Below are 57,671 nucleotides of genomic sequence, written 5' to 3' on the forward strand. Positions count from 1 at the left end.
TCTCCCGCTTGAGAATCTTGCCGGTGGATCCCTTCGGCAGCGCGTCGACGAATCGGACGATGCGCGGAACCTTGTACGCGGACAACTTCTCTCGAGACCACGTGGTGATGTCGTCGGCGGTCACCGCCGCGCCCGGCCGTAACGCGACCACGGCGGCCACCTCTTCGCCGTAATGCGCATCCGGTACCCCGATCACCGCCGCCTCGACCACGTCGGGATGTTGGTAGAGCACCTCTTCGACCTCGCCGGGATACACGTTGTACCCGCCGCGGATGATGAGGTCCTTGACCCGGTCCACGATGCGCAGGTCGTGGCCGTCGTCGAACACACCAAGGTCGCCGGTGCGGAACCAGCCGTCCGACAGCACCGCCACGGTGGCGTCCGGCCGCTTCCAGTACCCCTTCATCACTGTGGCGCCCTTGATGAAGACCTCACCGACCGTGCCTGCCGGACAAACGTTTCCGTCGTGATCACGGATCTCGATCGCGGTACGCGGTACGACCCGCCCCGTGGAACCGATCTTGGCTCCCCGATCGATGTCGTTGAAGGTGGCCATCGCTGCGGTCTCGGTGAGGCCGTACCCCTCCAGCAGACTGCACCCGAACGTCGACTCGAACGCGCGGGCGACCTCGCCCGGCAGCGACGCACCACCGGACACCGCGATCCGCAGCTGCGCGAATTCGTCGGCGCCCGCGCCATCGGCGCCGTGCAGCATGGCATTCCACATCGTCGGTACACCGCACACGACGGTCAACCGGTCTCGGCGCAGCATCTCGACCATGCCGACCGGGGTGAACCGCTTGAGCAGTGAGATCGATCCGCCCCCGGTCAGCGCCGACATCATCACCGACGCCTGCCCGAACACATGGAACAGCGGCAGGCCCGTGCCCACCCGGTCGTCGGCGGTGCTGTTGCTGATCTCCGACGAGATCTCGCCGGCGGCAAGCAGATTGGCGACGGTCAGTTCGGCGCCCTTGGGTTTGCCGGTGGTGCCCGAGGTGTACAGGATGGCGGCGGTGTCGTCGACGGGGCGGTCGACGGCGTCGGCTAGCGGTTCGGCGTCGACCTCGGCGCCGGGTCGCAACTCCCAGTAGGGAATCGACTCGACGTGTGCCGCCTCCGACACCGCGGGACCGAGTTCATACCAACCGATAGCCAGCGCGGCCTGCGAGTCGGTCAGGAAATACTCCACCTCGGTGGCGGTCGACATCGTGTTGACCGTGATGACCGTCGCGCCCACCGCCTGAATCCCCATGTAGGACACCACGAACTCCGGCACCGACGGGGCCGCGAGCAACACCCGGTCGCCGGCCCGGATGCCGGCGGCGCGTAACGCTCCGCCGTACCGCAGGCTGCGGGCGCGCAGCTCGGCGTAGGTGATCTCGCCGTCGTCGGACCGCAGCGCGATCGATGTGCCGTTGGCCGCGGCGTGGCGGGTGATGGGATCGAGCAGATTGGGCATTGCGGCACAGAGCCTTTCGGTGGAGGAGGGGTGGTCAGCCGGCGATGACGCGGGCAATGGACTCCGCGACCATCACCGGCTTGTCGGAGCCCTCCCGTTCGAGGACCTGCTGGGTGGTGACCTGGATGCCGCCGGGCACCTCGTCGGCGGCCACGACGGTGACCCGCATCCGGACCCGGGAACCCACCGGCACCGGCGATGGAAAACGAACCTTGTTGTAGCCGTAATTGAGTCCGGCCGCGAAGCTGTCGAAAGCCAGCAACTGACCCGACAGGTGGGGCCCGAGCGACAAGCTCAGCAGACCATGCGCGATCGTCCCACCGAAGGGGCTGTCCGCGGCCTTGGCGGTGTCGATGTGAATCCACTGATGGTCGTCCGTGGCGTCGGCGAAGGTGTTTACGCGATCTTGATCGACGGTGTACCAGTCCGTCGGACCGATCTCTTTGCCGATCAGTTCTGCCAGGTCAGCGGCGTTGGCGGGGCGAACGGGGAGGGTGCTGGTGTCCATGAATACTCCTGTCGACGGTGACTCGCGAGGTCCACACTATTGAAGTTGACGGCAAGTTCAACTATACATTGCTGAGACCTGGATCACGCACCCCGGCCGTGTCGTGGTGCGTCACCGGCACGAAACGCACTCGATCACACCCACAACCCGATGAGGAGAAATCACCGAGATGAAAGCCTGGCGCGTACCCGACCTGGGTGAAGCCCGCGACGTCCTGCGCTTCGAGGAAATACCCGACCCGACCCCTGGTGACGGCGAGGTGCTGGTCCGAGTCCTCGCGGCCCCGGCCAACTTCCCCGACGTGCTGCTGTGTCGCGGCGAGTACCAGATCAAACCGCCGCTGCCGTTCACGCCGGGTGTGGAGCTGTGCGGCGAGGTCGTGTCAGTCGGCGCAGGGGTGACGCGCGCGGCGATCGGCGACCGCGTGGTCGGCACCCCGATCCTGCCCGGCGGCGCGTTCGCCGAGTACGCGGTGATGAACGAGGCCAACGTCTTTCCGGCCCCGGCTGCCCTCGACGACGCCGAGGCCGCCGCGCTGACCATTGGTTACCAGACGGCGTGGTTTGCGCTGCATCGTCGGACGTCGATCGCCGCCGGCGACTACCTGCTGGTGCATGCCGCGGCCGGTGGTGTGGGCAGCGCCGCGGTGCAACTCGGCAAGGCCGCGGGTGCGACGGTGATCGGCGTCGTCGGTGGACCCGAAAAGGCCCGCTACGCGACCGAACTCGGGGCCGACGTGGTCGTCGACCGGCGGACCGACGACTTCGTCGCGACGGTCAAGGACGTCACCGGCGGACATGGCGCCGACATCGTGTTCGATCCCGTCGGCGGCGACGCGTATGCCGGTTCCACGAAATGTATTGCCTTCGAGGGACGCATCGTGGTCATCGGCTTCGCCGGCGGCACCATTCCGCAGCCGGCGCTCAATCATGCACTGATCAAGAACTATTCGATCGTGGGCCTGCACTGGGGTCTGTACCAGTCCAAGAACCGCGCGGTCATCGACGAGTGTCACGCCGAGTTGACCCGGATGGCCGATGCCGGATCGCTCAAGCCGCTGATCGGGGAGCGGCTCGCATTCTCCGATGTCGCCGAGGGTCTCGGACGACTGGGCGACGGCTCCACCGTCGGGCGTCTGGTGTTCACGCCGTGAGCGCGGCTGGGTCGCTGTTCGACGTCACCGGCAAACGTGTGGTCGTCACCGGCGGTACGCGCGGTATCGGCATGATGATCGCGCGGGGCTTCGCCGAGGCCGGGGCGCGGGTGATCATCTCCTCCCGCAAGCCAGACGCCTGTCAGGCTGCGCAGGAAGAACTCTCGACGGTCGGTGCCGTATCCGCGTTCGCCGCGGATCTGTCGACGCCCGAGGGCATCGCCGCGTTGGCCGGCCACGTGCGCGACACCTTCGACGCCGTCGATGTCCTGGTCAACAACGCCGGCGCCACCTGGGGTGCCCCGGTGGACGAGTTCCCGCGGTCGGGCTTCGACAAGATCCTAAACCTCAACGTCACCTCGGTGTTCGAGATGACCCAAGCGTTGCTGCCTCAGTTACGGACTGCCGCCGACGCCGCCGGACCGGCGCGGGTGATCAACATCGGGTCCATCGACGGCCTCGTGGTGTCGCACACGGAGAACTTCTCCTACGGCGCGTCCAAGGCGGCGGTCCACATGCTCACCCGCAAGCTGGCCGCCACTCTGGCGGCGGAGAACATCACCGTCAATGCCATTGCACCCGGACCGTTTCCGTCGAAGATGATGGCCTTCCTGCTCGACGACCCGGAGGCCCGGGCGCAGGTCGAAGGTGGTGTGCCACTCGGGCGGGTGGGCAGCTACGAGGATGTCGCCGGCACCGCGATCTTCCTGTCCTCCCGCGCAGGCGCCTACCTGACCGGCGCGATCCTCCCGGTGGACGGAGGTATCAGCGGCACCCGATGACCCCTGCGTTCGGAACCACACCTGCTCATCTGTGAAGGGAACTCGCATGACCCGACTCGATGCCGAGCCGATCGGAACACCACCTCCCGGCCCGTCGAACAGTGCTCTTCGATCCCTGTGGGATCGCAAACTGCACCACTATCCGGAAGCATCGGCCCGCTACCGATACCTCGCGATCACCGTGCTCGCCACGGTCATCCTCTACTACCAGCTCTACATCCAGGGTGCGGTCGCCACCAAGATCATCCACTTCTACGGCATGACGTTCACCATGTTCGTGGTGGTGTCGATCATCGGTAACCTGTTGGGCGCCTTCGCCTCGCTGGCCGCCGGACTCGCCGACCGTTGGGGCCGCGCCAATCTCGTCGTCGGCGGTCTGTTCGTGACCGGTATCCTGGTGCTCTTCGCGCTGCCGCACGCCCCCAATACTGCTTGGTACACGATCTTTTTCGCGGTGCTGAGCATCGTCGAGGGCATGATCCTCGTCGCGACGCCGGCCCTGATCCGCGACTTCTCGCCGCAGGTGGGACGGGCGCAGGCGATGGGCTTCTGGACTATGGGCCCGGTGCTGGGCAGCCTGGTGGTCACCATGGTGTCCAGCCACACGCTCGATTCCCATCCGGACTGGCGCTTCCAGTTCTATGTCTGCGGCATCGTCGGTCTGATCGTCGCGGTCATCGCGCTGTTCGGGCTGCGGGAGTTGTCGCCGGGGTTGCGGGACCAGCTGATGGTCAGTCTGACCGAACGCGCGCTGATCGAGGCGCGTGCCAAGGGACTGGACACCGAGACTGCGCTGCACGGACATTGGCGGCAGATGCTGCGGTTCGACATCGTCGGCCCGGCCATCGCGATCAGCCTGTTCCTGATGTTCTATTACATCGCGGTCGGCTTCTTCGTCGTGTACTTCGCCACGACGTTCGGCTACTCCGAGGCGCAGGCCAATGCGCTGGCCAACTGGTACTGGATCGCCAATGCCATCGCCCTCATCGTGGCCGGTGTCGTCTCCGACAAGATCCGGGTCCGCAAGCCGCTCATGGTCGTTGGCGCGGTGATCTCCATCATCGGCACCGCGATCTTCGCGACGCTGAGCACCCAACCGGACACCAGCTACTACACGTTCGCCATCGTGCTGGTGGTCATCGCGGTCGGTGGCGGCATCGCCTACTGCGCGTGGATGGCCAGCTTCACCGAGACCGTCGAGTACCACAACCCGGCTGCCACGGCGACCGGATTGGCGGTGTGGGGCTGGACGATTCGCATCACCGTCACCCTGGCGCTGACCGCGCTGACCTTCGTCGTGCCCGCCACGTCGACGCTCGTCGATCAGGGCTCGCACGTGTCGGAGATCGTCGCGGAGTACCCGGAGCAGATTGCCACGGCCACGGCCGTGGACCCCGCAACTCTCGGGGCGCTCAAGGAGAATCCGAGGGACGTCCGTGCTGGCGCGGCCGCGGTGGCCCAGCTGATGCGGGCCGGTCTGGCCGCCAATCCGCAAGAGGCGGTGGGCCGATTGCAGCAGCTGAGCACGCAACCGATCCCGGCTGAGGATCAGGCGTACCTGGCCGAGCACGCCGCCGACGTGAAGCAGGCTCAGGCGGACAACCCCGGGCAGTGGAAGATCTGGTGGTGGATCTGCGTCATTGCCCAGATCCTGTTCATTCCCTTCATCTTCGTGCTGCGTGGCCGGTGGAGTCCGCGTCAGGCGCGTGAGGATGCGGTCGAGCACGAGGCGATGATCCAGCGGGAGATGGCGTCGCTGAAGTAGTTCGGCGTGAAGCCGCGGCGAGCGTTTGCTCGTCGCGGCTTCACACGATCGGCGGGATGATCGCGTCGATCAGGTGCGGACCCGGCTCGGCGTAGGCATTGCGCAACGCCTCGGCCAGTCCGTCGGCGGTGGTGACACGGGTCGCCGGCATTCCCATGCCGGAGGCCATCGCGACGAAGTCCAGACTCGGATCCGCCAGTGACAGCATCGGGGCGGACCGGTCGTTGGCCGCACCCGCACCGGTGCGCAGTAGTTCGATCCGCAGGATCGCGTAGGCCGAGTTGTTGAGGATCACTGTCGTGACATTCAGGTTCTCGCGCACCTGGGTCCACAACGCCTGGATCGTGTACATCGCACTCCCGTCGGCCTCGAGGGAGAGGACCGGCCGATCGGGTGCGGCGATGGCGGCACCCACGGCAGTCGGCAGTCCCTGGCCGATGGCACCGCCGGTGAGCGTCAGCTGACTGTGCCGGGGAGCGGTCGCCAACACGCGGGGGAGGGCGATACCGGACGTATTGGACTCGTCGACGATGATCGCGTGCTCCGGGAGCGTGGCTGCGATGGCTCCGGCGAAGTTGTTGACGTCCAATGGTTCTGACGGCACATCCGTCGGCACATCCAGATCGGCGAGCCGGGGCTGCGTATCCGCGGCCACCGTCTCGGCGAGGCGTTCGAGGGCGTCGACGACATCGTCACCGGGACCGGCGAACGGCTGCACCGCGCACCCCTCGGGTACGAGGTCGCTTGCCTTGTCCGGGTAGGCGAAGAACGAGACGGGCGACTTGGCGCCCGCCAGGATGAGCGTTTCGGTTCCGACGAGCTGCTGCTGCGCGGCCTCGGCCATGTACGCGAGGCCATCGACGGCGGGCAGCCCGGCGCCGGCCTCCAGACGCGCCGGGAAGGTCTCGAGGAGCAGGCGGGCGCCCGTGGCGGCGGCGATACGACTCGCCGCGAGCAGTCCACGTTCGCCGGCCGCCGGACCACCGAGGAACAGCACCGTCGACGTGCCGGCACCGACGAATGCGGCCGCCGCGTCGACCACCTCGTCCGGCACCCGGGACGGACCCCGCCACGGACGCCGATGAGCGACGATGCCGCCCTCAGCCCAGGACACATCGGCCGGCAGCACCAGCGTCGCGATCTGTCCACCTTCGAATTCGGTTGCGGCCAAACCATGCATCGCGTCGGTGGCCACCTCACGGGCGGTGCCGCTGGTGTGCACCCACCCGGAGACGGTGCGCGAGAGGGCTTCGATGTCGGACTCCAACGGCGCGTCGTAGCGAACGTGCCCGGTGGCGTGCGCGCCCACGACCACCAGCATCGGACTGCGCGCCCGGCGCGCGTTGTGCAGGTTGGCCAGCCCGTTGCCCAGTCCGGGTCCCAGATGCAGCAGCACGGCGGCGGGTTTGCCGGAGATGCGTGCGTAGCCGTCGGCGGCTCCGGTGACCACACCCTCGAACAAGCCCAGCACCCCGCGCATCGTCGGCACGGCATCGAGTGCGTGGACGAAATGCATCTCGGAGGTTCCCGGGTTCATGAAGCAGACGTCCACGTCGGCCGCCACCAGACTCTCGATCAGAGATACCGACCCGTTCACCATGACCACCCTCCAGATTCGACCGACAGCATGCACCCCGACGGTACTGTGCCCGCGACGCGCACAGATAGGCACCGACAGTTGACATGAATGTCAGCTCCAATCCGAAACAGTGACCCAGACCACCGACGGCACTCTAGGGTGGGGTCACACCCGTCAGACGGAAGGAACCGAAACCTGATGACCGCTGCTGCCGACCAGAGCAACGACCTGACCACCGAACCTTTGCGTTCGCGCCGCAATCACTGGAACAACCAGATCCGCCGCCACGCGTTCATGACCCCCGACCGTCCGGCACTCCGGTACCAAGGCCAGACGACGACCTGGCGTGAACTCGACGAGCGGTCGCGGGTGTTCGCGGCGGCGCTGTCGCGACGCGGTGTCAAGTCCGGCGACCGAGTGATGATGGCGCTGCTCAACCGGCCGGAGTACGTCGAGGCGGTGCTCGGCGCCAACCTGATCGGTGCAATCGGCGTACCCGTCAACATCCGGCTCAGCCCCGCCGAGCTCGGCTTCCTGGTCAACGACAGCGGCGCCAAGGTGTTCGTCACCGAGACGCTGCTCGCACCGCTCGCCGATGCGGTCAGCGCGGCCACAGGTGCCATCGACACACTGATCGTCGTCGGCGGCAGCGACAACGACGCCCACGTCGACTATGAAGCGCTCCTCGCCGAGGACGCCTCTGATCTCCCGGAGATCGACATCCCCGAAGACACCGTCGCGCTGATCATGTACACCTCGGGTACCACCGGAAAACCCAAGGGCGCCATGTTGACCCACACCAACATCCAGGCGCAGGCGGTCACCACCATCAGCGCGGCACAAAGCCATTCCGATGAGGACGTGGCCTCGATCGTGCCGCCGATCTTCCACATTGCCGGCATCGGTGGCTTCGCGCCGACCTTCTACCGGGGAGTGCCCGCGGTGATTCACCCGCTCGGCGCCTTCGATCCCGACGACATGCTCGACACCCTCGAACGCGAGGGCACCACCTCGGTGTTCATGGTGCCGGCGCAATGGCAGGCGGTGTGCGCGGCGCAGAAGGTCAAGCCCCGCAACCTCAAACTGCGCACCATCAGTTGGGGCGCCGCTCCCGCATCCGACACGGTGCTCAACGCCATGAACGAGAGCTTCCCCGAGGCGCTCAACATGACCGCGTTCGGGCAGACCGAGATGTCGCCGGTGACCACGATCCTGGAGGGCAAGGATGCGCTGACCAAGATCGGTTCCATCGGCAAGGTCGTCCCCTGCGTGACCGCACGCATCGTCGACCCGCTGATGAACGACGTCAAGCGCGGCGAGGTCGGCGAGATCGTCTACCGGGGTCCCAACATGATGAAGGGCTACTGGCAAAACCCGGAGGGCACGGCCGAGGCCTTCCGCGGTGGCTGGTTCCACTCCGGCGACCTGGTCCGCGAGGACGAGGACGGATTCCTGTTCGTCGTCGACCGCGCCAAGGACATGATCATCTCCGGTGGCGAGAACATCTACTGCGCCGAGGTGGAAAACGTGCTGTTCAGCCATCCCGGCATCACCGAGGCCGCGATCATCGGTCGCGCCCACGAGAAGTGGGGTGAAGTGCCGGTGGCCGTCGTCGTCCTCGCAGAGGGCGTCGACGACCTCACCCTCGCTGAGATGGAGCCCTACCTCAACGAGAACCTCGCCCGCTTCAAGCACCCCAAGGACATCGTCATCGTCGACGAACTGCCGCGCAACGCCAGCGGTAAAGTCCTCAAGCCGCGGTTGCGCGAGTCCTATGGCAGCAAGGACGCCGGTCTGGCGGACTGATCGCGTCTGCCACCCGCGTCGAGATCGTCTCCCACCCGCTGATCGAGGTGCGAGATCGTCTCCCACCCGCTGATCGAGGTGCGCGATCGTCTCCCACCCGCTGATCGAGTAGCGAGGAGCGCTAGCGACGAGTGTATCGAGATCTATTGCCCTACAAGGACAGTGGCCTCGATGCGTTCACTCGCTAGCGCTCGCTCACTTACTCGACCAGCGGTGGGGCGGTCACTCGACCGGCGGTGGGGCGGTCACTCGACCGGCGGTGGGGCGGTCACTCGACCGGCGGTGGGACGGTCACTCGACCGGCGGTGGGACGGTCACTCGACCAGCGGTGCGACGGGGGCGGTCAGTAGACATCCCGCACGTAACGCTTCTCGGCGGCAAGGGCTTTGACGTAGGCCTCGGCGCTCTCGCCGGACAGCCTGCCGTGGGTGGCGACGATGAGTTTGAGGGTGTCGTCGACGTCGCGGGCCATCCGCGCCTTGTCCCCGCACACGTAGAAGTGCGCTCCGTCGTTGAGCCAGCGCCAGAGTTCCGCTCCATGCTCGAGCATGCGGTCCTGCACGTAGATCTTGCGTTCCTGGTCACGAGAGAACGCGAGGTCGAGGCGGGTGAGAGTGCCCTCGGCGCAGAGGCTTTCGAGTTCGTCGCGGTAGTAGAAGTCGGTGGCGGCGTGTTGTTCGCCGAAGAACAGCCAGTTGCCGCCGGTGTGGCCGAGGGCGCGGCGTTCGTGTAGGAAGCCGCGGAACGGGGCGATCCCAGTGCCCGGGCCGACCATGATCATCGGTGTGTCGGGGTCGGCCGGTGGGGCGAAGTGCGCGGACGGTTGCACCCACATCCGGATGCCGGCATCGTCGGTGTGATCGGCCAGATAGGTCGAGCAGACGCCGTGCCGCGGGGTGCCATGGTGGTTGAAGCGGACCGCCGAAACGGTCAGTTGGACCTCGTGCGGGTTCTCCTTCGGGCTCGACGAGATCGAATACTGGCGTGCGGTCAGCGGTTTGAGCACCGACAGCCACTCGTCCGCGGACGCCCGAACCGGATGGTGGGCCAGCACGTCCGTGAGTTGCCGTCCCCACGTCCAGTCGTCGAAGGCGCGGGAGTTCTTGCTCGCCAGCAGATCCGATAGCTCCGTCGAACGGTGGCGTTCGTTGATGAAGCTGAGCAACCCGGGGGTGATCTTGGCGATCTCCAACTTCTCGGTGAGCGCCCGCTCCATGGTGAGTGTATTGCCGCCGACGATCACCGAGTCCGCGCCGTCGAGTCGGCTCAGCTCCAGGAACTGCGTGACGAGGTGAGAGTTGTTGCGCGGCATCACCGCCAGCGCATCGCCGACCTCGTAGGTGAGCGTGTCGGGTGGCAGCGCGAGGCCGATTTGTCGCACATCCTTCGAGGATCCGGCTGCCGTCAGCGGTGTGTTGCGCACCAGCGACGTCACCAGTGGGTTCTTGCGACCATAGCCCGATACCGGTGACGGCTCCGGCGTGTCGGCGACAACCGGCGAGCGGTCAAGTGTCGATGCGGTGACCGTCGCGGTGACCGACGAGAGCCAGTCGTCGGCGGTCGCCTCGAACTCGGGTGCGCAGTCGGCGCGGTCGACCAGGCGGGTGGCCCCGAGTTCGGCCAGCCGGTCGTCCAGCTTCCGTCCGAATCCACAGAACTCGTCGTAGCTCGGATCCCCGAAGGCGAGTACCGCGTACCGCAGGCCGGTCAGTGCCGGCGCATCGGCGGCGGACAGTTCGGTCCACAAGGCGGCGGCGTTGTCGGGCGGGTCGCCGTCGCCGGTGGTGCTGGTGACGAAGAGCGCGGTGCCGCCGGCGGCCAGGGCCGCGATACCGGCGCTGTCCATCGGACGGGCCGCCGACGACACACCGAACCCGCCCAGGTGCTGTGCCACGGTCGGCGCGTAATCCTCGACGGTGCCGGTCTGCGACGCCCACAGCACGTCGATCGGCGGCTCCTCGCCTTCCGCGGTGGCGGAGGGCAACTCTGTCGGGGCGGCGCGAGAGAACGCCCCGGCGAGCACACCATTCACCCACACCCGGACGTCCGGACGCAGCGGCGCATCGATCGGGATCACCGGTGGTCCGGGTAGCGCATCGGGCACCGCGAGTCCGGTGAGCACCCCGGCGACATAGAGTTCTTCGGTCGGCGACAGTGTCGGCGGCTGTGGATCGGTCCGCAACCCGAGGGCGCCGGCCAGGCCGTAGGCCGGAGGTGCCAGCTCGGCATCGACCGGCACTGCCGTCAATTCGACTGCACACGACTTGAATTCAGGTTGCAGCGACTCGGGGTCGACGGCATCGTTGGTGACCGCGTTGATGGCGACGTCCGGCCCGAACATGTCGCTCCAGTGGAACGGGGCGAAGCAGTTCCCTGGGCGAACCCTGTCGGTGACCACGGCCGGCAACACCGCGTTCCCACGCCGGGAGGTCACGCGCACCGGATTGCCGTCGCTGATCCCGCGGGCCTGCGCATCGGCGGGGTTGACCTCGATGAACGGCCCGGGGTTGAGCTTGGTGAGTTTGGGTACCCGTCCGGTCTTGGTCATGGTGTGCCACTGGTGGGCCACCCGACCGGTGTTCAGCACGAACGGATGGTCGTCGTCGGGCATCTCGGCCGGTGGCAGTGCGGGGCGGGCGTGGAAGATCGCCCGGCCGCGCGGGGTGGGGAAGACGTACTCGGGAACGACGCCGTCGGCGCGGACGATCTTGGTCTGGCTACGCCCGTCGTTGCGGTAACGCACTGGGTGTCGGTCGGCAGCACCGCCGGGTGGACACGGCCACTGCGCAGGCGCACCTCGGAGGTCGTCGTAGCCGATACCGCGAATATCCCAGCCCGTCTTGGGATTCCAGAACCCCCGGAGCTCGTCGTAGATGGCCTCGGAACTCGGATAGGAGAATGCCGCGCCGTAGCCCATCGCATCGGCGACGCGGGCGATCAACTCCCAGTCGGCGAGTGCCTCCCCAGGTGGCGGCACAGCAGCCTGATGCAGGGTCAGCGTGCGCTCGGAGTTCACCAGCACCCCGTCCGCCTCGGTCCACAGGGCAGCGGGGAGCGCCACGTCGGCGTACAGCAGGGTTTCGTTGTCGGCGAACACATCCTGCACGATCACCAGTTCACACTGCTCCAGCGCCTCGATGACCCGCGCGCGATTCGCCACGCTGGCAACCGGATTGGTGCAGATGATCCAGCACGCCTTGATCTCGCCGGCAGCCATCTGCTCGAACATGTCGATGGTGCCCGGCCCGACATCGCTGCGAATGGTGCCGCGCGGTAACTGCCAGGCGTCCTCGGCGAAATCGCGGTCGGACTCGGCGAGTACCGTGCGCTGACCGGGGAGTCCTGGTCCCATGTACCCCATTTCGCGGCCACCCATGGCGTTGGGTTGACCGGTGAGGGAGAACGGACCCGACCCGATCCGGCAGATGGCGCCGGTGACCAGATGCAGGTTGCAGATCGCGTTGGTGTGCCAGGTGCCGTGCGTGCTCTGGTTGAGCCCCATGGTCCAGCACGTCATCCAGTTGTCGGCGTCGGCGATCCAGCCCGCGAGGGTGCGCAGATCGTCTTCGGCCAGACCGGTGACGCGGGCGACCTCGGCGGGCGGGTAGTCGGCCACGAACGCCGGGATGTCGTCAAATCCCTCGGTGTAGTCGGCAATGAACTCGTGATCGATGGCATCGGCTTCGATCAGCAAGTGCAGCAGGCCGTTCAGCAGCGACAGGTCGGTGCCTGGCGCGATCTGCAGATGCAGATCGGCCTTCTCCGCGGTGGCGGTGCGACGAGGATCGACGACGACGAGCTTGGCGCCGGCCCGCACCCGTTCCATCATGCGCAAGAACAGAATCGGATGGCAGTCGGCCATATTCGATCCGATGACGAGGAACAGGTCGGCGTGGTCGAAGTCGTCGTAGGAGCCAGGTGGCCCGTCGGCACCGAGGGACTGCTTGTAGCCGGTGCCGGCGCTCGCCATGCAGAGTCGCGAGTTCGACTCGATGTGCTTGGTGCGTAGGAAACCCTTCGCCAGTTTGTTGGCCAGGTACTGGGATTCCAGCGACATCTGCCCGGAAACGTAGAGGGCGATCGCATCGGGGCCGTGCTCGTCGGCGATCTCCCGTAAACGCCTACCCGCGTGCGTGATTGCACCATCCAGATCGACCGATTTGCGTATTGCATTGCGCTCGTGACGGATCGAGGCCTGCGTCATGCGGCCCGGGGCGCTCAGTAGGTCAGCAGTGGTGGCGCCCTTGGTGCACAGTCGACCACGGTTGACCGGGTGGGAGGTGCGGCCGATCGTCTTGGCGATGACCGGGGCGCCCGACTCGCCGGTGCGGACGTGCAGTTCCATGCCGCACCCGACACCGCAGTAGGCGCACACGGAGTTGACGATGTTGTCGGAGACCATGCGTCGATCCTCGCGTGGTGGTGTTTGTCGTCGGCAACCTGCGGATTACCCGCCGATCACCAGGTCCTCACAGCGGCACGGCGCAGATGTGAGGAATTGGTAGCGGGCGACGATGAGCTCCGCGATCCGCGGATCCGCGCCCAGCGGGGCAGCGACGCCGTCGGCGCCAACTGTTTCGAGCCGTCCGTGAAAAAGACCCGGCGCCAACAGGTATGAGGCGATGAAGACTCGTCGACCGGTGCGGGCGCGGGTCGCGGAAACCACGTCGGCGATCGCGGGTTGCGCTGTTGCGACGTACCCCACGTCGACCGAGGTACCGAGCAAATGACCGAGTTGCGCGGCCGCGACCCCGACATCGGCGAGCGCGAGGGAATCCGAGGACCCGGCGGCGGCCAGCACGACGGCGTCACCGGGACGCCACCCCGCGGCGACCAGTCGGTCGCCCATGACATCGGCCAGGACCGGGTCCGGTCCAAGGCTGTCGCAGAGGTGAACGTGCGAATGGCCGCTGGCGTCGACGTGGGCGGGGATGTCCACCCGGACGTGATAGCCCGACGCCAGGAACGCCGGAATCAGTACGGCCGGGCCGTCGATGTCGGCCAGCACCTCGCTGGGTGAGGGTCCGAGCACGTCGACGAATGCGGTGCGGGTCGGGCCGAGGCGGGCGCTGACCTGTTCGGCGAGGCGAGCGATGGTGCCGACGCCGTGCGCCGAGCGGGTCCCGTGCGCGACCAGGATCGGTTGCATCCGCAGCGAGCGATCAAATTCAGTCATCGTCATCCGGTTCGTCGTATTCGAGGTCGACTGCGAGGCGATAGCCACGCTTGACCACGGTCTGGATCATCTTGGGATTGCCGAGCGCCGACCGCAGTCGGGTGACGGCCATTTCGACGGCATGCGTGTCGGTGCCACCGCCGGGCAGTTCGTCGAGCAGCGCCTGCCGCGACACCACCTGTCCGGGTACGCGGGTGAGGGTTTTCATCAGTGCCAGGCCGGCGTCGGTGAGGGCGAGGGCGGTGCCATCGACGACCACGGATGCCGCTCGCATGCTGACGTGATGGCCGGCGACCCGCAGTACCTGAGCGCGCCGCGGCAGTTCCTCGGCGATCAGTCTGGCCAGTGCGCCGAGCCGAAAACGCGTGGGCTGCATGGTCGGAACGGACAGTGCGTGCAGGGGTCCGGCGGTCACGTTGCCGACGCAGATGGCCGGGACGGTGGTGCGCATCGACGCGAGCAGAGACTCGAGGACACCGAGTTTCTGCGCGAGACCGAGCATCGAGGCCACCGCCGGTGCCGAGGTGAATGTCACCGCGTCGATCTCGCCGCCGACGATGGCGTCGATCATCAACGACATCGGTGCCGGATCGTCCGGGGGCACCCAGCGGTAGACCGGGATGGGGATGATCGTCGCGCCCGCCTCGCGCAGCACCTCGGCGAGGTCGGGGAGCGGCTCCCAGTCGGTGGTGGCGCCGTGCAGTTGCACACCGACGCGTTTGCCGTTGACGCCCTCCTCGAGGAGCTCGCTGATCAGCTCCGACGACGATTCGCTCGGCGGTGACCACTGTTCCCGCAGTCCGGCCGCCCGGATGGCGCCGTTGGATTTCGGGCCCCGCGAGAGCAGTCGCGTCCCCGAGAGCTTCTCGATGAGCTCGTCGGCCAGTCCCCACCCGTCGGCGGCCTCGATCCAGCCGCGGAACCCGATACCGGTGGTGGCGACCACGATGTCGGGTGGGTTGGCGATGACGCTCTCGGTGGCGACCCGCAATTCGTCGTCGTCGACGAGCGGGATGATGCGGATCGCCGGGGCGTGCATCACGGTGGCGCCGCGTCGTTCGAGCAGGGCGGCGAACTCGTCGGCCCGCCGCGCGGCGGTCACCCCGATGGTGAAGCCGGTCAGCGGGTCCGGCGTCGATGTGGCCGACATCAGGTCAGGCTCACCTGCACCACGTCACCGTCGACCCGGATGCCGTAGACCGGCAGACGCACCCCCTCGTCGTCGAGGCAGCGCCCGGTGTTGAGCGAAAACACCTGCTTGAGCAGCGGGGAGGCCACGGTCGGTTCGCCGCCCCGGTCGCCGACAAGGCCGCGGGACATGACCGCGGCCCGGCCGAACGGGTCGATGTTGCCGACCGCACGCAGCGCACGCTGTGCACCGGCCGGATCTTCGCCGTCGCTGGGCAGCCGGAAGATCGCGACCTGGGTGTCGTCGATCAACGCGGCGACACCGCGGCCGGGCACCAGATCGGTGAGCGTGCACACCGGAACCCAGGTTCGTGTGGGTGCGATGGTCATGTCAGACATCTCCTGTCGATCGAAGGGCGGGCGACCCGAGCAGTACCGGTACTTTACGGCCGGCGGTGTCGTCGAACGTGATGGTCGGGTCCGGGACGTCCGGTGCGTTGACGAATGAGACGAATCGACTCAGTTTCTCCTCGTCGTCGAGGACTGCTGCCCATTCGTCCCGATACCCGTCGACGTGACGGTTCATTGCTGCTTCCAGATCATCGGCTATACCAAGACTGTCGTCACAGACGATGCTGCGCAACTTGTCGAGGCCGCCGTCGAACGATTCCTGCCACGCGGCGGTGCGTTGCAGCCGATCGGCGGTACGGACGTAGAACATCAGGTACCGGTCGATGTAGCGGATCAGGGTGTCGTCGTCGATCCCCGAGGCGAGCAGCTGTGCGTGCTTGGGGGACTGTCCACCGTTGCCGCCGACGTACAGGTTCCACCCGGCGTCGCTGGCGATGACGCCGACGTCCTTGCCGCGGGCCTCGGCGCATTCGCGGGCACAGCCGGACACGCCAAGCTTGATCTTGTGCGGCGACCGCAGGCCCCGGTAGCGGTGTTCGAGGCGGACCGCCATGCCCACCGAGTCCTGCACACCGTAGCGGCACCAACTCGAGCCGACGCAGCTCTTCACCGTGCGCAGACTCTTGCCGTAGGCGTGACCGGACTCCATGCCGGCGTCGACGAGCCGACGCCAGATCTGGGGGAGTTGTTCGACGCGCGCCCCGAACAGGTCGATGCGTTGTCCGCCGGTGACCTTGGTGTACAGGTCGAAATCCTTGGCGATCTGACCGATCACGATCAGCTGGTCGCCGGTCACCTCACCACCGGGCATTCGTGGCACCACCGAGTAGGTGCCGTTGCGCTGCAGGTTGGCCAGGAAATGGTCGTTGGTGTCCTGCAGGCCGGCCTGCTCGCCGTCGAGGATGTGGTCGCTGGAGGTCGACGCGAGGATGGAGGCGACCGTGGGTTTGCAGATCTCACAGCCGTGGCCGGAACCGTAGCGGGCGATGAGTTCGCTGAAGGTCCGGATGCCGGTGGCCGAGACGACGGTGAACAGTTCGGCACGCGACTGACTGAAGTGCTCGCACAACGATTTCGAGAGTTCCACCCCCGAGTCCGCGAGGAGCTTGGTCAACGACGGCACACAGCCGCCGCAGGTGGTGCCGGCGTTCGTGCAGGTCTTCAGGTCGGCGACCGAGCAGGCGCCGTCGGCGATGGCCCCGCAGATCGTGCCTTTGGATACGCCGTTGCAGGAACAGATCTCGGCGTCGTCGGGCAGCGCCGAGAGTCCGATGCCCTCGCCACCGCTGCCGGTGGGTGCGATCAGCGCCGCCGGGTCACCCGGAATCTGGCTGCCCACCATGGGTTTGAGGAGCGCGTAGGCGTCGGCGTCGCCGACCAGGATGCCACCGAGCAACGTCGACGCATCGTCGGAGAGCACCAGCTTCTTGTAGGTGCCCGCCACCGGGTCGGAGTAGACGATCTCCAACGCCCCGTCGGTGACGCCCATGGCGTCGCCGAAGCTGGCGACATCGACACCGAGCAGCTTGAGTTTGGTCGACATGTCCGCGCCGGGGAACGCGACAGATCCGTTGCCGAGAATGTCATCGGCGGCGATCTCGGCCATCGTGTAGCCCGGTGCGACGAGGCCGTAGCAGCGGCCGTCGACAGCGGCGACCTCGCCGACCGCCCAGATCGCGGGATCACTGGTGCGACAACGCTGATCGGTGATGATCCCGCCGCGCTCGCCGACCGCCAGGTCGGCCGCACGCCCGAGGGCGTCCTGTGGGCGGACGCCGGCGGAGAACACCACCAGGGCGGCGTCGAGCACCGTGCCGTCGGACAGGGTGACGGCCAGCCGGTCGGAGTCCGTGGCGTCGGCGATCGCCGTCGTCGACACACCGGTGTGCACGGTCAGCCCCAGGTCGGTGACCAGTGAGGCGAGCAGGGCACCGCCACCGGCGTCGACCTGCAACGGCATCAGGCGGGGCGCGAATTCGACGATGTGCGGGGTCATTCCGAGCAGGCGCAGGGCGTTGGCCGCCTCGAGGCCGAGCAGTCCGCCGCCGACCACCACGCCGGGCGCTCCGGGACCGGCCGCCTCGGCGGTGGCCCGGGTCGCGTCCAGATCGGCGCGAGTTCGGTAGTCGAAACTGCGCGGATTGTCCTTGCCGTCGACCGGTGGCACGAACGGGTACGACCCGGTGGCCATGACCAGTGCGTCGTAGGCGATGTCGTCGCCGAGAGAGGTGGTGACCCGCCGCGCATCTCGGTCGATGGTGGCCGCGGACTCGCCGAGTCGGACCTCGACGCGGTCGTCACCGGGATAGTCGTTGCCGGTCAATGCCATCGACGACGACTCCCACGAGCCTACGTAGCTCGAGAGACCGACCCGGTCGTAGGCGGCGACCGGCTCTTCCGACAGCACGACCACCCGAAATCGGTTGGTGTTATCGCGTTCCCGGATTTCCTGGACGAACCGGTGTCCGACCATGCCGTGTCCGACGACCACGACGGTCTGCGCGGGTGATTCGGTGTTGAGCTGAGTCACTGTGCGCTCCTGACTGTTTCGGTGGGAACGACGGTCGCGCGGTCACTGCCGGCGACTTCGATGTCGGTGGTCTCGTCGTCGAGGACGATCTCGTTGCGGGCGTAGAACCACCAGGTGACCAGTCCGGCGATCACGTAGAAGGCGAGGAAGATCCAGAACGCGGTGGTGGCCGACTGATGTTGCTTGTAGCTCGACCGGAGTACCAGGTTGATCGCCACACCGCCCAGTCCGCCGATGGCGCCGGCGATTCCGATGAGCGCACCGGACATCTTGCGGGACCAGATGACCTTGCCCATGGCGTTGAGGCCCTTGTTGTTTCGCGCCTTGTGTTCGAACACGGTCGGGATGATCTTGTACACCGAGCCGTTGGCGACGCCGGAGATCAGGAACAGCAGGATGAAGCCGACGATGAAGGCCACCAGTTGCGGGGTCTCGATCGCATGCTTGGCGTGGCCGTCGGCGATCGTGCCGGCGGTGACGAGAATGGCTGCGCTGGCGATCATCAGGCCGAAGCAGATGGTGGTGATGCGGCCACCGCCGAAGCGGTCGGCGAGTTTGCCACCGTAGGGTCGGGCGATGGAACCGAGAAGCGGTCCGATCCAGGCGATCTGGGCGGCAGCGAGCGCGGGGTTGGTTGCGCCCGACGATTTGAAGCTGATCTGCAGCACCTGGGTGAAGGCGAAGCTGAAGCCGATGAACGAGCCGAACGTGCCGATGTAGAGCAGCGAGATCAACCAGGTGTCCCGGTACTTCAGGCAGTCCACCATCGAGCGGTAACTCGAGGTCTGGTGATCGAGGTTGTCCATATAGATCGCCGCGCCGATACCGGCGAAGGCGAGTGCGACAAGGTATATGGCACAGACGATCTCGGGCTTGTCACTGGCCAGCCAGATGACCAGCAGGCCGATCAGCTGCACGGCGGGCACCCCGATGTTGCCGCCCCCGGCGTTGAGGCCGAGTGCCCATCCCTTGAGCCGCTGCGGATAGAAGGCGTTGATGTTGGTCATCGACGACGCGAAGTTGCCGCCGCCGAGTCCGGTGAGTGCAGCCACGACCAGAAACCAGCCGAAGCCGAACTTCCCCGGATTCATCATCAGCATCAGCACCAGGCCGGTGGGGATGAGCAGGACGACCGCGGAGAAGATCGCCCAGTTGCGGCCGCCGAAGCGAGCGGTCGCCTGGGTGTAGGGGATACGCAGACACGCGCCGACGAAGGTGGCCGTCGCAGTGATGATGAACTTCTGGTCCAGCGAGATCCCGTAGTCGGGAGTCATGAACAAGACCATCACCGAGAACAACGACCAGATCGAGAAGCCGATGTGCTCGCACACCACCGACCAGGTCAGATTTCGCTTCGCGATCTCGGCACCACCGGCCGCCCAGGCCTCGCGATCTTCCGGATCCCAACCGGTGATGTGGTGCTTTCGGGTGTATGTGTACGTGCTCATCAGCCGCTTTCCCTCGGATGTATGACGTCGCCCTCGCCGTCATTGCCGGGGCACGGTCATACCGTAGGAATCGGCTGTTGCACGGAGTTTTCTGTGCGTGACCCGGTGGTCACGTTCTTCTCACGCCAGCGCGGGGTCTGTGGTGAGGAAACGGTGGGTCACACCGGTTGCGTCGTCGACCACCCGGGACTCGGCGCCATCACCGGCCACGGTTGTTTACCCTCGACGGGTTCACGGACCGGGACCTCGGCCGGAATCGACGACGTACACGCCTGCTCGTCGGGAGTCGGGGTGGGGTAGACGGCGGAGAAGTCGTAGCGCGTGACGTACCAGTCGCCGAACACGTCGTCGCTCGGCGTGCGTGCGGTGCCCGACACACCGGTGACCGGGCCTGCGCCGCCGCGACGGAAGTCGATCTCCACCGGGCGCGGTGCGTCGGTCGCCGACGACCATCGGCCATCGGCACCGCGGATGGATCGATACCCGAAGCGGCACAACACTATCCGCGTCAGATCACCGTCGACGGTGCGGCGTAGCCCGGTGAAGAAGGCGGTGCCGACGCCGGGTTGTTCCGTCGATTCGGCCGGTGGGTAGATCCCGATCATCTGTGCGATATTCGACGGCGCAGCTTCGCTGAAGCCGCGATAGCCCCAGTCGACCGATTGGCCGGCGTTGGCGAGTTCGAAAGACTCCACGAAAGCACGCACGAAGGTGCCCTCGGGACTCGACGGATCGACGACGTCACCGGGCACCCAGCGGAACGTCACATCGAAGGCCGGGGGGATCCGGTCGGCCGGCGCGGGCGAGGTCACGGTCGGCGCGGCATCCGGGGCGTCGTCGCATCCGGCGACAGCGAGCATCGCGGTGACCGCCGCGATCACCGCGGCGATGTGAAGACGCCCTCGGTCCACTGGCGGCCATCCCTTCGGCACCCCGCGCCCCTTCCGGGTTGCCCATTGGCTGCAGAATAGGCCCGCCGCGGACGGTGTGGACCCAACCGTCAGTCTCGGATCGGCCAAGAAACAGCAACAGGCGGGCTTCGTCACGTCGTTCGTTACCCAAAGGTGACGATTACGCCACCTAAACGTCGTTGACACGCATCGTTACTGTGATTCCGCTCACTGCCCGCCGACAGGTAAAAACCCCAGCGCACAAGCACTTTCCGCGATGCGAGCAGGAGGCCGAAAGGCGCAAATCGCCCAGCACGCTCAGCAAACTCTCAGGTATGTATATCAATCTGTTACCAACCACGAGGCAGACCGCCGATCCGGTCGGTCTGTCACAGCACGAGAAAGACGACAGCTATGCGGAAACATACCGCATGCGCAATCGGAGATCTCGCCGCAGTGATCGAGGCCAGCGTTGCCACCGGAGTCGTCTGAGCGAGTATCCCAGACGCGTCCACCGGTCGAGCCGATTGCGTCATGCGTAGGGGCGGACACCGCCCGACTGCCATAAATCCATCACAGCGTTGAACACGCGCCTGCCGAGTGCTGAGTCAGCACCTCGGAGGTTGCTCGCTGCCGGCCGCACGAGATCGGTCGCCAAACACCCCACAGGAATACTTGTCATGTCCGTTGTTTCGAAATCCCTCCACCGCGTCCGCACCGCATCGTTCCCGCGAGTGAACTATGCCCTCGGCGCCGGCACCCTCGCCGCCGCCACCGCGGTGACCGCAGCCTCGCTCCTGCTCAGCGAGCCCGCACATGCAGAGCACACCATCGCGACACCGGCCTCGGCCGCGCAGTCGGTCGCGGAGGTCACTCCCGCACCCAAGCCGGCACCGCTGGCCGCGAACTTCCCGGCCCCGGCCCCGGCCAAGCCGGTCTACGGGGACAATCTCGACGGCTGGATTCGTGAGTCCCTCGACATCATGAAGAAGAACAACATCCCGGGCAGCTACGAGAGCATCCAGCGCAACATCATGCGTGAGTCGACGGGCAACCCGCAGGCGATCAACCTCTACGACTCCAATGCCGCTGCCGGTATCCCGTCGAAGGGGCTGCTGCAGGTGATCGACCCGACGTTCGCCGCTTATCACGTCGAGGGCACCAAGTTCGACGTCTACGACCCGGTCGCCAACATCGTCGCGGCCTGCAACTACGCGGCACATACCTACGGCTCGATGGACAACGTCAACTCGGCGTACTGACTCACCACACCTCGCACCACACTTGCATCGCCTCCTTCCGACACCGTCGGAAGGAGGCGATGCTCTTTCATCCCCATCTCCTTTTCATCGCCCGTCGACACGGCGTCGCCCACCGTTGACAAGCGACTCGCGTCACTGCGATATTGGCCCCACATGAAGCTGACTTCATATTCGAACGGGGTGTCATCGATGACGACGCAGGAAACCATGGCGAGTACCGAGCAGGCCGCAGCCCACACCGCCGCGCACGTGCGGGCGACAATAGCCGGATTACTGGCCGACCATGATCCGTCGACGGTGACCGCGCAGGAGTTTCTCGGCGCCCGCTTCGACGCCGGACTGGCATGGGTTCACTTCCGTGTCGGCGAGGGTGGACTCGGGATCGCCCAGACCTATCAGGAGCTCGTCGAGTCCGAGTTGGCGGCGGCGGGCGCGCCCGGTCCCGCGCGGGCGCGCAACGGCATCGGCCTGGGCATGGCCGCACCGACGATCGCCGCTATGGGCACTCCCGAACAGCGTGGGCGGCTGCTGCGTCCGCTCTACATCGGCGAACACATCTACTGCCAGCTGTTCAGCGAACCCGGTGCCGGCTCCGATCTCGCCGCGGTGGCCACCCGGGCCGTGCGCGACGGTGACGACTGGGTCGTCAACGGCCAGAAGGTCTGGACGTCGGGGGCGCACAACGCGCAGCGGGCGATCCTCGTGGCGCGCACCGATCCGTCGGTCGCCAAACACGCCGGCCTGACCTATTTCGTGCTCGATATGACCGATCCCGGCGTGGAGGTGCGTCCGCTCCGCCAGATCACCGGCGAGGCCGAGTTCAACGAGGTCTTTCTGACGAATGTGCGTGTGCCCGACGCGAATCGAATCAGCGAGGTCGGCAATGGCTGGCGGGTGGCCACCACCACCCTGAACAACGAGCGCGTCGCCATCGGCTCCGGCGCACCCCGCGAGGGCGGGATGATCGGCAAGCTCACCGAACGCTGGCGGTCGGATCCGTCGGTGCGCAATCCGGCGAAACTCGACACACTGATGCGGATGTGGGTCGACGCCGAGGTCACTCGACTGACCGGCGAACGTCTGCGGCAGCAACTGGCCTCCGGCCAACCCGGTCCCGAGGGGTCGGCGATGAAACTCGCCTTCGCCCGGCAGGCCCAGGAGATCTCGGGCTTCGACCTCGAGCTGTCCGGCGAGGCAGGACTGCGCTACGACGACTGGACGCTACGTCGGCCGGAGACAGTGGATTTCACCGGTCGCGAAGCCGGTTACCGCTATCTGCGCGCGAAGGGCAACTCGATCGAGGGCGGGACGTCGGAGATACTCCGCAACGTCGTCGCCGAGCGCGTCCTCGGCCTGCCGCCCGAACACCGCGTCGACAAAGACATCCCGTGGAAGGACCTCGCCCGATGAGCAGCTCAACGGCCACCCCTGCGCCCGCGACCGACCAGGACGCCGCAAACCTGCAATACACCGATACCGAAGACGCGCTACGGGATTCGGTCCGCCGGCTGTTCGCCGACCGAGTGCCGCTGACCGACGTCGCGCGCAGCTACGACACTCCCGCTCCGGATTTCGCCGGCGTCTGGCGCACATTCGCCGAACTCGGACTCGCCGGGCTCCTCGTCCCGGAAAACATCGGCGGCGCAGGCGCATCCGAGCGTGAAGCGGCGGTGGTGTGCGAGGAGATCGGCCGTGCGGTTGCGCCGATTCCGTTTCTGTCCAGCGCCGTCCTCGCGACGGTGACACTGCTGCGCGCCGGCGACACCGAACACGTCGCCACACTCGCCGACGGAAGTCGCGTCGGCGCACTCGCGGTGCCGCTGTCGGCGACCTCCGACTCGATCGGTGACGCCGTGTCGCTGCGCGACGGTCGCCTGCACGGCAGCGTCACCACGGTCGCCGGCGCGGCGGAATCCGATCTGTTGGTGGTGCCGGTCGTCGGGGACAGCGGCCTCGAAATCCGGGTCGTGGAAACGACTTCCACCGGTGTCACCGTCACCCCGGCACTCGGCCTCGACATGACCCGACCGATCGCCGACATCACCTTTGACGGTGCGTCGGGGGTACGCGTCAACACCGACGACGCGGCGGGTGCGGTACACGCGGCCATGCAGACCGGTGCCGCGTTGCTGGCATCTGAGCAGTACGGTGCCGCGTCGTGGTGCCTGGAGACGACGCTCGCCTATGTAAAGGACCGCAAGCAGTTCGGTCGCACGATCGGCTCATATCAAGCAATCAAACATCGCCTGGCCGACCTGTGGTTGCAGGTGAGTTCGGCCGGTGCCGCCGCCCGGTACGCCGCAGACACCGCCGCCCGTGGTGATGCCGATGCCGCGGTCGCCGCGCATGTGGCGGCGTCGTTCTGTGGGGATGTCGCGGTCAAGGCCGCCGAGGAGTGCATTCAGTTACACGGCGGCATCGGCATGACCTGGGAGTACCCGGCGCACCTGTTCCTCAAGCGCGCCAAGTCTGACCAGATCGCCCTCGGCACCGGCTACTGGCACCGTGCCCGTCTCGCGGAACTGGTCGATCTGCCGGCACATCCGTCCGCTGGTTGAGCAGCCTCGGAGCGATAGCGGAGAGGCGTCCGTCGAAACCGCACCTCTCGGCTCGTTTGCATCCGACCCCACCGCGCGACAATGCTGGGATGGCACGTTGGAAGAGAAGGAGTGGCCCATGCCCGTCGTGTCGTATGTGATCGCCGGTTCCGAGTCGACCGGTGGCGCCGGATTGCAAGCCGACCTGCGCACGTTCGCCCAACGTGGCGTGTACGGGGTCGGCACGATCACCTGCATCGTCTCGTTCGATCCCAAAGCGCAATGGGCGCACCGGTTTGTGCCCATCGACCCGTCGGTGATCGCCGATCAGATCGAGGCCGCGACCACCGCCCACGATCCCGATGTGGTCAAGATCGGCATGCTCGGCACGCCGGACACCATTTCGACTGTGGCACAGGCGCTTCGGGTCAAGTCATGGCGTCACGTCGTGGTCGACCCGGTACTCATCTGCAAGGGGCAGGAACCCGGCGCCGCGCTCGACACCGACAACGCGCTGCGTGCCGAGATCCTGCCGCAGGCCACCGTGGTGACCCCGAACCTGTTCGAGGCCCGCACGCTGGCCGGTATGGAGTCCATTGAGAGCGTCGACGACCTGGGCGAGGCGGCCCGCCGCATCGGTGCGCTCGGCCCGCGGTACGTCGTCGTCAAGGGCGGAGTGGGCCTGGCGGGCCCGGATGCCGTCGACGTTGTGTTCGACGGCAGCGAGGTGACCGTACTGCGCTCACCGAAGGTCGGCGACGAACGCGTGTCGGGCGCCGGATGCGTCTTCGCCGCGGCGACCACCGCCGAGCTGGCCAAGGGCGCCGACGTTCTCGACGCGGTACAGACCGCCAAGGAGTTCACCCACGCGGGGATCGTGGGCCGCATCGCGTCGGCGGCACCGTTCGACGCGGTCTGTGTGCCCGCCGGTCAGTGACTTGGTCCGGCGGACGGATCCCTGTCCACCGGACCGTCGGTACGCGGCGTCGGCCGCACGAAATGGCGGGCGACCAGAGCGCTGACGACCGCGATCAGCGCGGTGAGCATCCCGGTCACCGCCGCGTTCTGCGCTTCGGTGAAATGCCACCAGCGGAACCCGGCGGCGAGGGACAACGTGGCGGTGAGCAGCGCGGTGACCGTGCCGGCGAGAGCGACCGGCTGATCCTTGGTCGACTTCGCCCTATGCGCGACGACCGCTGTGACAAACGCCCAGAACGCCGCCAGTTCGGTACCGATCAAGGTGATCTGAGGTGCTGTCCAGTGCCCGATCTCGAAGCTGGTGCAGAGTCCGAACACCGCCGTCGAGAACACGGTGAGCGCTGCGAGGATCGAGGGTGCCCGTTTGGGGAGCACCGGTTCGATGCCTGCCGAACCGGGTGCCGAACCTGTTGGCGGGCCGGCGAAGGCACCGAACCCGTGCTCGACGGTTGTCATGACGCCGTCCTTTCCAGATCGGGGGTGAGTGGGATCGAGGTCGTCGGGGAGATCGCGACCACATCGGCCAACGGATATCCGCGCCCGAGCGTGCGCGTCATCGGGTCGATGAGCATCTCCGGGCGGTAGCGCCGATTCGCCGACATGCGTGCGGCAACCGAGTTGGCGATGGTCGCGCCCTGCGGGATGCTCCGATGCGCAGGCCGTCCCCGGTACGGGCGCCACGACGTACGCATCGGGCAGTCCGCCGATGCCTTCGACATGAGCAGGTGCGGATAGTCCGCCTCCGACGACAGTTGGATGCGATGCGCGACGGCCTTGTCCACCATCCATGCCAGGGTGATCTCCGACAGACTGCTCCGTCGCACGCGTTTCCCGCCGCCCACATCGCCATGGACACCCGCAAACCACACCTGCTCGATGATCTGATTCGGGGCGGGCGCATCCCACAGCGTCGGCTTGAACTGCCGACGCCGCTCATCGATCGCGATCGCGTGGTAGCCGGCCCGAACGTCGGGGTGCAACGCCTTGTTCCGGAACCGATACTCCTCGGCATCCTGATTGCCGAACACGGCACCCGGAATCCCCATGGCGCCCACCGTGTCCCACACACCGATCATCTCGATGTGCGCATCGGCGAGTGCGCGGGGGCGCGCCGTCCACGGTGCACCGGGCACTCGGGACCGGTAGGCGCGTCGAATGCCAGCTCGACGAGGTCGGTGTCGCCGTCCACCGGCAGTCCGCAGTAGGCGATCATCCCGGCCAGACTGCGGGCAGTGTAGGCGCCGCGACTGAAACCGAACAGCGAGAGGCGATCTCGACGCTCGTGGACACGCGCTATCGACGCGTATCCCTTCCGGATGTTGTCGACGAGTCCGTCGCCGAACGCGCCGCCCGACAGGCGTTTCAGGAAACCACCGGTGCGCCCCACACCCTGGTCGTAGATCGCGCATTGGGTGACACCATCATTGACCAGCATGTCGTAGAGGATGGACACATTTGTCCGGGTGGCCGGACCATTCCAGGTTCCATCCGAGCAATACACAATGTTCTTCGACATCAGGACTCCTCGTGTGGATCCGCTCAGTGAGGAAACCGTATGGCGCGCAACGACGCCGGTAATGAGTAGTGCGCTACCTGTCTTTGCGGGTACCCGGAGGGCTTCGTCTTGACCTTGTCACCGTGACATGGTGTTGCATGGTCGGTGAAGGAGGTGGTCCGATATGAACACCATCAACCAGGGCGGAGCGGACACCCGCCTCATCGACGCGCTGCGCTCCGACGACGCCTCGCAGCGACTGCGCGCAGCCCTTGCGGCGGGCAGTCAGGCCGACCCGCGCATCACCGACGTCCTTGTCGCCCGATGCCGCGTCGAGCCGGACTTCTTCGTCCGCGACATGCTCACCTGGGCGCTGTGCCGTCGCCCCGCCGACGAGACGGTGCCGTTGCTGATCGCCGAGCTCGGCTCCGACGTCGCGCAGGCACGCGGTCAGGCGCTGCACACGCTCTCCAAGATCGGCGACCGCCGAGCCTGGCCCGCCGTGCGTACGGTGCTGCACGACGACGATGATGACGTGGCACGTACCGCCTGGCGTGCCGCCGTCGTCGTGGTACCCGAGGACGAACGAACGGCCCTGGCCGCCGAACTCGCCGCGGAGTTGGGGCGCGGCGACACCGAGACGCAGCGCAGCCTCAGCCGCGCGCTCGTCGGGCTGGGGGAGGCCGCTCGTCCCGCAGTGCTCTCGGCCCGGCACCATCCGACTCCCGGCGTGCGTGCCCACGCCGAGGCCACCGATCGGTTGTTCGACGATCCTGATGGAGACTTCGTGATCTCGGTCGAGACCGCCAAACGCGTCGCGGCCCTGGGAGAGAGCGGATAGGAGTGCGCTGGTGCTGATCGGTGAGGTGGCACGACGGTGCGGTGTCAGTGCCCGGATGTTGCGCCACTACGACCGCATCGGTCTCGTGGTGCCCACCGGTCGCACCTCCGGTGGGTACCGCGAGTACTCCGCCGACGACATCCGGCGCCTCTTCCAGGTGGAAAGCCTGCGCACCCTGGGACTTTCACTAGCCGATATCCGGCACGCAGTGGATCGTGACGACTTCGATCCGAACAGCGTGGTCGCCGACCTGATCGCCCAGACTCGGCAGCGCATCGACGCCGAGCAACAACTGCTCGACCGCCTCGAGCGCGTCGAACGCTTTGCGCCCGGCGCGTGGGAGGACGTCGTGATGGTGGTGACGTCGCTGCGGGCGCTCGGGTCGGACTCCGCTGCCCGCCGCCAGCAGGTCGTCCTGTCGGCGACTCCCGACGCCGCCATCCCCATCGAGGAACTCGTCGAGGCCGTGCTGGCCGAGAACGACCCATATGTCGCCGGCGCTCTGCAGTGGTCGCTGTCGCGGACCGGCGCCGAGGCCGTTCCCGGTCTGGCGGCCGCACTCGACGACCCAGACCCCGCGGTGCGTCGACGTGCGGTCGCCGCGCTCGCCGAGGTGCGCGACGGCGCCGCCACCGAGGCGCTGCAACGCGCACTCACCGATGCCGACACCGGCATCCGGGAACAAGTAGCGCTCGTGGTGGGCGCTCGGGGTGTCACCGAAGCACAAGAAGTGTTGGTGGACATGGTCGTAGCGGGTCACCACGATGTGGCTGCCGCCGAGGTACTCGGTATCCTCGTCCGCGACACCGGGGCTGATGTCACGACGGAGTTATGTGGTCATCTGCAACCCGCTGCGGCACAGGAGGTTCGGTTGCGGGTGACGCAAGCGCTTGCCGAGCTGCCGGACGACGCCGCACTCACGGCGTTGGCGCGTCTGGTGAACGATCCGGATGCGACGATCGCCGCCACCGCCGCCGCGATCCTGCGGTGATCCCGCGCCACGATCCCTGAGGCGCCGCCCTGAGGAGCGAGCTTGCGAGCGTCTCGAAGGGCGCGAGGCGATAGCCGAGCCACGAAGGGCGCTCAGGCCCCGGCCGACAACCCCAACCGCTCCGCGCGCTGCAGCAACGCCTGCGCCCGTCCCAACGCCGGCAGATCACTGCCGTCGTACACACTCCCACCACCGCCGAGGCGGTGGACGGTCGCGCGGGCGTCGGCGATCTCGTCGGCCGACGGACTCATCAGCGAGTTGATGACCCCGGCATGCGCGGGATCGAGGCAGAGGCGTCCGGTCATGCCCGTCGACTGGGTGGTCTCGGTGTCGTCGCGCAGTCGGGTCTCGGCGCCGCGCAGCGTCGGGCCGTCGATGGGGCCGGGGAGTCGCGCGGCCCGACTGGCCACCGTCAGTCGGGTGCGCGGGTAGGCGAGGGCCACCGGGTCGTCGGCGATGCCCGTGTCGCGCCGAAAGTCGCCGAGGCCGAAGGCGAGGCGGACACACGCGGGGTGGCGGGCGATCTCCAGCGCCGACTCGAGTCCGATCGCGGATTCGATGAGCGCCACGATCGGGATCCCGGCGCCCAGGCGTCCGGCGGTCGCGGCGACGTCGGTCACGGTTTCGGCCTTGGCCAGCATCACCCCGCGTAGTCCCGGCGCATCGGCGAGGGCGAGCAGATCCGCCGACCATTCGGCGGTCGCCGCGGGGGACACCCGCACCCACGCGTGATGGCTGCCGAGCCAGTCCCGGACCGCCCGTCGTCCCTCGGGCTTGAGTGCGTCGGGTAGGCCGTCCTCCAGATCGAGGACCACCACATCGGCCGCCGACCGCTCGGCGCGAGCGAAATCTGCGTTCCCGTCGGGGCGTCCCGGCGTCAGCAGCCAGGTCCGCGCCACATCGTGGGCGGGTCGCGCCGCGTTCTCACACCGCACCGAATCCACCGTGTCGATCGTCATCTACGCACCTCCGAGTTGCCGTTCTCACCATGCTGAAACAACGACGGGACGAACCCAAGGTTGTGTCCATTTAGTTCGTTATCCACATTTCGCGCAGCGGCGTCGCCACGCGGACGCCCCCGGCTGTGGCGCAACCCACAACCCGATCGCGGTCGACTATCGCAAACACCCCGGTGAACTGCGCAGATTCGGCAATACTCGAGGTGTGCATCCGCTGCTGGTCTCCGCGTGACCAGGGGCACTCGGCGTTCCGTACTCGCGCGTACGGAAACCGTTGGCCACAATTCAACAAGGGTCCGACGACCACTGGTGTCGGAACCAGATCGACCTGTGTTCGGACGACAACCGTTGCGTGGAGTGTTCTGCATCGGCGCGTTCGATCGGCAGCAATGACAATGAGAAGGGAGCGGTGATGTTCACCCGCATTGCCATCGTGAACCGAGGCGAAGCCGCCATGCGACTCATCCACGCCGTGCGTGGATTGTCGGCGGAGACCGGACAGCAGATCGAGGTGATCGCCCTGCACACCGACGTCGATCGCCACGCGACGTTCGTTCGTGAGGCCGACGTCGCCTACGACCTCGGTCCGGCCGCGGCTCGCCCGTACCTGAACCTGGAACTGCTCGAACGCGCACTGGTCGAGACCAAGGCCGAGGCCGCGTGGGTCGGCTGGGGCTTCGTCGCCGAGGACCCGCTCTTCGCCGAACTGTGTGACCGGATCGGCGTCACCTTCGTCGGCCCGTCGGCCGAGGCGATGCGCAAGCTCGGCGACAAGATCGGCGCGAAACTGATCGCCGAAGAGGTCGGTGTGCCGGTGGCACCGTGGAGCCGCGGCGGCGTCGACACCGTCGAGGACGCCGTGGCCGCAGCCGCCGAAATCGGCTACCCCCTCATGCTCAAGGCGACCGCCGGTGGTGGTGGCCGCGGTATCCGCATGGTCTCCAACGACGCCGACCTCCGCGACGCCTACGAGCGCACCCGCGACGAGGCCGCCCGCGCCTTCGGTAGCGGCATCGTCTTCCTGGAACGCCTGGTCACCGGTGCACGCCACGTCGAGGTGCAGGTCATCGCCGACGGTCAGGGCACCGCCTGGGCTCTCGGTGTGCGTGACTGCTCGGTCCAGCGCCGCAACCAGAAGATCATTGAGGAATCGGCCTCCCCGGTCCTCTCCGAGGAGCAGGTCGTCGACCTCAAGGGGTCGGCCGAGCGACTCGCCGTCTCGGTCGGCTACCGCGGCGCGGCGACGGTCGAGTTCCTCTATCACCCGGGTGAGAAGCTCTTCGCCTTCCTCGAGGTCAACACCCGACTGCAGGTCGAGCACCCGATCACCGAGATCACCAACGGTTTCGACCTCGTTCGTGCCCAGTTGTACGTCGCCTCCGGCGGACGCCTCGACGGTGAACGCCCCGTCGAACGCGGCCACGCCGTCGAGGCACGCCTCAACGCCGAGGACCCCGATCGCGACTTCGCGCCCGCACCGGGCCGCATCGCCCGCCTCGACCTGCCGGCCGGTCCGGGCATCCGCGTCGACACCGGTGTCAGCGAAGGTGACACCATCCCCGCCGACTTCGACTCGATGATCGCCAAGATCATCGCCTACGGCAGCAACCGCGACGAGGCACTGGGCCGTCTGCGCCTGGCGATGGCCGAGACCCGCGTCATCATCGAGGGCGGTGCGACCAACAAGAGCTTCGTCCTCGAACTCCTCAACCAGCCCGAGGTCATCGACGGTAGCGCCGACACCGGCTGGATCGACCGCGTCCGCACCGAAGGCCGACTGGTCGCGCAACGCCACTCCTCGGTCGCGCTGGCCGCCGCCGCCATCGACGCCTACGAAGAAGAGGAGTCGGTCGAGCGGCAGCGCCTGCTGTCCACCGCATCCGGTGGTCGCCCGCAGGTGCAGCACGACAGCGGTCGTCCCCTCGACCTCAAGCTGCGTGGCGTCGCCTACCGCGTGCGAGTCGCCCGGATCGGTGCCCACCGCTTCCGCGTCGGCATCGAGGCCGGCGAGCAGACCCGCACCGCCGACGTCGACCTTGAACGCTTCGACGAGCACACCGCACAGATCGTGCTCAACGGCGTCCGCTACCGCCTCGTCACCGACACCCACGGGCCGATCCACCTCGTCGACGTCGACGGCGTGACCCACCGCGTCAGCCGCGACGAGGGCGGCGTCGTCCGTTCGCCCGCGCCGGCGCTCGTCGTCGCCACCCCGCTGCAGGTCGGCGCCGAGGTCGAGGCCGGCGCCCCGGTCCTGGTCCTCGAGTCGATGAAGATGGAGACCGTGCTGCGCGCCCCGATGCGGGCGCGGCTGAAGGAATCGCTCGTCTCGGTCGGCACCCAGGTCGAGACCGGTGTACCGCTGCTCCGGCTGGAGCCGCTCACCGATGACGAAGACGACGCAGCCGCCGACGACACCACCGACACCGTCGAGATCGACCTGCCGGCCGAGCCCGACGATGCATCGACGGGACAACGCACCACTCGCGGTCTGGAAGATCTCCGCAGCCTGCTGCTCGGCTACGACGTCGACCCGCACGATCAGACCCGCCTGCTGTCGGACTATCTGGCGGCGCGCCGGGTCGCGATCGAGAGCGGCAGCCGTCCGCTCGCCGACGAACTCGAGCTCATCTCGGTGTTCGCCGATCTCGCTCGGTTGAGCCAGAACCGGCCGTCCGGCGAGGACAACGACGACGAACGCGTCCACAGCGCTCGCGAGAGCTTCCACACCTACCTGCAGAGCCTCGACGTCGAACGTGACGGACTGCCGCAGACCTTCCACGATCGCCTGCAGCGTGCGTTGGAGCATTACGGCGTCACCGAACTCGAGCGCACCCCGGAGCTCGAGGCCGCGGTGTTCCGGATCTTCCTGGCGCTGCAGCATCCTACCGACTCGGTCACGGTGATCACCGCGCTGCTGCGCGAATGGCTCACCGAGCCCACGCCGCGCGAGGAGCTGCGCGAGCCGGTCGGCGACGCATTGGATCGTCTCGTCGCCGCCTCGCAGGTGCGCTTCCCCGCAGTGGCCGACCTGGCCCGCGGCGTGCTGCACGCCTGGTACGGCCAGTCGCTGCTGCTGCGCAACCGCGCTCGGGTCAACAACAACGTCCGCGGTCACCTCCGCTACCTCGAAGCGCACCCGGATGCCGCCGACCGCGCCGATCGGGTCGCCGACATGGTCGGCAGCACAGAGCCTTTGGTGCGTCTGCTGGCGCAGCGGATGCAGCGCGGCAAGACCGACAACACCGTCATGCTCGAGGTGCTGACCCGCCGCTACTACGGCAACAAGGGCCTCACGGATGTCCGCATCCAGGAGGCAGGCGGCGCCACCTTCGTCGTCGCCGAACGCAACGGTTTGAGCCTGGTGTCGACCGCGGTCACCTTCGACGAACTGCCCGCCACCCTGACCGGTCTCGCCGGACTGGCCGGCGATCTGCCGTCGATCGACGTCGACATCTACCTCGACTGGGAACAGCAGCCGGCCGACTTCGACGCGATGGCCGGCACGCTCGGCGACCTCATCGCCGCCAGCGGGCTGCCCCCGCAGGTGCATCGGGTCACCACCACGGTCGCCGGCAGTGCGGGCGCACGGATGCACCACCACTTCACCTTCCGTCCGTCGGCGACCGGGATGGCCGAGGAGCGGTTGATCCGCGGCCTGCACCCCTACATCGCGCAGCGGATGCAGATGGAGCGGCTGCGGAAGTTCGATCTGACGCGCCTGCTGTCGTCGGACAACGAAGAGGTCTATCTCTACCGCGCAGTGGCCAAGGAGAATCCGTCCGACGACCGCCTGATCGCATTCGCCCAGGTCCGTGACCTGACGGCGCTGCGCGAAGAGGACGGCCGACTGCTCGCGGTGCCCACCGCGGAGAGCACGCTGGCGTCGTGCGTCGATTCCCTGCGTAGCGCGCAGCGCGGCACCAAGGCGTCCTCGGATACCAACCGCATCATCATGTACATCTGGCCGCCGATCATCGCGACCGAGGCCCATCTGCATGCGATCGCCGAGCACATCCGCGGTACCACCGTCGGTGTGGGTCTTGAGGAAGTGCAACTCATTGCGCGCCTGCAGGATCCCGAGTCGGGCGAGCTGAACAAGGTCGAGGTGCGGTTCACCCGGAACGCCACCGGCGGCTTCGAGCTGTCGGTCGGCGAGCCGTCGGACGCGCTCGTCGAACCCGTCGACGCCTACCGGCAGAAGGTGCTGCGGGCCGCCAAGCGCGGAACCGTGTACCCCTACGAGCTGGCCGGCCTGCTCGGTGAGTTCGCCGAATACGACCTCGACGCCGAGCAGCGTCTGGTGCCGGTCGATCGGCCGCAGGGCAAGAACACTGCGGCGATGGTCGCCGGTGTGGTCACCACGCCGACGGCGAAGTACGCGCAGGGCATCTCGCGCGTCGTGCTGCTCGGCGATCCGACCAAATCGCTTGGTGCACTGTCGGAGCCGGAGTGTGCGCGGGTGATCGCAGCATTGGATCTGGCCGAGCAGATGCAGGTCCCGCTGGAGTGGTACGCCCTGTCCTCGGGTGCCCGCATCTCGATGGACTCGGGTACCGAGAACATGGACTGGGTGGCGCGCGCCCTCAAGCGTGTCGTGGAGTTCACTCAGGACGGCGGCGAGATCAACATCGTGGTCGCCGGCATCAACGTCGGTGCGCAGCCGTACTGGAACGCCGAGGCGACGATGCTCATGCACACCAAGGGCATCCTCGTGATGACCCCAGACTCGGCCATGGTGCTGACCGGTAAGCAGTCGCTGGACTTCTCCGGTGGTGTGTCCGCGGAGGACAACTTCGGCATCGGCGGCTACGACCGCGTCATGGGCCCCAACGGCCAGGCGCAGTACTGGGCGCCGAACCTCCTTGCCGCACGGGACATCTTGATGTCGCACTACGACCACACGTATGTGCTGCCGGGCGAGCGCACTCCGCGTCGCGCGGAGACCGGCGACCCGGTCGATCGCGACGTCTCCGATTACCCGCACGTGCTCGCCGGTAGCGACTTCACCACGGTGGGGCAGATCTTCTCGGCGGAGTTCAACCCGGATCGCAAGAAGCCGTTCGACATCCGGACCGTGATGCGCGCCCTGGCCGATCAGGATCACCAGGTGCTCGAGCGGTGGGCCGGCATGGCCGACGCCGAGACCGCCGTCGTCTGCGACGTCCACCTCGGCGGTATCCCGGTGTGCCTGCTCGGCATCGAGTCACGGGAAGTCACCCGACGCGGCTACAAGCCGACCGACGGACCCGACACCTACACCGCAGGCACCCTGTTCCCGCAGTCGTCGAAAAAGGCGGCACGGGCGATCAACGTCGCCAGCGGTAACCGTCCGCTGGTGGTGCTGGCGAACCTCTCCGGGTTCGACGGCTCACCGGAGTCGCTGCGGAAGTTACAGTTGGAGTATGGCGCCGAGATCGGTCGCGCCATCGTGAACTTCCAAGGGCCCATTGTGTTCTGCGTGATCTCGCGCTATCACGGCGGTGCCTTCGTGGTGTTCTCCAAGGCGCTCAACCCGAACATGACGGTGCTGGCGATCGACGGCTCGTTCGCGTCGGTCCTCGGTGGCGCTCCCGCCGCCGCGGTGGTGTTCGCCGGTGAGGTCGCCAAGCGGGTCGGCGCCGACCAGCGGGTCCGCGATCTTGAGTCGCAGGTTGCCGACGCCACGGGTGCCGATCGGTCGGCGCTCTCGGCAGAGCTCGCCGAGACGCGGCAGTCGGTGCGCGCGGAGAAGATCAGCGAGATCGCCGCCGAGTTCGACGGTGTGCACAGCATCCGTCGCGCCGTCGAGGTCGGATCCGTCGACGCGGTGATCCGCGCCGACGAACTGCGCCCGCGCATCATCGGCGCGATCGAGGCCAGCCCGAACTGGTCCGGTCAGAGCGCGCAGGTCGGGGTGTCGTAGTTTTTGGCGGGTAAGTCCGAATGAGGTCGCATGCGACGTCAACTCGGTGTTGCGTACTCAGCTGAGTACGCAATATCGGAACGACGACGCATGCGACCTCATTTCGGATCCGGATCTGATGATGAGTGACCCTGTCTGAAGAGGAGAACACCATGGTGGACAGCCGATTCGGCGTCGTCGAACTCGACGACCTGCCCGACGATCTACGCGAGCGCCTTGCGCCCATCGCCGAGAAGTCGGGCTTCGTGCCGAACATCTTCCGGGCGCTCGGCCGTCGACCGGCCGAATTACGGGCGTTCCTCGACTATCACGATGCGCTGATGGAATCCGACGAAGGCCTGAGCAAGGCCGAACGCGAACTCGTGGTGGTCGCCACTTCGGGCGCCAATCATTGTGGGTATTGCGTTGTCGCCCATGGTGCGATCTTGCGTATCCGGGCCAAGGATCCGCACCTTGCCGATCAGGTCGCCACCAACCCGTGGGGGGCCGAACTCGACGACCGGCGCCGCGCGATCGTCGACCTGGCGCTCGCCCTCACCCGCGAGCCGGAGCTCTTCGGAGAAGCCCACCTCGACGCCGCCCGCGCGGCGGGGCTCTCCGACGACGAGATCTGGGACATCGGCTCGATCACCGCGCTGTTCGCAGCGTCCAACCGGCTGGCGCATCTCTCGGCGCTCACACCGAATCCCGAGTTCTACACGATGGGGCGCACCCCGCCGCCCCCTCGCTGAGCCGACATCGGCAGCTGGACGTAGGTCCACACCCACGGGCCGCCGCCGGCGGAGGTGAACGTCGCGCCGCCGAGATCCTGGTCCGGCCGCGCGACGCTGAGCCAGTAGCTGTGGCCGACGACGAGGGCGGCGCCGAGGAACGTGTAGCGGTAACCGATGACGCCGATGCGAACAACGAGTTGACCGGGGTAGGGGGCATGGCCGGCGGCCGTGCCGACGAAGCTACCGGGCAGCGATCTGGACACGTCGGCCAGCGACACCGTCGGCGGTGCCCCCGGCTCTCGGACATAAACCTTGATCTCGACGAACTTCAGTGGCAACGCAGGTTCCGCACAGGGCGGGCCGTGGTCGGCGCCGACGGCGAGTGGTGGAAGTGCCGTGTAGGCGAGCTGGGTGCGCATGATGGGACTCGTTTCGCAGGACTACGGTGGTGGCCTGTCTCTACCGTCCTCCAACGCGGCGCTGGGAGCATGAGTGGTGGACTACCCGAGTTTCCGACTGCGCTACCTACGATCGCGGGCTACGACCAGAGCGCCCGCTCATCGGCGGTGAGGGCGAGTTCGGTGCGTCGGCCGGTGCGCGCCGACGTCACTGCCGCTTCGATCACCGCCATCACGCCCAACGCCTGATGTGGCGGGACGGGGTTGGGGTCGCCGAGGGCGATCGCCCGCTGGAGCAGTCGGTAGTACTGCAACTGATCACCGGGCGGGGTCGGCATCGTGCTCGACGCTCCGTCCGCGTCGTAGAGGATCAGGTCGTCGGGGTCGTCGCCCCACCCGGGGCTGCCGGGCGCGACGCCGTCCTTGAGCCGGGCTTCCTGTAAGTCACTGCCACGCTTGACAACTGATCCCTGCGTGCCGTGGACGACGAACCGGGTGTGCGCGCCGGCGACGAGCAGACTGCCGTGCACGATGACTCGGCGGTGCGGGTAGTCGAGGATGACGTGCGCCCAGTCCTCGGTCTGCGATCCCGGTCGGAGATACCCGAAATCCGCGGTGACCGTGTCGGGGAGGCCGAACAGCACGAGCGCTTGGTCGATCATGTGCGGTCCCAGGTCGAACCAGAGGCCGGCGCCCGGTCCGGGGTTCTCGCGCCAGCGGTCGCGGGGCGTCGGCCGGAACCGGTCGATATGGGATTCGAAATGGGCGACGTCGCCGATGAGACCGTCGTCGATGACCTGCCGGACCCCGAGGAAGTCGCTGTCCCATCGCCGGTTCTGGAAGACCGACACGATGCGTTCGTGGCGCGCGGCCGCCGCGACCACGGCTCGGGCATCCTCGAGCGACACCATGAACGGTTTGTCGACGACGACGTGGTGCCCGGAGGTGAGTGCGGCTTCCGCGAGCGGACGATGGGTGTCGTTGGGGGAGGCGATCACCACGAGGTCGAGATCATCGCGGGCCAGCAGTGTCTCGGTGTCCACGACATCGACGTCCGGATGATCGGCGTGCACATCGTCGGCGCGACTCGACGCGACCGCGGCCAGGTCCAGGCCCGGCGTCGCGACGATCATCGGTGCATGAAAGGTCTTGCCCACGAACCCGTATCCGATCAGGCCGACCCTGACCACGTCACCTTCCACGGCCATTGGCATCCCTTCCGCTCTCTGTGTACGGTCCTCGACCACCGTACGCCGGGCTCACTTCAGGTGAGCCGCGATCCAGGCTTCGATATGCGCCCGCGCAACCGCCGCCAGAGCCGTCGGTTGCGACGTGAAAGCATGCGGCGCAGCCGGATATACCCGCAGATCAACGTCGTTGCCGGCGGCCGACAGGCGTGCCGCCATCGCGAGGTTGTCGTCGAGGAGCACATCGTCGGCGCCGACGACCAGCAGCGTCGGCGGGAGATCGTGGAGCTCACCGAACACGGGGGAGATGTCGGGACGGGTGCGGTCCTCGGCGTCGCCTACGTAGGCGTCGAGGAAGTACTCGTCGGCGATGCGGCGGCCCGCCGGCGTGCTCGCACTGAGATCATAGGTACCGAATTGCAGTGCAGCGCCGGCAAAGTGGCTGCGCAGTCCGCGATCACGGAGCCGCAGTAGGGTGGTCACGGCGAGCGTCGAACCGGCCGAGAACCCGCCGATCACCATCCTCGACGTCCCGAACTCGGCGGCTCCGTGGTCGATCAACCACTGTGCGGCGGTGGCACAGTCGTCGGGTGCGGCCGGCCAGGGATTCTCCGGCGCGAGGCGGTAGTCGACGCTGACGACGGCCACCTGCAGGGTGTCGGCGAGGTGCCGGTTGCGGGGGTCGGCGAATGCGGCGGTATCCATGTAGAAACCACCGCCGTGGATGTCCAGGTAGATCCCGCGGGGCGGGCCGTTGCACGGGAGCAGGATTCGCACCGCCACCGCGCGGTCGCCGACGCTCACCGTTCGGGTGCAGGCGCCTGGGTCGGTGGCCGGGGAATGCTGACTGCGTTGCGCACGCACCGCCCGGAGTTCCTCGAGGGTCGCCGGGCCGCGGCGCAGCCCGCGGGCAGCGTTGAACTGTCGTGATTCCTCCGCGTGGATTCCGAGTTCATCGCCCATCAGGCTGTTCAGGCCGAGACGCACCGATGTTCCTCCCGCAGTCGAGTGTGGTCCACACTAGTGGGCTCGAGGATCTGCGCCGACACCGGACGATCCTCGGACGGACTCGTGGCTCACTACGGGCGGCGGTAACCCACCGCATCCAACGCGACGTCCTGATAGCGTGCCGTCACCTCCGCCGCAGGCAGCGCGCCGTCGGGTCGAAACCAAGTCGCCACCGCGGTGCACGCGCTGATCACGAACAACGCCGTTTCCCGAGGGTGCGCGGTGTGGAACACCCCGCGAGCCACGCCGTCAGCGATCACCCGCTCGAACATACGTTGTTGGACATCGCGTTTGGTGACGATCACCGCGCGCGCATCAGGCTCGAGACTGCGTAGCTCACTGTTGCCGAGGAGGCTTTCCAGCGGCGACCGGGTGTGGCGTCCGACGTGCACTCCGACGATCGCGCGAAGTCGCTCCACCGGGTCGGTGCCCGCCTGCAGGAGTGCGTCCTCGGTATTCTCCACCAGATTGTCCATGCCGCGGTTGAGGATCAGGGCGAGCAGTCCGTGCTTGGACCCGAAGTAGTTGTAGAGCGATCCGACGGCGACGCCCGCGGAGCCGGCGATGTCACGCACCGAGGTCCCGTGGTAGCCCTTCGCCGCCATCGTCTGGACCGCCGCTGTGATCAGGTCGGCGGCCGCCGGGTCGTCGGTCGGATACACCGCGGAACTCGGCGCGGTGGACAGGGGATCGGTCGAGCCCCGCATACCACTCCTCTCACGGATGAACGATCGATCAAGTATCTCTCACAGTGCACACCTCAAGCCACGAATCTTCGGAAAATTGATGACATGCGTGTCACCTTCGCCTACTGTGAGCGTCAGTTGAGCCATGAACGATCGTTCATGGCGTGTCGCATTCCCCGGAAAGGACACCCAACTCATATGGCAGCGGACATCGCAGTCCATCGGTCCATCGCGCACGGCGAGCAACTCGCTCGGCAGGCCCGGCGCAATCCGGACAGCATCGCGCTCAGTTTCGAGGGCACCGACCTGACCTACCGCGAACTCGATCGCCGGGTCAACCGCCTCGCCCGCACGCTGCAACGGCATGGCGTGACCGCCGGAGATCGGGTGTCGGTGCTCATGTACAACCGACTCGAGGCCGTGGAGTCGTACTTCGCCGCGGTACGGATCGGTGCGATCGCGGTGCCGATCAATTTCCGGCTGGTCGCCGCCGAGGTCCGGTACATCCTGGAGAACAGCGGTGCCAAGGTGTTGATCGCGGACGCACCGATGGCCGCGGTCACCAAGGACCTGTCCGATCTGCCGCTGGCCGCCGTGCTGGTCACCGGTGGTGCGGCTGGGGCGGTCGGGCCGCACGCCCTCGACTATGAGACAGCACTCGACAACGACGATTCCAGTGTGGAAATCGCTGTCGCCGATCATGATCCGGCGTTCATCATGTACACCTCGGGAACCACGGGCCGGCCCAAGGGCGCGGTGCTCACCCACCAGAACCTGACCATGAACACCTTCAACTGCAACACGCTCCAGGCGATCGAGCCGACCGGCGAGGTCTGGTACTCGGGGCTGCCGCTGTTTCACATCGGCGGACTGAACGGCATCCTGATGTACCTCATGGTGGGTGGGCGCTCGATCATCGCGCCATCGGGGAACTTCGACGCCGCTGCGACCATCGACATCTTCGAACGCGAGCGCGTGACGTCGTGCTACTTCGTCCCCACGCAGTGGAAAGAACTGTGTGCCGTCCCCGGCGTGACGGACCGCGAACTCGCGCTGCGTCGGATCTCCTGGGGCGCGTCGATTGCACCGCCGTCGGTACTCGAAGCGATGGCCACCACATTCCCGGACATCCCCACCTTCAACATGTTCGGGCAAACCGAGATGAGCTCGGTGACCTGCGTGCTCCGCGGCGAGGACGCCATCCGAAAGATGGGGTCCGTCGGGCAACCGATCACCAATGTCGAGGCCATTCTCGTCGACGACGAGGGCACCGAGGTCGGTGTCGGGGAAGTAGGCGAAATCGTCTATCGCGGGCCGACGGTCATGAAGGAGTACTGGAACAACCCGGATGCCACCGCTGCGGCGTTCGCAGGCGGTTGGTTCCACTCCGGAGATCTGTGCGTCAAGGACGACGAGGGATTCATCCGCGTCGTCGACCGCGCCAAGGACATGATCATCTCCGGCGGCGAGAACATCTACTGCGCGGAGGTCGAGGCGGTCATCGACCAGCATCCCAAGGTGGCCGAGGTGGCCCTGGTCGGCGCGCCGCATCCCCGGTGGGTGGAGACCCCGATCGCCGTCATCGTCCCGGCCAATCCGGCCGACCCGCCGACCGAGGACGAGATTGTGGCGTTCTGCCGTGAACGTCTGGCGTCTTACAAGAAGCCGACCGGCATCGTGATCGTCGACGAGTTGCCGCGCACCGCCACCGGCAAGATACAGAAATTCGTTCTGCGTGACTCGGTCGGCGCCCGCTGACCGACACCCCTGAACACACCAGGCAAACCGACCACAGACAGGAGCAGACATGGGTAGGGATTCCGGCGGTACATACGTGCAAGGTGCCTGGGAGGCACCGGCATTCAGTGTCGACACCAACGGCAAGATCATCGGTGTCGAGAACACCAACACCCCCAACAACTGGGGCCGGTGGGGAGCCGAGGATCAGCGCGGCACCGCGAACTTCATCACCCCCGACGTCGTCGCCGCGGCCGCCGGCCTGATCCGGTCCGGCAGGTCGGTCAGCCTTGCCATCGGCCTCGACTCCTTCGGTCCGGTGCATCCGTCGCGCCCGAATGTGGTGCATCTGTTCGGGTACAGCGGTGCCGACTACGCCGCCGGAACCGAATTGGCCGCAGCTGCACCGGGATTCCAGGGGGCCGACGACTACATCTTCATGCCGCTGCAGGGCAGCACGCAGTGGGACGGCCTGGCCCACGTGTACGGCGGCGACTCGATGTACAACGGGTTCTGGATGGGCAACGTGGAGGGTTTCGCCGGAGCCAAGAAGTGCTCGATCAGTCTGCTCAAGAACTCGTTGACCAGTCGCGGCGTGCTGCTGGACATACCCAAGTTCCTCGGAGTCGATCGCTGTGTCCCGGGCGTGCCGATCACCGCGGCGCAGCTCGACCAGTGTGCACAGGAGCAGGGCGTCGAGATCCGCACCGGCGACATCCTGGTGCTCCGGACAGGTCACGTGCCGTGGTTCTACTCGCTGGCCGACAAGAGTGAGTTCTGGGCCGCCGGCGCCCCAGGATTGTCGATGGACACCGTCGACTGGATTCACCAGAAGGAGATCGCGGCGCTCGCTGTCGACAACATTGCCGTCGAGGTCGAACCGTCGGAGCAGCCGGGCGGGGTCTACCCGTTGCACGCCAAGCTGATTCGAGACCTCGGACTCACGCTGGGGGAGGTGTGGTGGCTCGAAGACCTGGCGGCGGCGTGCGCCGAGGAAGGTCGGCAGGAGTTCTTCCTGACCGCGTCACCATTGAACGTGACCGGCGGTGCGGGCACGCCGGTGAATCCGATCGCCATCTTCTGACCCGTTTCCGGTCGGCGGCGGGACCTGCCGCCGACCGGAAACCGTCTAGGGCGGGTCGGCGAATTGGGGTGCGCGGCGCTCGAATCCGGCGGGGACGGCCTCGAGTTGGTTGGGCGATCCCATCAGCCCGACCTGCAACTGACTTTCCAGGAGCAGCGCTGATGCCGCGTCGTTGCTCTGCCAGGTCTGGTCGTAGAGACGTTTGGCGGCGCGGACCGCGTGCGGTGACTTGCTCGCGATCTCGTGCGCAAGTGCCTGGGCGGCCGCCAACGGATCGTCGACGACCCGGGTGACCAGACCGAGTTCACCGGCTTCGGTACCGGAGAGGATTCGTCCGGTGAACGTCAGTTCCTTGGCGACGTCGGCGGGCAGCAGACGCGGCAGTGTCTGGGTGATCCCCATGTCGGGCACCAGACCCCACTTGACCTCCATGATCGACAGCCGGGCATCCGGTGTTGCGTAACGGATATCGGCACCGAGGGCGATCTGCAGTCCGCCACCGAAGCAGTTGCCGGTGATCGCGGCGATGACCGGCGCGGGGATGCGTGACCAGTCCACCGCGACCCGCTGCGCGTTGTTGGCCACCTGGTCCTCGTCGCGTTCCACCAGAGCCCGGCCGCTGCCACCTTGCCCGAGACTGGTGATGTCGAGGCCGGAGCAGAAACTCTTGCCCGCTCCGTGCAGCACCACCGCGCGGACGCGATTGTCCGCGGCGAGCTGCTCGGTGACGTCGACGATCGCGTCGAACATGTGCCCGTCGAGGGCGTTGTGCTTCTCACCCCGATCGAGGGTCACGGTGGCGACGCCGTCGTCGGCGATGTCGAGGGCAATCCGGTGCTCACCCATGCGGGGGTCTCCTGTCGTCGTTGTCAGTCCCATCGTAGGGATCGTGCCATGTCCCGATGAAACCCTGGACAACGTACAACCACCTGGTTGTATATTTGAGACGTGACCGAGGCAGACGAGGACCGGGCCGACGCCCTGTTCCACGCACTGGCCGACCGGACCCGACGCGACATCATGCGGCGGGTGCTGGCCGGCGAGCACTCGGTCTCCGGCCTGGCGGCGCACTACGACATGAGTTTCGCCGCGGTGCAGAAGCACGTCGCCGTGCTCGAGCGCGCAGGACTGATCACCAAGCGGCGCAACGGCCGTGAACAACTCGCCAGCGGCGACGTAACTGCGGTGCGTGCGGTGTCGGACATGCTCACCGACCTGGAACAGGTCTGGCGTGGCCGGATCGCACGAATCGACGACCTCATCGCCGCCCCCACCCAGGAGGACTGAAACATGCCGGTTACCAATGTCTCTCACGACGTCGAGGCCCGCACTCTGACGATCACCGCGGAGTTCGCCGCCCCGATCACACGCATCTGGCAGATCTATGCCGATCCCCGTCAACTCGAAAAGATCTGGGGCCCACCCACCTATCCCGCGACCGTTGTCGACCACGAGTTCCGGCCGGGCGGCCGAGTCACCTACTTCATGACCTCGCCCGAGGGGGAGAAATTCGCGGGCTATTGGATCATCGACAGCATCGACGAACCCAACGGGTTCAGCTTCCGCGACGGTTTCGCCGACGACGACTTCACGCCCGTCGAGAGCCTGCCGGTGTCCCGCAACGACTTCACCTTCACCGAACGTGACGGGCATACCGTCGCGACCTTCCTCAGCACCTACGACTCCGCCGAAGACTTGCAGAAGGTGCTCGAGATGGGCGTCGTCGAAGGTGCCAGCGGGGCGGTCAACCAGATCGATGATCTGGTGGCCTGACCACCGGTGACTCCTCGGTGTCGCGGGGCTCAGCCTTCGGGCGGTCGCCCTGGCGATGGAAGGTCACGGCAATCCGTTCGAATCCCTTGTGGCGTTGTGCCTTCGCCGCAGCCGAGTACGCCGCCTTGTCACCATCGGTCAGGACGACGTTGTCGGTGAAGGGGGTGAGCAACGATCGTGGATAGAGCTTGTCCACGCGGACCACGTTGCATTCGACGCAGATCACGATCAGCACCGCGGCGATGTAGAGGAAGGCCAGAAGTCCGAGAACCACGGCGAACACGCCGTAGGTCGCGCCGGCGCGCGCGATGACCCGCTGCACGTAGACGGCCCCGAACGTCTGCAAACCCTGCCAGAGAACGGCCGCAGCGATGACACCGGGCAGGACGTCGCGCACACCAACCGAGCGGGCGGTGCCGTAGAGGAAGGCGACCAAGAAGACGCCTGCGTTCAGCACGATCGAGCCCGCGATTGCCAGGAATCTGCCGTCGGCTCCCAGATTTACCGCGGCGACAAAACCATTCAATACCGTCAGGCCGATGATGGCCACACCGACCGTGAACAAGAGCACGGCGCCTTTGATCCGCACGTGAACGGGATTGGGGCGGCTGTTGCGCGGCACGGTCCAAGCGATGTTCATCGCGTTCTGGACAGCGACGGCCACCCCGAGTCCACCGTAGATCGCGCTCACGATACCGATGGTGACCGCGGCGGTGCTCCCGGTCAGTTGATTGGTTCCGCCGAGTTGTGAGCCGACGACGGGGATCTGCGACAACGCGGAGTCGACGATCCGCTCCTGCAGTTCCGGGTTGTCGTGCAGGAGAAACCCGAGCACCGACGTGAAGACCAGCAGCAGCGGGAAGAGTGAGATGAATCCGTAGTACGCGATCAGCGCAGCGAGATAGCCGCCCTGATCGTCGAAGAACTTGTATGCCACCGCCAGCGGATACCCACTGGCCGGATAGCGACGCTGGAACGCGTCGATACGCCCTGCCACCGACACTCGCGTCACCTTCCGTTAGCGCCCGTCCGATCTCGCCGACGGGAAGCGCTGGGCGAACCTGCGCACCGGCGGCAGTCGCCTGAGCGCTGAGTCTAACCCGGCCCACAGTCGGATAGGATCGAGTGCCATTGTCGTCGTTTGCGACTGGAGACCCGATCATGACCGGCAGAACCGTCACGACTGACTACCTGGTGGTGGGTGCCGGGGCGATGGGCATGGCGTTCACCGACGCACTGATCGATCACGCTGACGTCCATGTGACCCTGGTGGACCGCAATCACTCGGCGGGCGGGCATTGGCTCGATGCGTATCCGTTCGTCCAGCTGCACCAGGCATCACAGTTCTACGGCGTCGCATCGACGGTCCTCGGCACCGGAGCCGTCCAGCAGAGCGGACCGGAGCAGGGACTCTCCGAACGGGCCCGCCAACCAGAGATCGAGTCCTATTTCGACGACGTGCTGCGCCGACGGTTCGTCGGGTCCGGGCGTGTCACCTTCCTCGGCGCGAGCAACCATCACGTCGACGGCGACGAGCAGCTGGTGACCTCACGGGTCTCGGGCGAGACCGTGCGGATCGACGTGCGGCGGCGAGTCGTCGATGCGACCTACCTGTCGCCGACCATTCCCGCGACGACTCCGCCGCCATTTCCGGTCGCCGACGACGTGCGGGTGGTCGCGGTCAATGAGTTGGCCGATCTGAGCGAGGTACCGCAGACGTTCGTCATCGTCGGCGCCGGGAAGACCGCCACCGATGCGATCGTGTGGTTGCTGGCGAACGGGGTGAGTCCCGACCGCGTCATGTGGGTGCGGCCGCGGGAGCCGTGGATGCTGAACCGAGCTGTGGTGCAACCCGATCCGTTGGTCGCGATGGGTCTGACGACGAGCATCATGACCGCGGCCGCCGGCGCCGTCACCCCCGACGACCTCTTCCGCCGACTCGAGGCAGACGACGTGGTGATGCGCGTCGATCCGGCACTCACTGCGACGATGGCCAAGACCCCGACCCTCGGCGCCTGGGAGCTCGATCTGCTCCGCACGATCGAGCGCGTCGTGCGCCTCGGACACATCCGCCAGGTCACCGGCGCCGAGATCGTGCTCGAGCAGGGACGTGTTGCCCTGCCACCGGATTCGCTGATCGTGCACTGCGCGGCATCGGGGTTGAGTTATCCACCGATGGTCCCGATCTGGGGTCGCGACCGGATCCGACTGCAGACGAGCCGTACGGGCTTCCCGTGTTTCAACGCCGCACTGATCGGCCTCGTTGAGGCCACTCGCGACGACGACCGCGAACGCAACCGCCTGTGCCCGCCGAACAGGTTGTCCGACAACCCCATCGACTGGATCCAGATGCAGGTCCGGGGGATTGGTGCCGCACGCCGTTTCGGTGCCGAACCCGACATCGCGGCGTGGGCCAACACGTGTGCCCTCAATCCGGCCCGGATCGACCCTTCGCTTGGCGATAGTCCGGCGATCCGTGCCGCCGCCGAAAAAGTCGCCGAGCGGATGGCCCTCGGTCTGCCGCGTCTGGCCGAGCTCGGTCGGATGCCGGCACCCGCATAGGGTTCGTCGTTGCCAAACCCGGCACTCTTCGGCACGGTGGAGTGATGAGCGAAAACAGTGTCACCGTAGAACGAGTCATCGACGTCCCCGTCGACCAGGTCTTCGACGTGCTGAGCAATCCGCACCGACACCCAGAGCTCGACGGCTCGGGATTCATTCGCGGGGTGGATCACGCCGACCGGATCCAGCAGGTCGGCGACGTCTTCACGATGAACATGGACGGCCCGCACATGGGCGGTGAGTACAAGACCGACAACCACGTCACCGGCTACGCCAAGGACAAACTGCTGGCCTGGCAGACCGCACCCGCCGGCACCGAACCGCCCGGATGGGAATGGTTGTGGGAGCTCGAGGCACAGGGCCCTGACGCCACGCTGGTGCGCCACACCTATGACTGGTCCAAGGTGACCGACAAGGACCTGCTGCAGCAGGTGAAGTTCCCGCTGGTGAGCCAGGACCAGCTCGAGGACACGCTAGGTCGGCTCGCGGCGGCTGCCGCCGGCTGACCGACCAAGGGTCGGCACGGCGGGGTCGCTGCGGTGATGCGACGGCACCCCCGGCCCGGCATGTTCGGCGTTGAAGACCGCATCGACGACCAGTTGGCGAACGTGCTCGTTCTCCAGGCTGTAGAAGATCGTGGTCCCGGCACGCCGGGTGCGCACCAACCGCGCCATCCGCAGTTTCGCCAGATGCTGCGACACCGACGGGGCCGGTTTGCCGACGCGGTCGGCGAGGTCGGTGACCGACAGTTCGCCGTCGGCCAGTGCCCACAAGACCTGCACCCGGGTGGGGTCGGCGAGCATCCGGAACACCTCGACGATGAGGCTGACCTGGTCATCGGCCAGCGGCTCGGCTGAACCACTGTCTGCATGCATATGCAGACAGTAGAGCACTCCGCGGCGGATATCGATCGGGAGCCGCTCCGGGAACGCCGACGAATCGGGCGGGTCGGCGCTACCCTCACCTGGGAACGAACAGAAGATCCGGGTGCGAGGAACGAGAACGCGATGTCGGCACGCATCGAGGCCACCACGCCGGCGGTGACCGTGACGATGTCCGGGACCGTTCGCGTGGACGTCGACGGCCGGGCCGCCGACGTCAAGTCCAGGCGCGAACGCGCCGTGCTGGCCCGCCTGGTCGCCGCCGACGGTCAGGTCGTGTCGACCGATCGCCTCATCGACGATCTGTGGAACGGTGAGCCACCACCAAAGGCATTGGGCGGCCTCCAGGTTCACATCTCCAACCTGCGGCGCATCCTCGAACCGCAGCGAGCCCCGCGGACTCCCGCACGGATCATCGTCAGCGAGGCGCCGGGGTATGCCCTGCGACTGCCGCGGGCCGCGGTGGATCTCTGGCGGTTCGCTGATCTCGTCAGCCGCGCCGATGGCGATCCGAAGGTCCGCCACGAGCACCTCGACACCGCGCTGGCCCTGTGGCACGGCACCCCGTTCGGCCCGTACGCTGCCGACGACTGGGCACGTCCGGCCGTCACCCACCTTGACGAGCTGCATCTGGTTGCCGTCGAACAGCGCGCGGCCGACGCGCTCGCGTTGGGCCGACCGGCCGATGCGGTCTCCGCACTCACGCCCGTCTGCGACGCCCACCCGATGCGCGAGGAGTCGTTCCGGCTGACCGCGCTCGCGCAGTACCGGCTGGGTCGGCAGGCCGATGCACTCGAGACGCTGCGCACGCTGCGGCATCACCTGTCCGAAGACCTCGGTGTCGACCCGTCCCCGCCGATCCGCGAGCTGGAAACCGCGATCCTGCAGCAGGATCCGGCGCTCGATCGGGCGCCGCAGCCCAGAGTGGCGTCGATCGACGAACCAGCCGCTACACCGGGTCACTACCCGGGCGAGTTCGCGGGCCGCACAGTCGAACTCGAGAGGCTCACCGCGCATGCCGAATCGGTCCGGGTCACCGGACTGCGAGTCGCGTGGATCACCGCCGAGGCAGGCGGCGGTAAGTCGACGCTGGCCCAAGCCTTTGTCGCGCAGCAGGGGGCGTCCGGATGGGCGGCTGCGATCGGGCACTGCCCGGAGGTCGACGGCGCGCCCACGGCGTGGGCCTGGCGCGAGATCGTCGGCGAACTCGGCGGCGACAACGAACTCGACGACCCGTTCCTCATCGCCCGCCAAGTGGCGGCGCTCGGCAGATCCGGACCCGCCGACACCGGAACCGTCATCGTCCTCGACGACGCCCACCGCGCCGACAGCGCCACACTGCAGGTACTGCGGCAAATGGTCACCTGGCTCGCCGACCGACCGGTGTTCGTGCTGGCCACGTACCGGCCCTCGGAAGCCACCAACGAATTGATGGCGACCGGTGCGTCGCTCATCTCGGTGGCTGTCGACGTCGTGGCACTCGAGGGCCTCTCCGATGACGGTATCCGCGAGGTCGCAGCCGGGGCCGGGCTGACCCCGGTCGACGACGAAACCGTCGCCTTGTTGCGGTCGCGCACCGACGGCAACCCATTGTTCGTGCGGGAACTCGCCAAGTTGGTGGCCTCCCGCGGCACGCGCGATGCCCGGACGACGGTGCCCAGCGGAGTGCGAGAGGTGCTGCTGCAACGCACTCAACGCCTCCCCGCCGACACCGTGTCGGTCTTGCGACTGCTCTCGGTGTGCGGACGTAGCGCCGACGTCAACACCCTGATCGGCCTGTGGCCGGAGCCCTCTGGCGCCGAGGACACCGTCCTGGATGCCATCGACACCGCTGTCGTCGCCGGCCTGCTGAGCACCGAGGGGGAACGCGTCCGTTTTCATCACGTGCTGATGCGGGACGCCATCTACGACGACATCCCCGGTCTGCGGCGCCGTCGAATGCATTGGCGAACAGGGGAGTACCTGCGGTCTCTGCCCGCGTCCAGCCCGGATGAACTCGCGGTGCATGCAGCTCTGGGCGCCTCCGCCGCGACCGCGGACCGCGCCCTGGAGATCGTTGAAGCGGCCGCCCGACGTCGTTCTGATGGCGACCTGGCCGCCGATTCGGCACCGTTGTGGCAGCATGCCGTCGACCTGCATCTGCTGGCCGGACACGACCGGCCGACAGCCGATCACGCGGCGCGCGCGGCGTTGGTGACAGCCCTGTGCGAGCTCGTCACCGCCCTGGCCCACCGCGGTGAGTCGGTGTGGGCGCGACAGCGGCGGGAGCAGGCGCTGCACCTGGCGAACGCACTCGACGACCCGCAGCTGGTCGTCGCGGCACTGACCTGTTGGCGCACCCCATGGATCTGGAGCACCCGCACCAAAGGGGTTCTCGACGAAGTGATGGTGACATCGCTGCAGTCGGCACTCTCGACCGCGTCCGGTGCCGAACGGGCCCGACTACTGATCACCGCGGTGATGGAGTACGAGGGTAGTGACGACCAGCTCGCCATCGATCTCGCCCGGGAGGCGGTGGACCTCACCTCCACCATCGACGATCTCGAATTGCGCTGCGGTGCACTCAATGCGCGCATCTTCACCGCGCTCGGCCCCGACAGTCGTGCGGAATACCCCGGGTTGGCTGACGATTTTCTTGCCGCCGCGGAAGCAGCAGGCAGCACTGAGTACACCGCGGCTGCCCACTTCTATCTGTTCATGGTGCGGATGTCGCAGATCGATCTCCCGGGTGCGGTCGGCCAGATGCGTCAGGCGCTGCAGTGCGCGACCAGTGGTCGGGTCGGCGAACTGGTGGTGGTGTTCTCGGCGTTTGCGGCGGTCACCGAGGTGCTGCGCGGCAATCTTGATGCGGCAGAACAGCGATACCAGGCGTTGAGTCGATCTCTGATCGATGCGGGCATCCCGGCCGGCGAGGACTTCGCGATGATCGGGCAGCTGTGCATCGGCTGGTCTCGCGGATCGATCGGCGACGTGGTCGATGCCCTCGAGCAGGCCTACGACCGCTCACCCCAGGCGGTCGCCTGGACGTATGTTCTGGCGCTGATCGATGCCGGCCGGATCGACGAGGCTCGCGCGCTGGCGGTCACCGATCTGCCGGTCAGCCGCGACTACTACTGGACCTCGCTGCAGGGCTTTCACGCGCGTTCGCTGGTGCGGCTCGGGCTGGTCGATCAGGCGGCCGAACTGTATGCGTCACTGCGCGATTGGTCGGGCACCGCATTAGGGCTCGACGCGGGGAGTGTCTCCTTCGGCCCGATGGATGTGGTCCTGGCCGAACTCGCCGATCTCTTGGGCGACGACGCTGCCGCACAACGGCATCGAGCGATTGCCGCCGAAGTGGAGGAGAGGTTGGAGCGTGGGTTGGAACAGATCGGCAGGGTGTGAGCGACCACCTCGGTCACTACACCTGCGTCCTGTCAGGATCGATGCAGCCGTACCGCCACGGCGACCACGATCGCGTCGCCAATGATGAGACCGTTCCGCGGCCCGACACCGAAGTCGCTGCGGTGCAACGTCGTTTGCGCGCGAACATCGATCATGGAGTCAGTGTCACCTGGCCGGTAGTCGGCGATCGGAGCGATCGTGAGCACAACCGGTCTGCTGATTCCTTTGACGGTGAGTTCACCGGCCAGTGCGTGCTCTGAAGGCTGCTGACCGGAGTCGACCTCCGAAGGCTGCTCAGTGGTCACGAATGTCGCGGCTGGATACGTGTCGACGTCGAAGAATGCAGCCGATCGCAGGTCGCGGTCGCGTCGGTCGTTGCCGGTGGTGATCGAGTCGACGGCGATGTCCACGCGGACCGACGGAGCGCCGGCCTCCGGAATCGTGAGAGTGCCACTGAACTTGGTGAATTCGCCTCGAACCGTAATGAGCCCGAGTTGCTGAACGGAGAATCCGACCGTCCAATCGGTGGGTTCGATGGCCCAGGTACCGGCTTCGATACGAGTGCTGATCGCGGGGGTGGTCATGGTGATCTCCTCAATAGGGACGGGATGCAAGAAGGGTTGTTAGACAAGTTACTTTCCTAATAAAGGTAAGCTACTTGTCTAAGTTTGTCAATGCCGCGAGGAGCTCGATGGTAAGAAGGGTGAGCGGCTGAAAGATCAGCGAGGAGTGGAAAGGGGCAGCATGGCGTCTGTTTCGTCCATCCCGTTTGCCGAGGAGAACCACGGCACGCCGTACAACGCGTCCGGTGTGGTGCCGATCGGGCCCCGACGGTTCGTGTTCATCGACAACCGCGATCCGGACGCGGTCTTCGAACTGTCTGTGACCTCCGACGGGCGCCAAGACGGACCGATCGTGCGTCGAGCGCTGACCGGAGTGGCACCCGACGCGCTGCGTGACCCGGAGGGTCTCGCGCGTATCGATACCGCCGACGGCAAGTTCGATCTCATCGTGTCATCGTCGTTCTGCGCGCGTTCCGGGCGCAAGGCGCACCACACGCCGTCGGATGGGCTGGTTCGCATTCGCTATCGGCCGGACGGTGACCTGTCCGCCGAAGCGATGCCCGGATTCCGGGAGTGGCTGCTGAACGCGTTTCCCGGGTTGGCGCCGGCCGCCCGGATCGTGCCTGACGATGATGGGTTGAATGTCGAGGGCCTCGCCTGGGACCCGGTTCGGCAGCTCCTGCTCTTCGGCCTCCGCAGCCCGGTCCGGGCGGGCCGGATACCGGTGTTGGCCGTCCACCTCGACGTCGGGGCGCCCTGGACCACCGCGGCGTGTCGAGCGCAATCCGAGGTGACCGTAAAGACCGGGCATTCCCATGTGCCACTGGGGATTCGAGACATGTCCTACGATCCGCACCGCGAACGATTCTTGCTTCTCCTCGGCCGGTCCACCGGCGGCAAGAAGACACGGTTCCACCTGGCCGAGTGGAACGGAACCGATGACACCGCCGTCGAACTCGACATCAGGTTCACTCACCGTTCGATGAAACCCGAAGGTATCACTGCGTTTTCCGACGGCCCGGCGCAACGCATCCTCATCGTCGACGATGCGGGAGGCTTCGCGGTGTTCGACGCCGCAACGAAGGACGCCGAGTCGGGCGAGTGAATGATCGACGACCCGCCCGATGGCTACCGTGGTGAGATGACCGAGTCCTCCGCGTGGTCCGGCGAGTTCACCAACAGAGCCGAGCGCCGTGCCGCGGAAGCCGACCCCGACTGGGGCGGTGGGAGCCGCCTGCATCCCGCTGTGGTGCGCAGCGTGCAGAAGTTCCAGGTCGGCGAGAGTGGTGACGGCGCCCATCTGATCGGTGCCGCAGCGGCTGCGGGCGACGCCGACTATGAGCGCGCCATTCGCCTGTTCGTGGCCGAGGAACAGAACCATGCACGAATGCTTGCCGAAGTGCTGCGGGCCGCCGGTGCCTCGACGACGAACGCGCATTGGTCGGATGTGATCTTTGTCCGGCTGCGCCGTCTGCTCGGCCTACGACTCGAACTCATGGTCCTGACGATCGCCGAGGTCGTCGCACTGCGCTACTACCGTGCACTCGCCGATGGCGGCGACGACAGGCTGCTCACCGATGTGTCCGAACGCATCCTCGCCGACGAGCGCTTTCACGTACCGTTCCAGTGCCGCCGACTGCGATTGGGGTTTGCCCACACTCCAGGTCTCGCCCAGGTGTTGATCAAACATGGCTGGCGTGCAATGGCTTTCGGTGTGATCATCGTCGTCGCGGCGGACCACGGGCCGGCGCTACGCGTGTGCGGGGTGTCGCGGCGCGCCTTTATCCGTGACTCCATGCGGCTGTTCGACGACGCTGCGGCAGCCGTCTTCGACGGGAATCCATCTACTGCCCATACGTATAGCGCAGATTTGCGTTGATCAGCGTGCCGATCCGTTGGCACATGTGCCGGAACTGACGGTCATCGGGTGCCGGTGGCTCGACAAGCAGCGTCCACCGAAGATCTGTGCCGCCTTTGCCTGCCGGGAGGTCGAACGCGATCTGCGCGTCGGGGCGCTTGATCCACAACGACGACCAGACTACCCGCGTCGGGCGAGCGGATTGCAGCACCACCGGCGGGATCTCGTCGTCGAGCAAATGTAGCCATGGGCGGCTTGGCTGACGATCGGGTTCGGTCAGATCGTCGAATAGAACACTCGGCGGCGCAGGCTGATTCCGCTGCTTGGACGCAATGATCTCCACGATTCGACACTACGCACACCCAGTCGAAACCCGCGGCAGGCCGCCGTGAAGTTCGTTCGGTTAACCAAGCAGACTGCGGCTTTCGTTGGTGTACAGCGTTATTCGACCATTCGAATCGGCTATATCGAAACGCAAAACCGGCTACGCTTACCTGCATCGTCCATGACGATGAGGTCGTCGACGCCACTTTCCGGCTCGACGCCCTGACGTCTGCGCCTGTCCGTGTTCACCTACCCACGAGATGACAAGGCAACGCACATGGACAAGTCGGTCGACCGCATCACTTATCCACACCAGAGCGGCGTGGCAGTGGCGACACTCCCCGAAGCCTTCCAGGAAACGATTCGAATGCGACCGTCGGCGGTGGCACTGCGGACCGTCGGCGGCATGGTCGAGATCACCTGGGCAGAGTACGGCCGGCGGGTCGAGCTCATCGCACAAGGACTGGTCGCGTTGGGCATTGGGCATGGCGACACGGTCGGCATCATGCTGACCAACCGGCCGGAGTTCCATCTGATCGACACGGCCGCACTGCATCTCGGTGCGATCCCGTTCTCGATCTACAACACGAGTTCGCCCGAGCAGATCGAGTACCTCTTCGGGGATGCCGGGAACACCGTCGTCGTCACCGAGCAGATGTTCCTGCCGGCGATCCGCGCCGCGAGCACCGCCGCGCAGACCACGATCATCGTCGACGGCATTGCTGAGGGCGCCATGTCATTGGCCGACCTCGAACAGACCCCGGCTCCGGACGGCTTCGACTTCGAGGCATCCTGGCGCGCCGTGCAACCCGACGATCTCGCGACGTTGATCTATACCTCGGGTACCACGGGTCCACCCAAGGGCGTCGAGATCACTCACCGCAGCTTCGTCGCCTGCGGTCTGGCCTTCGAACCGATTGTCCCGTACACGTTCGACGATCGGGTCATCTCGTATCTCCCGGCCGCGCACATGGCCGAACGCGTCGCCTGCCACCTGACCAACATTGTGTGCGGCGCGCAGGTGACCACGGTGCCGGATCCGCGGGAGGTCGCCGTAGCCCTGCCTGACGTGCGGCCGACCGTCTTCTTCGGGGTGCCGCGGGTCTGGCAGAAGATCCGCGCCGGCATCGACGCCGCACTCACCGAAGAGACCAGCCCGGTGAAGAAGCACCTGGTGTCCTGGGCGCTGGCCGCCGGAGCAGCGTCGGCGGACGCGATCATTGACGGCCGTACGCCGAGCCGGATCGACAGCATCCAGCACACTCTCGCCGACAAACTCGTGCTGCAGAAGATCCGCGCGACACTCGGCATGGACGAACTCCGGGTGGGCGTCTCCGGCGCGGCAGCCATTCCGCCTGCGGTCTTGCGCTTCTTCCTCGGTCTCGGTATCCCGGTGCTCGAGGGCTGGGGCATGTCGGAGACCTCGGCCGCCGGCACCATGAACTCCGCCGCGGACTTCAAGATCGGTTCGGTGGGCAAGCCGCTACCGGGGATCGAGGTCAAGCTGGCCGACGACGGTGAACTGTTGATTCGCGGTGCAGTGATCATGCGCGGCTACCGCAACCAGCCGCAGAAGACAGCGGACACGATCGACGCGGACGGGTGGCTCTCCACCGGCGACATCGCGACGATCGACGACGGCTTCGTGACCATCGTGGACCGCAAGAAGGAACTGATCATCAACGGGTCAGGAAAGAACATGTCGCCCACCAACATCGAGAACGCGATGAAGGCGGCCTCCTCGCTGATCGGTCAGGTCGCCGCGATCGGCGACGAAAAGCCGTTCATCTCGGCGCTTATCGTGCTCGATCCCGATGCCGCAGCCGCGCGGGCGAAAATGCTCGACCTGACCGACGCCGACGTCGCCACCCTGTCCGCGCACGCCGCGGTCACCGAGGAGGTGGCCGCCGCCATCCGGGAAGGCAACGGCACACTTTCGCGGGTCGAACAGATCAAACGCTTCACCATCCTTCCCGCCGCATGGGACCCCGGCGGAGACGAACTCACACCAACAATGAAGCTGCGGCGCAAGCCGATCGCCGCCAAGTACGCCACCGAGATCGGTGCGCTCTACGACGAGTCGCCAGGAACCGGGGTCATCGATCTGAGCTGACTCTGGGCTGGGTCCCGAGGACGGAGGTGAGGCGACGATGGGCAGTGTGAAGGTCGGATACATGGTGCTACCCGGCTACACCCGCTACCACTCCGCCATGCTGCTCCACAGCGGACGGACGAGCGCAGTTGCTTGCGGAGCGGACTCCGTGTGGGTTCCCGACCACCTGAACGGTTGGTTCCCGCCGTCACTGCAGAGCCCCGCGTATGCGGGCGCTTTGAAGGTGATGCCACACACCGATGCAATCTATGAACCCTGGACGGTTCTGGGAAACCTCGCTGCGCGCATGCGGTTTCGCAGTCGGCCACTCGGAATCGGGGTGACTGATGCAGGTCGGCGCAATCCCGCCGTCACCGCGCAGGCCGCGGCTACCCTGCATCATCTCAACCGTGCGGGCGCGATCCTCGGCCTAGGCCCCGGGGAACGCGAGGGCAATGAGCCGTACGGCGTCGACTGGTCACAACCGGTGAGTCGCTTCGAAGAGGCCGTCGCGACGATCCGAGCGCTGTGGGATTCCGGCGGCGCACCGATTCGCCGCGAGTCGCCGTTCTTTCCGTTGCGGGACGCCACCTTCGCCATTCCGCCGAAGAAGGGCCGATTTCCGGAGATCTGGATCGGTGCGCACGGTCCGCGCATGCTGCGGATCACCGGCCGATATGCCGACGGCTGGTTTCCGGCCTTCACCTCATCACCCCCTGAATACGCTCGGCAATTGGCAACGGTCAAGGCGTCGGCGTCCGATCATGGGCGGGACCCTGATTCGATCACCGCGGCCATGTGGTTCCCGTGTATCACCGGGCGAAACCGCGACGAGATCGACGAGACCTTTGACTCGCCGATTCTTCGCTGGCTCGCCGTGTTGGCGCCCGATTGGATGTGGCGGCAGTACGGGTCTCAACATCCACTGGGAGAGGGGTTCACCGGTGGCCAGGACATCATTCCGCAAGCAATCGATGAAGCGACGGTCGCTCGATGCGTCCGGGCGGCGCCGCCTGCCCTCGTCCGTGCCATGGTTCACCACGGCACGGCAGACGAACTCGTCGACCAAGTCGCCGAGTGGCGCGATCACGGTGTGCGCCACGTCGTGGCATCAACCTACAACGTCCTGCGGCCGAACATGATCCGTGGATTCACCTCCGACACCTCGTTCCTGCAAGCGTTGCGGCGAATACGCCGGCTCTAGGGGTGGCTGCGTACCGCGCGGGATCTTCGGCGTTGTCACGATCGTCCCGATACTGGCCGTGATGACCAACGCGATCGCCGCCAGACGCAGCCGGCCGGTGCTCTGGCCCAGCAGGATCCAACCGGAGAGGACCGCGATGATCGGCTCGAGACTGAGCAGGATGCCAAAGACACTGCGCGGAAGTCGGCGCAGCGCAGCCAGTTCCAGCGTGTAGGGGATCGCCGAGCACAGCAACGCCACACCGAGTGTGGGCAACAACAGCAACGGCTGCTCGAAAGCGACGGTCAGCCCGGACATGCCGAGCGGCGCGACGACGACGGTGGCGAATGCCAAGGCGATAGCCAGTCCGCCGGTGCCGGGGACCCGCTGTCCGACGTGGGCACTCGACACGATGTAGAGAGCCCAGAAGGATCCTGCGATCACCGCGAACAGCACGCCCAGTGGGTCCAATGAGCCTGTTTGCGTGAGACTTTCGACGCCCAGCAACCCGATGCCCACCACCGCCAGCGACACCCAGGCAAGGTCGATCGCCCGCCGCGACAACACCGCCGACAACACCAACGGCCCGACGAACTCGATGGCCACGGCGGCGCTGAGCGGGAGCCGCTCGA

General features: G+C 66.8%; 47 protein-coding genes (2 of these 47 running past the window's edge). 23 read left to right on the forward strand and 24 right to left on the reverse strand.

Annotation, left to right across the window (positions count from 1 at the left end; all coding sequences use genetic code 11):
* Nucleotides 1-1,462, reverse strand: partial view of an AMP-binding protein gene (locus tag AAFP30_RS14070; RefSeq protein ID WP_419230539.1) — the 5' portion only. It extends 35 nt beyond the left edge of the window; the window shows 1,462 of its 1,497 coding nt (coding positions 1-1,462); the start codon lies at nt 1,460-1,462; its stop codon lies beyond the left edge, outside the window.
* 34 nt (nt 1,463-1,496) lie between these two features.
* Nucleotides 1,497-1,970, reverse strand: a complete 474-nt coding sequence (locus AAFP30_RS14075) for a MaoC family dehydratase (protein ID WP_419230540.1) — start codon at nt 1,968-1,970, stop codon at nt 1,497-1,499.
* Between the two features lie 169 nt (nt 1,971-2,139).
* Between AAFP30_RS14075 and AAFP30_RS14080 the strand changes: the two genes are divergently transcribed.
* The 3 genes from AAFP30_RS14080 to AAFP30_RS14090 are packed head-to-tail and all read left to right on the forward strand — an operon-like array spanning nt 2,140 to nt 5,670.
* A complete protein-coding gene (locus AAFP30_RS14080) occupies nt 2,140-3,123 on the forward strand; it encodes an NADPH:quinone oxidoreductase family protein (RefSeq protein WP_419230541.1) in 984 nt (327 codons plus the stop codon).
* The gene (locus AAFP30_RS14085; RefSeq protein WP_419230542.1) at nt 3,120-3,905 is read left to right on the forward strand and encodes an SDR family oxidoreductase; all 786 of its coding nucleotides are present in this window, start codon (nt 3,120-3,122) and stop codon (nt 3,903-3,905) included. The genes AAFP30_RS14080 and AAFP30_RS14085 overlap by 4 nt, the downstream gene beginning before the upstream one ends.
* Before the next feature lie 46 nt (nt 3,906-3,951).
* Nucleotides 3,952-5,670 carry an MFS transporter gene (locus AAFP30_RS14090; RefSeq protein WP_419230543.1) on the forward strand — a complete coding sequence of 573 codons (1,719 nt, stop codon included), beginning with the start codon at nt 3,952-3,954 and terminating at the stop codon, nt 5,668-5,670.
* A 40-nt stretch (nt 5,671-5,710) separates the two neighbouring features.
* Here the strand turns inward: AAFP30_RS14090 and AAFP30_RS14095 are convergent, their stop codons facing one another.
* A complete protein-coding gene (locus AAFP30_RS14095) occupies nt 5,711-7,267 on the reverse strand; it encodes an acetolactate synthase large subunit (RefSeq protein WP_419230732.1) in 1,557 nt (518 codons plus the stop codon).
* Nucleotides 7,268-7,447: 180 nt separating this feature from the next.
* On the opposite strand from AAFP30_RS14095, the gene fadD5 reads away from it, so the two are divergent.
* A complete protein-coding gene (gene fadD5 / locus AAFP30_RS14100) occupies nt 7,448-9,055 on the forward strand; it encodes a fatty-acid--CoA ligase FadD5 (RefSeq protein WP_419230544.1) in 1,608 nt (535 codons plus the stop codon).
* 343 nt (nt 9,056-9,398) lie between these two features.
* Here fadD5 and AAFP30_RS14105 read toward each other — a convergent pair whose 3' ends face one another.
* The 7 genes from AAFP30_RS14105 to AAFP30_RS14135 all read right to left on the reverse strand — a co-directional run bounded on the left by AAFP30_RS14105 (nt 9,399) and on the right by AAFP30_RS14135 (nt 20,659).
* A complete protein-coding gene (locus tag AAFP30_RS14105) occupies nt 9,399-13,457 on the reverse strand; it encodes a molybdopterin-dependent oxidoreductase (protein WP_419230545.1) in 4,059 nt (1,352 codons plus the stop codon).
* Between the two features lie 45 nt (nt 13,458-13,502).
* Nucleotides 13,503-14,231, reverse strand: coding sequence for a sirohydrochlorin chelatase (locus AAFP30_RS14110; RefSeq protein ID WP_419230546.1), 729 nt, complete (start codon nt 14,229-14,231; stop codon nt 13,503-13,505).
* Nucleotides 14,224-15,381, reverse strand: a complete 1,158-nt coding sequence (locus AAFP30_RS14115; RefSeq protein WP_419230547.1) for a uroporphyrinogen-III synthase — start codon at nt 15,379-15,381, stop codon at nt 14,224-14,226. The genes AAFP30_RS14110 and AAFP30_RS14115 overlap by 8 nt, the downstream gene beginning before the upstream one ends.
* Nucleotides 15,381-15,749: a nitrite reductase small subunit NirD gene (gene nirD, locus AAFP30_RS14120; RefSeq protein WP_419230548.1), complete on the reverse strand. Its 369-nt coding sequence runs from the start codon at nt 15,747-15,749 to the stop codon at nt 15,381-15,383. The genes AAFP30_RS14115 and nirD overlap by 1 nt, the downstream gene beginning before the upstream one ends.
* Before the next feature lies 1 nt (nt 15,750).
* Nucleotides 15,751-18,300 (reverse strand): nitrite reductase large subunit NirB, encoded by a 2,550-nt coding sequence (nirB, locus tag AAFP30_RS14125; RefSeq protein ID WP_419230549.1) that lies wholly within the window; start codon nt 18,298-18,300, stop codon nt 15,751-15,753.
* On the reverse strand, nt 18,297-19,748 hold the full coding sequence (locus tag AAFP30_RS14130) for a nitrate/nitrite transporter (RefSeq protein ID WP_419230550.1): 1,452 nt from the start codon (nt 19,746-19,748) through the stop codon (nt 18,297-18,299). The genes nirB and AAFP30_RS14130 overlap by 4 nt, the downstream gene beginning before the upstream one ends.
* Before the next feature lie 158 nt (nt 19,749-19,906).
* A complete protein-coding gene (locus AAFP30_RS14135; protein ID WP_419230551.1) occupies nt 19,907-20,659 on the reverse strand; it encodes a hypothetical protein in 753 nt (250 codons plus the stop codon).
* Between the two features lie 659 nt (nt 20,660-21,318).
* On the opposite strand from AAFP30_RS14135, the gene AAFP30_RS14140 reads away from it, so the two are divergent.
* The 4 genes from AAFP30_RS14140 to thiD all read left to right on the forward strand — a co-directional run bounded on the left by AAFP30_RS14140 (nt 21,319) and on the right by thiD (nt 25,374).
* Nucleotides 21,319-21,900, forward strand: coding sequence for a transglycosylase SLT domain-containing protein (locus AAFP30_RS14140; protein ID WP_419230552.1), 582 nt, complete (start codon nt 21,319-21,321; stop codon nt 21,898-21,900).
* 207 nt (nt 21,901-22,107) lie between these two features.
* Nucleotides 22,108-23,310, forward strand: coding sequence for an acyl-CoA dehydrogenase family protein (locus AAFP30_RS14145; protein ID WP_419230733.1), 1,203 nt, complete (start codon nt 22,108-22,110; stop codon nt 23,308-23,310).
* Nucleotides 23,307-24,458, forward strand: a complete 1,152-nt coding sequence (locus tag AAFP30_RS14150) for an acyl-CoA dehydrogenase family protein (RefSeq protein ID WP_419230553.1) — start codon at nt 23,307-23,309, stop codon at nt 24,456-24,458. Before AAFP30_RS14145 ends, AAFP30_RS14150 begins: the two co-directional genes overlap by 4 nt.
* Nucleotides 24,459-24,576: 118 nt before the next feature.
* Nucleotides 24,577-25,374, forward strand: a complete 798-nt coding sequence (gene thiD / locus AAFP30_RS14155; protein ID WP_419230554.1) for a bifunctional hydroxymethylpyrimidine kinase/phosphomethylpyrimidine kinase — start codon at nt 24,577-24,579, stop codon at nt 25,372-25,374.
* On the opposite strand, the gene AAFP30_RS14160 is transcribed toward thiD, so the two are convergent.
* Genes AAFP30_RS14160 through AAFP30_RS14170 form a run of 3 tightly spaced genes read right to left on the reverse strand, consistent with a single transcriptional unit; the run spans nt 25,368 to nt 26,931 of the window.
* A complete protein-coding gene (locus AAFP30_RS14160; protein WP_419230555.1) occupies nt 25,368-25,871 on the reverse strand; it encodes a hypothetical protein in 504 nt (167 codons plus the stop codon). The genes thiD and AAFP30_RS14160 overlap by 7 nt on opposite strands.
* Nucleotides 25,868-26,548, reverse strand: a complete 681-nt coding sequence (locus AAFP30_RS14165; RefSeq protein ID WP_419230556.1) for a phospholipase effector Tle1 domain-containing protein — start codon at nt 26,546-26,548, stop codon at nt 25,868-25,870. Before AAFP30_RS14165 ends, AAFP30_RS14160 begins: the two co-directional genes overlap by 4 nt.
* Nucleotides 26,488-26,931, reverse strand: a complete 444-nt coding sequence (locus tag AAFP30_RS14170; RefSeq protein ID WP_419230557.1) for a phospholipase effector Tle1 domain-containing protein — start codon at nt 26,929-26,931, stop codon at nt 26,488-26,490. Before AAFP30_RS14170 ends, AAFP30_RS14165 begins: the two co-directional genes overlap by 61 nt.
* 163 nt (nt 26,932-27,094) lie before the next feature.
* Between AAFP30_RS14170 and AAFP30_RS14175 the strand changes: the two genes are divergently transcribed.
* Both AAFP30_RS14175 and AAFP30_RS14180 read left to right on the forward strand, forming a co-directional pair.
* The gene (locus AAFP30_RS14175) at nt 27,095-27,751 is read left to right on the forward strand and encodes a HEAT repeat domain-containing protein (protein ID WP_419230558.1); all 657 of its coding nucleotides are present in this window, start codon (nt 27,095-27,097) and stop codon (nt 27,749-27,751) included.
* A 10-nt stretch (nt 27,752-27,761) separates the two neighbouring features.
* Nucleotides 27,762-28,742 carry a HEAT repeat domain-containing protein gene (locus AAFP30_RS14180; protein WP_419230559.1) on the forward strand — a complete coding sequence of 327 codons (981 nt, stop codon included), beginning with the start codon at nt 27,762-27,764 and terminating at the stop codon, nt 28,740-28,742.
* Between the two features lie 92 nt (nt 28,743-28,834).
* Here AAFP30_RS14180 and AAFP30_RS14185 read toward each other — a convergent pair whose 3' ends face one another.
* A complete protein-coding gene (locus tag AAFP30_RS14185) occupies nt 28,835-29,701 on the reverse strand; it encodes an HpcH/HpaI aldolase/citrate lyase family protein (RefSeq protein WP_419230560.1) in 867 nt (288 codons plus the stop codon).
* Between the two features lie 412 nt (nt 29,702-30,113).
* Between AAFP30_RS14185 and AAFP30_RS14190 the strand changes: the two genes are divergently transcribed.
* Nucleotides 30,114-35,606 carry a carboxyl transferase domain-containing protein gene (locus AAFP30_RS14190; RefSeq protein ID WP_419230561.1) on the forward strand — a complete coding sequence of 1,831 codons (5,493 nt, stop codon included), beginning with the start codon at nt 30,114-30,116 and terminating at the stop codon, nt 35,604-35,606.
* 152 nt (nt 35,607-35,758) lie between these two features.
* Nucleotides 35,759-36,337, forward strand: a complete 579-nt coding sequence (locus tag AAFP30_RS14195) for a peroxidase-related enzyme (protein ID WP_419230562.1) — start codon at nt 35,759-35,761, stop codon at nt 36,335-36,337.
* Here AAFP30_RS14195 and AAFP30_RS14200 read toward each other — a convergent pair.
* The 4 genes from AAFP30_RS14200 to AAFP30_RS14215 form a co-directional block, all read right to left on the reverse strand.
* Nucleotides 36,301-36,738, reverse strand: coding sequence for a hypothetical protein (locus tag AAFP30_RS14200; protein ID WP_419230563.1), 438 nt, complete (start codon nt 36,736-36,738; stop codon nt 36,301-36,303). The two genes, AAFP30_RS14195 and AAFP30_RS14200, sit on opposite strands and share 37 nt — an antisense overlap.
* 119 nt (nt 36,739-36,857) lie before the next feature.
* Nucleotides 36,858-37,925 (reverse strand): oxidoreductase, encoded by a 1,068-nt coding sequence (locus tag AAFP30_RS14205; protein WP_419230564.1) that lies wholly within the window; start codon nt 37,923-37,925, stop codon nt 36,858-36,860.
* 51 nt (nt 37,926-37,976) lie between these two features.
* Nucleotides 37,977-38,891, reverse strand: a complete 915-nt coding sequence (locus AAFP30_RS14210) for an alpha/beta hydrolase (protein ID WP_419230565.1) — start codon at nt 38,889-38,891, stop codon at nt 37,977-37,979.
* A 92-nt stretch (nt 38,892-38,983) separates the two neighbouring features.
* Complete coding sequence (locus tag AAFP30_RS14215) at nt 38,984-39,619, reverse strand: TetR/AcrR family transcriptional regulator (protein WP_419230566.1); 636 nt, start codon at nt 39,617-39,619, stop codon at nt 38,984-38,986.
* Nucleotides 39,620-39,796: 177 nt separating this feature from the next.
* Here AAFP30_RS14215 and AAFP30_RS14220 point away from each other — a divergent pair, with 177 nt between their 5' ends.
* Both AAFP30_RS14220 and AAFP30_RS14225 read left to right on the forward strand, forming a co-directional pair.
* Entirely contained in the window at nt 39,797-41,356 is a 1,560-nt protein-coding gene (locus AAFP30_RS14220; RefSeq protein ID WP_419230567.1) for an AMP-binding protein, read from the forward strand.
* A gap of 49 nt (nt 41,357-41,405) precedes the next feature.
* On the forward strand, nt 41,406-42,419 hold the full coding sequence (locus AAFP30_RS14225; RefSeq protein WP_419230568.1) for a cyclase family protein: 1,014 nt from the start codon (nt 41,406-41,408) through the stop codon (nt 42,417-42,419).
* A 45-nt stretch (nt 42,420-42,464) separates the two neighbouring features.
* On the opposite strand, the gene AAFP30_RS14230 is transcribed toward AAFP30_RS14225, so the two are convergent.
* Nucleotides 42,465-43,265 (reverse strand): crotonase/enoyl-CoA hydratase family protein, encoded by an 801-nt coding sequence (locus AAFP30_RS14230; protein WP_419230569.1) that lies wholly within the window; start codon nt 43,263-43,265, stop codon nt 42,465-42,467.
* 102 nt (nt 43,266-43,367) lie between these two features.
* Here AAFP30_RS14230 and AAFP30_RS14235 point away from each other — a divergent pair, with 102 nt between their 5' ends.
* A complete protein-coding gene (locus AAFP30_RS14235; protein ID WP_419230570.1) occupies nt 43,368-43,706 on the forward strand; it encodes an ArsR/SmtB family transcription factor in 339 nt (112 codons plus the stop codon).
* Between the two features lie 3 nt (nt 43,707-43,709).
* Nucleotides 43,710-44,192, forward strand: coding sequence for an SRPBCC family protein (locus tag AAFP30_RS14240; RefSeq protein ID WP_419230571.1), 483 nt, complete (start codon nt 43,710-43,712; stop codon nt 44,190-44,192).
* Here AAFP30_RS14240 and AAFP30_RS14245 read toward each other — a convergent pair.
* Complete coding sequence (locus AAFP30_RS14245) at nt 44,164-45,195, reverse strand: YihY/virulence factor BrkB family protein (protein WP_419230572.1); 1,032 nt, start codon at nt 45,193-45,195, stop codon at nt 44,164-44,166. The genes AAFP30_RS14240 and AAFP30_RS14245 overlap by 29 nt on opposite strands.
* A 158-nt stretch (nt 45,196-45,353) precedes the next feature.
* Here AAFP30_RS14245 and AAFP30_RS14250 point away from each other — a divergent pair, with 158 nt between their 5' ends.
* Nucleotides 45,354-46,754, forward strand: coding sequence for an NAD(P)-binding protein (locus tag AAFP30_RS14250; RefSeq protein ID WP_419230573.1), 1,401 nt, complete (start codon nt 45,354-45,356; stop codon nt 46,752-46,754).
* 44 nt (nt 46,755-46,798) lie between these two features.
* Nucleotides 46,799-47,260: an SRPBCC family protein gene (locus AAFP30_RS14255; protein WP_419230574.1), complete on the forward strand. Its 462-nt coding sequence runs from the start codon at nt 46,799-46,801 to the stop codon at nt 47,258-47,260.
* Here the strand turns inward: AAFP30_RS14255 and AAFP30_RS14260 are convergent.
* Entirely contained in the window at nt 47,228-47,629 is a 402-nt protein-coding gene (locus AAFP30_RS14260) for an ArsR/SmtB family transcription factor (RefSeq protein ID WP_419230575.1), read from the reverse strand. The two genes, AAFP30_RS14255 and AAFP30_RS14260, sit on opposite strands and share 33 nt — an antisense overlap.
* Nucleotides 47,630-47,761: 132 nt before the next feature.
* Between AAFP30_RS14260 and AAFP30_RS14265 the strand changes: the two genes are divergently transcribed.
* Nucleotides 47,762-51,019 carry a BTAD domain-containing putative transcriptional regulator gene (locus tag AAFP30_RS14265; RefSeq protein ID WP_419230576.1) on the forward strand — a complete coding sequence of 1,086 codons (3,258 nt, stop codon included), beginning with the start codon at nt 47,762-47,764 and terminating at the stop codon, nt 51,017-51,019.
* 32 nt (nt 51,020-51,051) lie between these two features.
* Here the strand turns inward: AAFP30_RS14265 and AAFP30_RS14270 are convergent, their stop codons facing one another.
* Nucleotides 51,052-51,603 carry a YceI family protein gene (locus tag AAFP30_RS14270; protein ID WP_419230577.1) on the reverse strand — a complete coding sequence of 184 codons (552 nt, stop codon included), beginning with the start codon at nt 51,601-51,603 and terminating at the stop codon, nt 51,052-51,054.
* Between the two features lie 160 nt (nt 51,604-51,763).
* On the opposite strand from AAFP30_RS14270, the gene AAFP30_RS14275 reads away from it, so the two are divergent.
* Both AAFP30_RS14275 and AAFP30_RS14280 read left to right on the forward strand, forming a co-directional pair.
* A complete protein-coding gene (locus tag AAFP30_RS14275; RefSeq protein ID WP_419230578.1) occupies nt 51,764-52,687 on the forward strand; it encodes a DUF3616 domain-containing protein in 924 nt (307 codons plus the stop codon).
* A gap of 36 nt (nt 52,688-52,723) precedes the next feature.
* The gene (locus AAFP30_RS14280) at nt 52,724-53,461 is read left to right on the forward strand and encodes a ferritin-like domain-containing protein (RefSeq protein ID WP_419230579.1); all 738 of its coding nucleotides are present in this window, start codon (nt 52,724-52,726) and stop codon (nt 53,459-53,461) included.
* On the opposite strand, the gene AAFP30_RS14285 is transcribed toward AAFP30_RS14280, so the two are convergent.
* The gene (locus tag AAFP30_RS14285; protein ID WP_419230580.1) at nt 53,427-53,783 is read right to left on the reverse strand and encodes a hypothetical protein; all 357 of its coding nucleotides are present in this window, start codon (nt 53,781-53,783) and stop codon (nt 53,427-53,429) included. The two genes, AAFP30_RS14280 and AAFP30_RS14285, sit on opposite strands and share 35 nt — an antisense overlap.
* Before the next feature lie 258 nt (nt 53,784-54,041).
* Here AAFP30_RS14285 and AAFP30_RS14290 point away from each other — a divergent pair, with 258 nt between their 5' ends.
* The gene (locus AAFP30_RS14290) at nt 54,042-55,877 is read left to right on the forward strand and encodes an AMP-dependent synthetase/ligase (RefSeq protein WP_419230581.1); all 1,836 of its coding nucleotides are present in this window, start codon (nt 54,042-54,044) and stop codon (nt 55,875-55,877) included.
* Nucleotides 55,878-55,914: 37 nt separating this feature from the next.
* Nucleotides 55,915-57,060 (forward strand): LLM class flavin-dependent oxidoreductase, encoded by a 1,146-nt coding sequence (locus tag AAFP30_RS14295; protein ID WP_419230582.1) that lies wholly within the window; start codon nt 55,915-55,917, stop codon nt 57,058-57,060.
* Here the strand turns inward: AAFP30_RS14295 and AAFP30_RS14300 are convergent.
* Nucleotides 56,968-57,671: the 3' portion of an EamA family transporter gene (locus AAFP30_RS14300; protein WP_419230583.1), read on the reverse strand. 148 nt of this gene lie beyond the right edge of the window; 704 of the gene's 852 nt are visible here — the last part of the coding sequence; its start codon lies off the right edge, out of view; its stop codon occupies nt 56,968-56,970. The two genes, AAFP30_RS14295 and AAFP30_RS14300, sit on opposite strands and share 93 nt — an antisense overlap.

Origin of the sequence: Gordonia sp. CPCC 205515, from assembly GCF_048537925.1 — a bacterium.
Lineage (GTDB): Bacteria > Actinomycetota > Actinomycetes > Mycobacteriales > Mycobacteriaceae > Gordonia.

Excerpts from the sequence above, each read along its gene's own strand:
- fadD5 (WP_419230544.1), top strand. The coding sequence starts at position 7,448 with ATGACCGCTGCTGCCGACCAGAGCAACGACCTGACCACCGAACCTTTG.
- AAFP30_RS14230 (WP_419230569.1), bottom strand. The coding sequence starts at position 43,265 with ATGGGTGAGCACCGGATTGCCCTCGACATCGCCGACGACGGCGTCGCC.
- AAFP30_RS14220 (WP_419230567.1), top strand. The coding sequence starts at position 39,797 with ATGGCAGCGGACATCGCAGTCCATCGGTCCATCGCGCACGGCGAGCAA.
- AAFP30_RS14130 (WP_419230550.1), bottom strand. The coding sequence starts at position 19,748 with ATGAGCACGTACACATACACCCGAAAGCACCACATCACCGGTTGGGAT.
- AAFP30_RS14150 (WP_419230553.1), top strand. The coding sequence starts at position 23,307 with ATGAGCAGCTCAACGGCCACCCCTGCGCCCGCGACCGACCAGGACGCC.
- AAFP30_RS14160 (WP_419230555.1), bottom strand. The coding sequence starts at position 25,871 with ATGACAACCGTCGAGCACGGGTTCGGTGCCTTCGCCGGCCCGCCAACA.
- AAFP30_RS14205 (WP_419230564.1), bottom strand. The coding sequence starts at position 37,925 with ATGGCCGTGGAAGGTGACGTGGTCAGGGTCGGCCTGATCGGATACGGG.
- AAFP30_RS14145 (WP_419230733.1), top strand. The coding sequence starts at position 22,108 with ATGGCGAGTACCGAGCAGGCCGCAGCCCACACCGCCGCGCACGTGCGG.
- AAFP30_RS14140 (WP_419230552.1), top strand. The coding sequence starts at position 21,319 with ATGTCCGTTGTTTCGAAATCCCTCCACCGCGTCCGCACCGCATCGTTC.
- AAFP30_RS14255 (WP_419230574.1), top strand. The coding sequence starts at position 46,799 with ATGAGCGAAAACAGTGTCACCGTAGAACGAGTCATCGACGTCCCCGTC.
- thiD (WP_419230554.1), top strand. The coding sequence starts at position 24,577 with ATGCCCGTCGTGTCGTATGTGATCGCCGGTTCCGAGTCGACCGGTGGC.
- AAFP30_RS14225 (WP_419230568.1), top strand. The coding sequence starts at position 41,406 with ATGGGTAGGGATTCCGGCGGTACATACGTGCAAGGTGCCTGGGAGGCA.
- AAFP30_RS14105 (WP_419230545.1), bottom strand. The coding sequence starts at position 13,457 with ATGGTCTCCGACAACATCGTCAACTCCGTGTGCGCCTACTGCGGTGTC.
- AAFP30_RS14260 (WP_419230575.1), bottom strand. The coding sequence starts at position 47,629 with ATGCATGCAGACAGTGGTTCAGCCGAGCCGCTGGCCGATGACCAGGTC.
- AAFP30_RS14080 (WP_419230541.1), top strand. The coding sequence starts at position 2,140 with ATGAAAGCCTGGCGCGTACCCGACCTGGGTGAAGCCCGCGACGTCCTG.
- AAFP30_RS14215 (WP_419230566.1), bottom strand. The coding sequence starts at position 39,619 with ATGCGGGGCTCGACCGATCCCCTGTCCACCGCGCCGAGTTCCGCGGTG.
- AAFP30_RS14195 (WP_419230562.1), top strand. The coding sequence starts at position 35,759 with ATGGTGGACAGCCGATTCGGCGTCGTCGAACTCGACGACCTGCCCGAC.
- AAFP30_RS14185 (WP_419230560.1), bottom strand. The coding sequence starts at position 29,701 with ATGACGATCGACACGGTGGATTCGGTGCGGTGTGAGAACGCGGCGCGA.
- AAFP30_RS14275 (WP_419230578.1), top strand. The coding sequence starts at position 51,764 with ATGGCGTCTGTTTCGTCCATCCCGTTTGCCGAGGAGAACCACGGCACG.
- AAFP30_RS14240 (WP_419230571.1), top strand. The coding sequence starts at position 43,710 with ATGCCGGTTACCAATGTCTCTCACGACGTCGAGGCCCGCACTCTGACG.
- AAFP30_RS14270 (WP_419230577.1), bottom strand. The coding sequence starts at position 51,603 with ATGACCACCCCCGCGATCAGCACTCGTATCGAAGCCGGTACCTGGGCC.
- AAFP30_RS14090 (WP_419230543.1), top strand. The coding sequence starts at position 3,952 with ATGACCCGACTCGATGCCGAGCCGATCGGAACACCACCTCCCGGCCCG.
- AAFP30_RS14175 (WP_419230558.1), top strand. The coding sequence starts at position 27,095 with ATGAACACCATCAACCAGGGCGGAGCGGACACCCGCCTCATCGACGCG.
- AAFP30_RS14265 (WP_419230576.1), top strand. The coding sequence starts at position 47,762 with ATGTCGGCACGCATCGAGGCCACCACGCCGGCGGTGACCGTGACGATG.
- AAFP30_RS14110 (WP_419230546.1), bottom strand. The coding sequence starts at position 14,231 with ATGACTGAATTTGATCGCTCGCTGCGGATGCAACCGATCCTGGTCGCG.
- AAFP30_RS14170 (WP_419230557.1), bottom strand. The coding sequence starts at position 26,931 with ATGTCGAAGAACATTGTGTATTGCTCGGATGGAACCTGGAATGGTCCG.
- AAFP30_RS14250 (WP_419230573.1), top strand. The coding sequence starts at position 45,354 with ATGACCGGCAGAACCGTCACGACTGACTACCTGGTGGTGGGTGCCGGG.
- AAFP30_RS14200 (WP_419230563.1), bottom strand. The coding sequence starts at position 36,738 with ATGCGCACCCAGCTCGCCTACACGGCACTTCCACCACTCGCCGTCGGC.
- AAFP30_RS14280 (WP_419230579.1), top strand. The coding sequence starts at position 52,724 with ATGACCGAGTCCTCCGCGTGGTCCGGCGAGTTCACCAACAGAGCCGAG.
- AAFP30_RS14075 (WP_419230540.1), bottom strand. The coding sequence starts at position 1,970 with ATGGACACCAGCACCCTCCCCGTTCGCCCCGCCAACGCCGCTGACCTG.
- AAFP30_RS14190 (WP_419230561.1), top strand. The coding sequence starts at position 30,114 with ATGTTCACCCGCATTGCCATCGTGAACCGAGGCGAAGCCGCCATGCGA.
- AAFP30_RS14115 (WP_419230547.1), bottom strand. The coding sequence starts at position 15,381 with ATGTCGGCCACATCGACGCCGGACCCGCTGACCGGCTTCACCATCGGG.
- AAFP30_RS14290 (WP_419230581.1), top strand. The coding sequence starts at position 54,042 with ATGGACAAGTCGGTCGACCGCATCACTTATCCACACCAGAGCGGCGTG.
- nirD (WP_419230548.1), bottom strand. The coding sequence starts at position 15,749 with ATGACCATCGCACCCACACGAACCTGGGTTCCGGTGTGCACGCTCACC.
- AAFP30_RS14295 (WP_419230582.1), top strand. The coding sequence starts at position 55,915 with ATGGGCAGTGTGAAGGTCGGATACATGGTGCTACCCGGCTACACCCGC.